Origin of the sequence: Olivibacter ginsenosidimutans (assembly GCF_039542865.1) — a bacterium.
Classification (GTDB): Bacteria; Bacteroidota; Bacteroidia; order Sphingobacteriales; family Sphingobacteriaceae; genus Olivibacter; species Olivibacter ginsenosidimutans.
Map to the genome: position 1 here is coordinate 1 of NZ_BAABIQ010000007.1, position 57,671 is coordinate 57,671.

Sequence of the window (57,671 nt, forward strand, 5' to 3'; positions counted from 1 at the left end):
TATGAAAAATTGCTGTTGGTTGAGGCTGCTTAGGATTATAATGTTAGAAAAAATCAACCTAACCTAAATACTGAAAAATGTCTCCACTTTTTTGTTGTAATTCCAGCGCACCTCGAAACTTTTGAGCCAAGCACGTGTTTCCTGCCCCTGTTTTCTTGGGTGGGGGCTGTGCTTTCTGATTTCCTCGAACAGTTCCTTTTTGAATTTTTCGAGGTCATCCCTCGTGATAAGCTCTACGTTCATCTTTCCTCCTTTGTTTTCGTTTAAAAATCTGTTACCCTGCGGACGGAAACAAACGGTATATTTCCGACCGCTTCTGGTACAAAGGAAGGGGCTAAAGCCGTTCAAAGGATGACCATTGTGGGCGTTTGGTCAGTTTTGGGCGAATATGTACGGACTTTAATGGTTCTGTGACGAGAGGAATATTGTTAGGTTTGCGGCTAATGAGCATTATTTGCCAAAGAATAGGTTCTCCTATTAATGTATTTCCGAAATAGGATACGGGCTGTGTAATCGTATGGTGATAGGGATGCTAACGGTTTGGGGCTTGGCGTAGTGGCGGCATTATAGCACTACCGTTGATACTAAGCACTTCACCCGCCATTACGCCAAACCGCTGTTAGCGGTAGTGCATTACTTTGTCATACAGGTGTTTTAGTTGAGTGTCACCAAAACCATAAATGCTTTCTTTATTCCAAAACTCTCTGAATACCTTACCAAAGTCGGTAGAACCATTTTGTATAATGTCCTCAATAACTTTTTCAGGTCTTCCTTTTGTCCCATCTTTTGGAAAACGGTCAACATGAGCTTTAACTACTTCTTGCAAATACGGGAAAGCAGAAGATTGATTTTTTGCAAGACGAATTAATTCCTCAAAATTGTCCCTTTTATAAGCCGTCCATAAGTCCTGCCCTAATTGTAAGTCAGTATTATTTAAAGGAGTTCTGTCAGCAAAACAAATCGTAAGCTCACTTGAATTTGCTGGTCCAAAACCATTCCAAAACTGTTTACTTGTTTTGTCTAAATGGGAAGTATAAACAGCATAAACTTTTTTCTTTATTGACAAACTATTGATAATTGAAATAACGAACCACATATTAACCTGACAGAACAAGTCATACTCAAACCAAAGGTTGAATTCGGAATCGTCAGGAGCATCCATTATTTTTTCAAATTCTTTTACAACATTGTTGTGATATTCCGCTTCTGGTATTCCCATGTATGTAGCCCTTGAATGCCAAAAGTCATGCAAATTGTCGCCTGATAAGTTTCCATCAATAAGTCCTTCTCTAACAACGATTATATCTCCTGCAATTTTTGTGTCAGGAAAACTGTAAGCAAGAGAATCTCCGTTTAAAATATTATAAACCATGATTGTGATGTTTTTGCATTATCGTTAACTCAAATATATGCGAAATTATCCGATCTCCAAAATTTGCAACGTAAAACTATTTTTTGATTGACTTTGTTTATAGTCAGTTTATTACACCGGATTTTTGCTTGCAAAAACTATTGCGTGTTTTGTATAATCTTTTCTGTTTATTTCTGATGTTTATACAGAAATGCACAATGCCCGTATAATGAAGCATTAATCTTCTACGGGTAGAATCCTGAAAATCCTATCCTTTTCCTGTATTGGACGGTATTTTGAACTTGGATTTTCTTTGTTCGGAGTGAACCGACTTCTTATTGTTTCCATATTGATTTCCTCATCACCGTGCTGGAAGTATTTGCATACCATCTTTACCCATACGCTTTCCGTGGAAGCACTCAAAAGACGTGTACCGTCCTTATGTGGGATTCTGATTTCGGGGAATTGGTGTATCACATCTATAAATGCATTCAGATACCCTTTGGTTATCCTCACCTTGTATTCGGTTTCGTATTTTTTCAGCTTATCAAGCTCTAAATCCTTTTCTGCAAGCTCTTTCTTCAATAAAGCAATCTCCGAATCATACCTCGTGATGGTGATATCCACGGGGTCACGGTAGCCGTAGGCATTGATGGATATGAGATAGTCTCGGAATGTCCGCAGGCATTTTAGGTTGACACGGTTCCGTGCATGTTTACGGGAAAAGGGGGATTGTTTGCGGATAAATTCGATATGGTCTGCCACGATTTCCCTTACGAGTTCATAAAACTCCGCTTCGGTGCATTTCCCTGTGCTTACGGCATGCTCCATGTGATAATGATAATATTGTTCCTGTTCTTCGTTACCTATTACGTACAGTCGGGTAAGAAAATGATTGTCATCGTAATAGTTCCAAAACCCTATCGGGCTACCGATGTCGTATCGGTGTTTTCTTCTACTGAAAGGTCGGCGCGTCTTGAAATAGGTATCCCTCATGGCACATCACTTTTTGAACACTTGAAATAAAAAAAGAGACAGTCACTTATTGTGCTGTCTCTTACAAATTTACTTAATTCAGGGGAATTTTTACATTGGCTTACCGGACGGCTGCCATGCGCTCCTTTAAGTTACGCATATCCTCGCTCAACTTGTGTTCCACCACTTTGGCGTAAATCTGTGTGGTTCGGATGCTCGTGTGTCCGAGCATCTTGCTCACTGATTCGATGGGTACGCCGTTACTTAATGTGACCGTAGTGGCAAAGGTATGCCTTGCGATGTGGAACGTAAGCGTTTTACCGATTCCGCAGATGTCCGCTATTTCCTTTAGATAGCCGTTCATCCGTTGGTTGGAGATAACGGGGAACAGCGTGTCGCTGTTGGATGCTTTCGGATGGTCGTGGTATTTCTTTATCAATGCGGATGCCTGTGGCAAAAGCGGTACTTTGACCACCGTTTCCGTTTTCTGCCTGTTGGTGACCAACCAATCCCCACCGTCTATGCCTTTTACGATGTTGCCCCTTGTGAGGTTCGCCATGTCTATATAAGCAAGTCCTGTAAAGCAACTGAAAAGGAACATATCGAGTACCGATTGCAGCCGTTCAATGGCAAAGATTTTGTTTGCCAGTACATCAAGTTCCTCCTTTGTAAGATAGCCCCTTTCCGTTTTGTCGAAGTGGAGTTTGTATTTGGCAAACGGGTCTTTGGTAAGCCAGTCCATCGTGATGGCCATATTCACCATCTTGCGCAACCGCTCCATGTGCTTCATCACCCCGTTGTTGTTCAATGGCTTGTGGTGGTCTTTGGGCTGGTACTTTTGCAGATAGCCCTCGAAATCCAAGATGAACCTGTAATTGAGTTCCGCAAGGGCTATATCGTTCCTGCGGTATTTCTCTTTCAGGAATTTCTCGACATATCTTTGGGTGGTGTGGTAGTTCTTCATCGTACCCTGTGCCAGCTTGTGTGCCGTTTCCCTGTTGTGGTACTCCACAAGTTTGCGTAGGGTCATGGTGTCCTCTGCCGTGCCGAGAAAAAGGGATTTGACCGCATCAACCGTGATAGTCCTACGCTGTTGCACCAATTCGTGGTAACCGTCCGCAATGAGTGTCCGCACCCGTTCGATGTGGCTGTTCAGCTTTTGGATTTCCTCACGCTTGCCTTTCGCCCTGCCCTTTGCATCATCCCATTCCTTTGGCGCTACTTTCTTCTTTAGGGAGATTTCAGACCTGCGACCGTTTACGGCAATCCTTGCATACACTGTTGCCATGCCGTTTTTCTGTTGCTTGGGAATCCGCAAGACGAAGTGGATTCCGAATGTGTTCCTGCTTTTCATACCAATCTATTTTTTGTTTAACTGATACACTTTCGCACGATTCCTTACACACTGCTCACCTATGTGCATTCAAAAGGGTATCAAACAAGGGCAAACAGCATTAAAATTAATGTACTCAATAAATTGATATACAGATAATTAAATGCTAATAGGTGAGTAAATTTAAGTTATCAAAATCACTCACCCAATAACTCACATGTTGATTGATATTCTTTGGGGTTTATTGGTATGGAAAAAAACAAAAAACCCGCAAATTTCATCAATTTGCGGGTTTTTGACTTCACTTAGTGTAAGTGTTGTCGGGGTGGCAGGATTCGAACCTACGACCTCCACATCCCAAATGTGGCGCGATACCGGGCTACGCTACACCCCGATCTCGGTATCTCCTCTAATGAGGATGCAAATATACGATTTTTTTTATTCTTCCCTATTTTTTTATTTTTTAATCTATGTTGCATGTTGATTGGTAAGGGACGAACAGAATGGCTTCTAATCATTGTTTACAATGATGATTTTATTGAAGAATATTGTGAAAAAAGATCAAGCTAGAGCGGATTCTGTAGTAGGGGATTATAGAAGAGAAGCTAAGCGCCTAGTTTCTATAAACGGATTTCAAAAATGCAGTCGGTTTTTTGGGTAAACTTTTGAATCTTTTAGATATTTCTGAGACCGTATCGACTTCTTCTATGTGTTGAAATTTTTCGGATGATTCCCAAGGTGTATACTTCATTAATCGTGAACGATGAATTGTTTGTGTTTTTACTACTGAACCAAGAACAGCTTATAACTTTGCCAACTCGTTAAAAGTTCAACAGGATAAAATAGTATCAATACGAAACCCCAAAATTCAACGCAATAAAATTGGGATTTCTCACGAATTTTTGGGAAGACATGCTTATAACAAAATTGTTATTAAAGACAAGGATGATGAAGTAACGATAAAAACAAAAGTATTGGGACATGATTCTTATGTGAATGGGGTTCGTAGCATCATTGAAACCTGTATCAACCATAAGTTGGAAAATAGAAAGTATACTGTTTTAGACTTAATCGATGAAGGAATACTATAGTGAGAGAGCGATGGCTAACGGCTTTCTTTCGTTGTTCTAAACGTATTTTCAGCAGCTTATATAATGCCCCAGCGTTGTCATGAATTGTTTAATCTCTACAACCTTGCAAATCATTACTTTAACAACATTTTACTGCACAATACTTTTAATTAATCATTAAGTTCTTCTGCTTGTTTTGACAAGCGCTTAGCGTACGTATACTTGTCGGCTGTCATATCTGGAGACAACTGTTTTACCATAAACTGTTGAATGGTTCCAACAATTGTTGAATAAAAAAGTGCTGGATTGATATTATCCGAGAAAGCCCCGTTAAGTTGACCAGTATGTATAATTTCTTCGAAGCTTTTATAATTGATTTGCCGTAGTTCCTGTACTGCGGGACTGTTTTTTACCAATTCTTCTTGAAAGAATATTTTGGCCATTTCATGTTGATGGAAGGCATAGGTGATATGGATATCGATCATAGCAAACATTTTTTCCAGTTCGGCCTGCCTCCCTGTTAATATGCTTTGTATCTTTTCCATAATTTTCTGAATCCCTTCTTGTAAAATACTATCCAGCAAGCGATTCTTACTACTGAAATAGTAATTGATCATAGAAAGATTGACACTTGCCATCATCGCTATTTCACGGATGCTTGTAGCAGCGAAACCTTTTTGGGCAATTAAGTGAATTGCTGCTTTCATAATTTGGTGTTTTGGATCCATTGTAATTATATTTTATGTTGAAACGGAAACTGCCGTAGCCGCTATATCTTTATCATCAAAGCTATCGGTACGATAACCTGCTATCGGTTCACCTTTAAAACGCTTGCGGGCTAAAATTAATTTGCGATGCTGCAAACGGTAAAAAGGATGTAGCGCAATATATATCAGCACCAATGTGCTTGCTAGTGCAATATAACCAAAAAGCCGTTTAATTGCAGTAAGTGTTGCTTGTGTCTGCACACTTGGATAGAGTTGTGCCCCACCGCTCGCTTGTACCCATGGATCCATCGCATCCATTTCGGTAGCCAATGCTGTGATACCATCCCATTGTAATTGATATAATCCCCAAGAAAACAAAGCGCTGAAAAAAGCGGTTCCGATAAAGGATCGTATACCTATAACGATTGGATATGCACCCATTAATTGCATCGGTTGAAGCGAATTGGCAAAGTAGAAACCTCCTCCTATATAAACTAAAGCCACACCCAAACCCTTTAAGAATATAGGTAATAACAGATAGGCTATTTCTATAACTGGTGATACTAAAAAATACAGGCTGACCGTATAGAGCAAGAAACATCCGTAGGCAATCAACAATATAGACCTCGTAGACCATTCATACTTAAACCATCTTGAAGCCACGCACCCACCTAATATAATGCCAGGCACCATAGCTAGGTTCAATAAAGCATTTGTAGGTGTGTCATATTTTAAGATACTGGTAAAAGCAGACTGTAAGGTAGATGTTGCCAAGTACATACCCATTAAAGAAAATAGAATAATGGCTGTTACGACATTGCGCTTACCAAAAACCGATAGGGGTATAAAAGGAATATCAACGGTTAACTGTCGACGTATAAATAGCGCTACCACCACCACAAAACCTGCAAGCGCTGCTTTCAGATTCATAGAAGCATAAAACCATCCCTGCTGTTTAGTATAAACCAATAGATAATTTAAGAGTAGGCTAGCTACCGTAAATAATCCCACACCTATCCAATCAATCTTTTGGATAGGTGTCCATCTGGCTTTCCACTTATTGTGCATAAAAACAGTACATACCAAAGCGCAAGCAAATAGGATCATAGCCGCAATTAAATAAACAACGTGCCAATTAAGTTTATACGATGTCGTGGCCGTTAGATAACCTACGAATTGACCGGCACTGAGAATGAGGGGATAAAATACCGCATAAAACGCACCTCTATCACCTTTGGGAGAAATGATAAACATAATGGGAGAAACCAACTCGATCATTCCGAATATTTTGATAAAACCCAATAACAGACTGCAAAGCATGATGACCTCAGGAATCTCGGTATAGCCTATAATCAAGCTTAGCAATCCTAGACCAATAAACGTAATTAATAGAATTACCTTGGACTTAAAATACGGTTTTATTTTTAATACGACTCCAATACCCACCATCATCCCGACTGTTGAGGCATAATTGGCGAAAGTTAACGTTTCCGCCAGTGTTCCCAGACCAGAGTACATGTCGCTGATATTCGCTGTATAAATACCCGACACCGTTAGTAGGGGTAAAGCCAGCACAAACATCAATGTGATTTGTACTGGCTTAGGTATCCAAGAATGAAAAAGCCCTTCTTTATACATCTTTATTTTAATCTGATTTCCACATTCATTCCAGCACGTAAATGTTCAAGACGCTCTTCACTGTTCGCTGCGGTAAACTCGATACGAACCGGTATACGTTGCTGAACCTTTACAAAGTTTCCGGTAGAATTATCAACGGGTACGGCAGAATATTTCGCTCCGGTAGCTTCAGAAATAGCGGTTACCACCCCCTCATATTCCGCTCCATCAAGTGCATCTACATTGATCTTCACCCTTTTTCCAATACCGATATGAGGCATCTGTCTTTCACGATAATTGGCAACGATCCATTTGGTATCGTTAGTTACAATGGTAGCTACTTGCTGTCCGGCTTGAAGGAGCTGCCCCACATTGATTATCCTTCTTCCCATCACGCCATCATAAGGGGCCGTAATAACGGTATAGGACAAATTCAGGCGCGCCATTTCAAGCGCAGAAGCCGTACGTTTGATTTCTGCATCGCTAAGCTCAATTTTATTAATAGCTTCCTTAACCGATAAGTTTGAGGTGCCGCGCTGACGGATGAGGGATTCATACTGTGCTTTTTGAGCATCATATTCCGTTTTCACTTGTTCATATTGCTGTTGGGTAACGGCCTCATCTACTAATAAGCTTTTATAACGCTTATAGTTCTGTTCGGCATTCCACAAACGGGCTTTTGCCCCGGCAATATTGGCCTCTGCAATGGCGATGTTATTCGTGAGTGTATTTACCGATGAAGCAGTTACGTTCTTACTGGCCAAGGCATTCATATGCGCTGCTTCGACTTGACCCAATTGGGTTCGAATTTCCCGATCATCCAAAATAACCAATGTGTCCCCTTTTTTAACTTTTTGATGTTCGATATAGCGAATTTCTTTGATATATGCGGAAACCCTGCTATTGATTGGGTTAATGAATGCTTCTACCTGCGCATCATTGGTATAATTCGTATCCCCTATATGCAGGTAACTCTTCAATATCCACAGCAGGGCCAAGGCAACCACTAAAAAAACCAACACATTAATCATCGTAATCCGGAGATTGTTTTTACCTGCTTTTCGTTTTTTTGACTTCTCGTTTGACATCGTATGCTAACTGTTTGTGTTTTTGAAATTGGTATTGTACTCCTATTAAATTGTTCCTAATTCAGTTAGTAACTGATAATGGGTATATAAAACATTAATCGCTGCGTTCGTATGTTGCAGTTCTGCATCCAGCTTCGCGTTTGATGCGTCGAGCATATCAATAAGTAAAGCCAGTTGGTTCAAGTATTTTTTTTCTATAATCCGGTAATTCTCATTCGCTAAACGCATATTTTGCGCCAAGGTGTGTACACGTACCAAAGCTTCTTGGTGCGCTGTATAAGTAGCATTTACCTTTATCTCTTTATCCTGTCTGGCCAAAATTGCTTGCTCTTTCGCTTGGTTTTTGCGCAATTTGTCCAACTTAATATTTCTGGGTGCATCATATAAGGAAGCAATATTGTAAGACAAGGTTAGTCCAACTTGCCATCCATTGCTATATTTATCAACAGCAGGGCTGCTTGACGTAATCGGACGCTGTAAATTGTTTCCTGCATAAGCCGATAACGTAGGCAAACGATCCGCTTTAGTTATGGCTAAATTTTTGTCGGCAATTTCCACTTGTAAATCGGCTGATTGGATGGCTGGGTAGTTCTTGCGGGCAATTTCCTGATATTGAGCCAACGAAGAAACCGTTGGCCGTTGGGTCAATACGGTGGTGTCAGGTAAGATAAATGTGTTTTCCGGCAAACCTGTTGCTATTGTCAGCTGCTTATTGATCACATTAATATTGTTATTGATACTGATCACGGCAAGTTTCAGATCGGATATCTGTAGCTCGCTGCGGATAACATCATTACGGGTTACCATACCCTTTTCATAAAACTTCTCGATTTGACGAAGGCGTAGTTCTGCCAATGCAATATTTTGCTCGTAAACTTCTCTTTGATTGTACAGCTTATAAAGGTCAAAATAGTTGCCAGCAACCAAGAGCTTGATACCTAGTTTGCTCTCTTCGAGATCTAAGGCTGCAATCTGCTCCTGAAGTGAAGCATTGGCAATGGCGTTATTGACGGTATTACCCTTAAAAATCAATTGACTGGCCTGTAAAGCAAATGTATTGGCAAAGTGCGGCATCGGTACCTTGGTGGCTTTAGAAAAGTCTTTTTCGATTAAGAGTGCATCTCCAAGGTATCCTCCCGTCAACGAAGCACTGGCATTTGGTAAGCGCTGAAGTTTGGTTACCTCTACCTGTTGCTTTGCAATTCCCAATGCATTGCTGCTGATCTTTAACGATTGATTATTTTTTAAGGTGAGATCAAAAATCTGTTCTAAACTATAAACCTGTTTTATCGTATCTTGGGCTATGCTCAGATAAGGGAGATAGAAGCAAAATAAAAATAGAATAATTTTATAAGGCATAAAAGTAAAAATACTTACTGTTTGATATTTAACTAATAAATTAAAAAAAACCGAATTTATTTCCATAAGTTTTCTCCCATATGTTTTAGCACGGAAGAAGCGTTGGTGATATCAGCTTTAGAAAGTCCTGTTTGTAAAGTTTCATACAAGCCGTTCATGAGTGCATCTAATTCCTTTTCGTGATTACGTCCCATCTTGGTGAGAGAGATGATTTTATTTCTCCTGTCTGAAGGATCTTCCGAGCGGACAATGAGTTTGCGTTTGGCCAAATTGTCCAATAAGGACGTTAAACTAGCCTTATTTTTTGAAATGGTGTCTGCAATTTCTTGCTGGTTGAGATCCCCTCTAGACCATAATACAGCTAGGACCTGAAGCATCTCATAGGTTAAATCCAAATTGGACTCTTTAAGCTTTCTGCGAATATAATTCCGCATACCGGCCCTTAAGCTTTGCACGTTATTAACCAACTCCTTGGCTTCTTTTATCTGCGATCGCTGTTTCATTTCGAGTGCAAAGATACGAAAAAAATAGTTTAATATCAAACCATAGTATAGCTGTTTTATAACTGCCTTTCTGATACTTGTTGTTTGTTCTGCATATCCGAGAAGAAACCACTTGCATAATTGCTATATTTTAATCTTATTTAGGATAAGCGTACAGCAAAATAATGAGGACCGGATAGCGGTTATGCCTTTTTTTGAATCCATGTTTTAATTTGGATAAGCATATATTTTAACAGAGATATACTTTCTTTTAAAAAAACACGTTTTCTTCAAGATGGTAAGTTTAATGCAACTTACATGCGTTAGTAAAACTGAGTTAAGTATTCTGAGAAAAATAGTTGAAAAGGACTCGTACGAAAAATTCTTTATTAGCGCAGAATAGGCGGTTATTAAAAAGCAGCAAATGATGTTAAGGTCATTTATTTACCTGATTTTTTTTACGGTAGGAATTAATACCAAAAGCTTTAGCCAGATTGGAAGGCTAAGTATAGGATTGGAACGGAGCCCACAGTTTACTTGGTTTTCTGCCAAGAACGCAGATTTGATCAAAACGAATAATAAATGGGGTGATAATTATGGTCTGCAAATACAATATGATTTCCCAGGTCATCTCGGAATTTCCACAAATTTTATCGTGGCTAATCAAAAAACGGATTTTCAATATGCTGAACAGAAATTTAGATTGGCAAATAGGTTTTTTAAAATTCCTTTTATGTTAAGCTATACAGCTAAACCGACAGGTCAAGCTAGTTTAATTTGGCGTATAGGCCCGCAATTGAGTCTATTGAACCGTGCCGAGGTGAGCAATAATACGTCAGATATCTCCAAAGCGTCTTATGACCGCCGATTGCTGGCAGGAATGACGGCATACGGCGGATATCGGTTATATATCGTGGATTTTGTGTCGCTAAATTTCGGTTTACGATTTGATCACGATTTTTCTACATTAAGTTATGAAGACGCTTCAGCCATTCACCTGCCATCTGGCAGAAATAGGACACTTTCATTTGTATTTGGTGTTAATATTCTTAATTTTTTGATCAATTAAGTTTAACTATTTACTCAATTAGATGTTCTTTGGAAAAGCGTCTTCCCAAAGTTTATCTTTCCAATTTTTAGATTCTTCATCCGTTAACAAACATGCTTCTAATTCCTGAAGGCACTTATCTTTTTCTAAGTATTGCCCGATAAAAACCAGTTCATTTTGGCGATCTCCCCATTCCTTGCTCCATCTGTTTTCGATCTCTTTTCGGAATTCATGATAGGAAGGATATTGGATACGTTCGTTATAGGGCATGCTGCACCACCATGAGCCAGCGCTTTCAATTCTTAAACTACCACCTGCTTGACTGAAGTTTATGGCTACATTGGGCCTTGACGCTATCCAAAAAAGACCCTTTGCACGAATCAAGGTGCTTGGATAATCTTTGTTCAGGTAGTGAAACCATCGCGCTGGATGAAAAGGTTTTTGCGATGTAAAGACAAAAGAGGAGATTCCATATTCTTCTGTCTCCGGAATATGCTCATTTTCCAGTTCTTGTTTCCATCCAGGACTAGCAGATGCTGTTTCAAAATTAAACAAACCGGTATGGAGGATGGCTGATGGATTTACTTTTCCAAAGCTTGAGCGTAGAATGTGTGCCCCTGGATTGAGCTTTCTAATGGCCGCTTCAAGCGTACCTATAGTTGTTTCTGCAACCAGATCGGTTTTGTTCAAAATAATCACATTAGCGAATTCCAATTGGTCTGTAAGCAGATTGACGATGGTTCTGTGATCATATGCATCATCAGTAAGCGCACGATCTTGGAGCGTTTCATGTGTTCCAAAATCCTTAAAGAAATTAAAACAATCAACAACCGTTACCATGGTATCGATATAACTAAAGGAGCTGAGATCGATACCTTGCTGTTCATCAACATAACTCCAGGTTTGCGCTACCGGAATGGGTTCCGAAATTCCAGTACTTTCGATGAGCAAGTAATCGAAGCGATTTTCTTTTGCCAGCTTTTCTACTTCTGTCACTAAGTCTTCCCTGAGCGTACAGCAAATGCAACCATTGCTCATTTCAACTAATTTCTCCTCTGTTCTTGAAAGTACATTTTCCCGACTTACCATTTGCGCATCAATGTTAATTTCACTCATATCATTAACAATTACCGCGACTTTCAAATTTTCCTTGTTATGTAATACATGATTGAGAAGGGTTGTTTTGCCCGCTCCTAAAAATCCGCTCAATACGGTTACAGGAAGTTTTTTAGCTGCCATATAGTTCTTTTTTTGTTTTATGGGGGCATGTATTTCAAGCCATACCTACCATGATGCGGTGTTTTAGTAATACCAGTTCCAAAAGCTGGTGATATTGATAATGCAATCGAGTTGCAAATTAATAAATACTTATTTACATTTGCAACTCGATTGCATTTATTTAATAAAATTTTTAGATCATGAAAGTTAGTTTATTGGGGAAAATGGATATGGTGGGATTTACAGCATCAGCATTGTGTGCAGTACATTGTGCGTTAATGCCATTTGTAATAACGCTATTGCCCCTTGTAGGATTGGAGTTTCTTGCCAGTCCATGGGTAGAAATCAGCATCATCGTTTTGTCGATTTTAATCGGGATAAGCTCACTTATACCTTCTTATTTGAAATATCACCGAAAGTTGTGGCCTATAATTATGCTTCTAGTTGGATTTATATTGATTTTTGGGGCACATTTTTTAGGTTTTCATGAGCTAGAACCTATACTTGTTCCCATAGGAGGCTTAACCATTGCGGGAGCGCATTTCCTGAACTGGAAATTAAACAGGCCCTTTCATTGTGCTGCATGCGTTAAAGACGGGTTAGAAAAAAAATAAGCAAAAATGGAAGCTTTGGTAATTGCGCTTGATGATGTTAAATTTAACTATACGGATGATGTTAAGCTTTCATTTCCCAGATTTACCCTTCGAAAGGGAGAACATTGCTTGATTCTAGGAAATTCTGGAAGTGGAAAAACGACACTTATTCATATGATGTGTGGTTTACTTAGACCTTCAAGCGGAAAGGTAATATTAAATGGAGTTGATATTTATGGACTTTCCGCAAAACAATTAGATCATTTTCGAGGACAAAATATCGGGCTTATTTTTCAGCAGACGCATTTGATCAGAAGTTTAACAATCCTGGAAAATTTGCAATTGGCAAGGTGGTTAGCGGGATTAAAGGAAGATCGGGAAGAACTGTTGCTGGTACTGCAACGGTTAAAGATAGCCGATAAAGCAACCAATTATCCCCATCAGTTAAGCCAAGGACAAGCACAAAGAGCGGCTATTGCACGTGCATTAGTAAATCGACCGATGTTTTTAATTGCTGACGAACCCACATCTTCTCTGGATGACCACCATGCAGCGTTGGTGCTGGATCTCTTATTGGATCAATCACAAAATTTTGGTGCTTCTTTGATCATCGCGACACATGACAAAAGGGTTAAAGACCAAATTGTTAATACTTATCAGTTATAGCGTATGACCATCTTTCAAGTTGCCTATAAAAATATTGTCCACCAATTTTCATCCTCTTTTTTGGGAGCGCTCCTTTCAGCTTTGGGAACAACTATTTTCTGTCTGATATTACTATTGTCATTTCAGTTAAACGAACAGTTAACCTTAAATAGTAAACATATCGATTTGGTTATTGGAGCTAAAGGAAGTCCTCTACAACTGATATTAAACAGTATTTATCATGTCGACTATCCAACAGGCAATATCCCGCTTGAGGAAGCACTGGCGCTTACAAAAAGTCCACTCGTAAAAATAGCTGTCCCATTATCCATGGGTGATAATTATCAAGGATATCGGATTATTGGTACGGATAGTTCTTTTTTTAAACTTTATGGTACCACGGTAGCACAGGGCAAATGGTGGTCAACTGATTTTGAAGCTGTTGTAGGGGCAGAGGTGGCAAAAGAAAAGCATATAAGGGTGGGTGATAAGCTCGTTGGAGCTCACGGGCTTACCAGCAGTACAGATTTACATGCTGATCATCCGTATACGGTAGTGGGTATCTTGGAAAAAAATAATAGCGTTGCCGATAAGTTAGTCCTTACTGATCTTTCCAGTGTATGGCATATGCATGAAGAACACCATCATCATCATGAAGATGAATCAGCCCTAAGTCACGATGATGATCACGACATACATGATTTGATCGCACTTGGCAATCACGGAAAAGAGATTACCAGTATGTTGATACAGTATAAAAATCCAACAGCAGTAGCCATGTTTCCCCGGATGGTGAACCAAACAACCGGAATGCAGGCCGCATCCCCAGCATTGGAAAGTGCACGGTTATTTTCTATTCTGGGAATAGGTTTAGACGCATTAAAATTTTTAGCCGTTACACTTATGCTGATTGCCGCTATAAGTGTGTTTATTAGCCTTTACAACGCATTTAAAAGTCGGAAATATGAACTAGCTATCATGCGTACCATGGGGGCAGCACGCTTGACGTTGTTTGGGATAATGGTTATAGAAGGTATCTACATTACAGTTTTCGGAGCACTTGCGGGAATCGTATTAGCCCATTTTATTATGTATGTTATTTCGCAAGTAGATAATACCGAATTCATCACTGCGTGGCAGTTTGTGAAACAGGAAATCTGGATTGTAGTGGCCGCCGTTCTATTGGGTTTTATTGCAGCACTTCTTCCCGCTATAAAAGCCTATTTTACCCAAATTTCAAAAATATTAGCTGAAGAATAATGAAACGAAATGCATTAATTTTAGTCGTTACCCTTTTGTTTGGCTACCCATTGGCACATGGCCAACAGGTTCCGGACCATAAATCGATGATGAACGAAACTTGGGAAAGAATAGATGAGTTGATGTATAAAGTTACAACCAACGATGATGGTACAACAAGCTATACCCCCTTTTTTCCTAAACCACTCCAAGAATTAGATGGTACTGTAGTAACCTTACCTGGTTACATGATTCCATTTGAATTGGGAAGAGAGCATCATATGTTTCTAATTTCTGTACTACCGGTGATGCAATGCATGTTCTGTGGACAAAACGGTATTCCTCCTATGGTTCAGGTAACCATGAAAACTGGTAAGGCAAGATTTTCCAATCATCCATTTAAAGTGAAAGGGCGTATCCATTTAAACACGGATATGGAAAAGGGAGCAGAAGTACAGCTATTGGATGCTGAGGTAATCAACTAATCTTTTTTTAGCGCTATTATTTCGCTCGTTTTCGGTTTTAGTGCCTTTTCGTGTAAAAGTGCTTTTTTAAAGGACAACCGGTTACAGTAATTGTTAATGCATAGCTTGCTCAAGATCATCATTTCGCAACCCTGATGACAGCGATATAGGGTAACTGATAATCTTGTTATCCGTATTTTTATCCTTTCGTATGGATTTGTGTGTTTTTTACCGACATCAGATTATCTTTGCAATACATGAAGGGTATTATACAGGGATTATTTAAACACGCCATGCATTGTTGGTACAAGATTATCAATTTGGGAATATATCCAACGATGCCCTTTATAGAATCACGGCGCACCAAACTTTTAATACCTTATCCGGTCTTTACTTTCATAATGGTGCGGAGTATTATTTATTAATCATACTGATTACTACAATCCTCATTTACGACTATGATTGGATTGCCATGATTTTAAGTGGGTTGATCATTACAGCTTTTATGCTTGTTTCGCTTTTCCCTCAATCAACTAAATGGGAAGGCGCTGTAACAAGCGGACAAGTATAGAGCAACATAGCACTGGCTCTATTGTTTATCGTTGTTATCGTTTTCTATTTTAAGCGTATCCAAACGGAATATCAGCGGAAAATTGAAAAACAGCAGCAAGCACTGTTTGCTATGAATAAAGACAAAGAGAAACTGTTTTCAATTATTGCGCATGACATACGTAGCCCATTAGCTACGCTAGAACATGTATTAGATATGTATCAGGATGGACACCTTAACGATATGGAAGTTAGGAGGGATTTCGGCATATTGCATGAGAAAGTATCACAGTTAAGCGCAACATTGGATAATATGCTTCGTTGGAGTAGTCGTAGTATGCAAGGTATACAAACTAGACCACGACATTTCCTGCTTTTGTCTGTATTGTCAGAAGTGCTCCATTTTTTTGATTTGATTATATTGCAAAAACATATTACTGTAGAAATACAGGTGCCTGAAACGGAGGCACTATATGCAGACCGTGATCAAGTGTCTGTTATACTCCGGAATATTTTTAGCAATGCGTTAAAATTCAGTTTTCAGGAAGGTAGCGTGTCAATAAAGACAACCAATGCTGGCGATATGGTTGCCATACATATCGAAGATCATGGCGTAGGAATGGATACAGAATTGCTGAAAAGCCTATTTACTTCTTCCAACCAAGCTGCACTTGATACTACTGGAGAGCGTGGTTTCGGCTTAGGATTACTCTTGAGTAACGAATTTATTCGCTTAAATAAGGGTACCATTGATATAAAAAGTAAGTTGGATGAGGGTACTACGGTTACCATAATATTACCAAAAGGAGAAATGCCGGAATAAGGAATCCAATCGAAAAGAACTACAGAATTTATTGTTCGACAACCTATTTATTTTCTCTTTCGTTTTTGAATAATTAAAAACTTAACCTATATTTGAGTGCAGGAAATGATGCCTTCCTATTAAACCGCCCTAAAAAGCTGATGGCGTCTACAGATTGGTTAATGACCTTATATGGTCTTTATTATAATTTGTAGATGAACGTAGTCAGTAATTATTCTAGCATTTTTTTTAAGCGTAATATCGATTTTTGGTTGTATTTAATTTCGGATAATTTTTTCCGGATGGTTCATAGATCAAACCATAAGGTGCGCTCAATATCCGCCTTTTGCCTTTACCTAAGTATTTGCTGTAACGCAAAGAAGAACAATTTTTCACATACTAATTTTTATTTCAATGAAGCTAACAAAAATTTTTGCACGGGAAGTGCTGGATTCGCGTGGTAATCCTACGGTAGAAGCCGAGGTTACTGTTGAAGGATATACTAGCAGCGGAATTTCTCCTTCAGGGGCTAGTACGGGCGAGAAAGAAGCGGTAGAATTGCGGGATAGCACTCAAAAACGATATCACGGTAAAGGAGTGCTTACTGCCGTTGAACAAGTAAACAATGAAGTTGCTAAAGCAGTTACTAATCGTGAATTTCAAGATCAACGGGTATTTGATGAATTTCTTATTGAGCTGGATGGTACACCTAATAAATCAAGACTTGGCGCAAATGCCATATTGGCGCTGTCTATCGCATTTGCTCGCGCTTCGGCACAGGTAAACGGAGTTGAACTTTACCGGCAACTCTGGTCAAGAGAAAATTATATACTTCCCGTTCCTTGCATGAATGTAATCAATGGCGGTAGGCATGCAGATAATACGGTTGATTTTCAGGAGTTTATGATCGCTCCTCATCATGCACCATCCTTTGCAGAAAGTATTCGCATAGGTGAAGAAATCTTTCATACACTAAAGGCAGAACTTCATCAAAGAGGACTTTCTACCGGAGTAGGGGACGAAGGGGGATTTGCCCCTGATTTACGTAGTAATGAGGAGGCTATTGAGCTCATTCTTGCCGCGATAGAAAAAGCAGGATATCGCTCTGGGCATGATGTTTCCATTTGTATCGATCCGGCAACTAGTGAATTATGGGAAGATGGCAGGTATCAGTTCTTTAAAAGTGATGGCCGTTATTTAACCTCTGATGAAATGATAGACCTTTGGGAGCAATGGATTACGCAGTATCCTATCGTCCTGCTGGAAGATGGTTTGGGCGAAAATGATTGGCAAGGGTGGAAGAAGCTGACACAGCGGCTGGGTAGTCGTATCGAATTGGTAGGCGATGATATTTTCTGTACTAATCCTGCCATTATTTGGGATGGTATTAATCAAGGGATCGGTAATAGTGTCTTAATTAAATTGAATCAGATTGGCACCGTAACGGAAACATTGGATGCGGTAAAACTGGCTCAAGATAATGGCTATGCTTGCTTTATTTCCCACCGTAGTGGCGAAACAGAGGATACCACCATAGCGGACCTAGTCGTAGCAACTGGTGCCGGACATATTAAGACAGGAAGCGGCTGCCGCTCAGAACGTATTGCCAAGTTTAATCGTCTGCTACGCATTGAACAACAGCTGGGTAGTAAGGCATCCTTTGTTGGTAAATCGACGTTTAAAAACAGCAAATCTTAAATTATGATGGTTGGAACAGCACATCCATGGCATGACGTTACCGTAGGCGATGCTATACCCAATGAAGTGATTGCCGTAATTGAGATACCTTCGGGCAGCCGGACAAAATATGAATTGGATAAGCCCTCCGGACTGATCCGCTTAGATAGAGTGCTCTTTTCGCCGGTTCATTACCCCGCAAATTATGGACTGATCCCACAAACCTATTACAGCGACGGCGATCCGCTGGATATACTGGTTATTTGTTCGGAAGCACTGGTTCCGATGTCGTTAGTAAAGGCACGGATAATCGGTATGATGGAAATGATTGATAGCGACATGGATGATAACAAGATTATTGCGGTGGCAGCGAATGACGCTTCTCTTGCGTATGTAAAGAATATTGAAGATCTACCTCCGCATACCACGCACGAATTCCGAAACTTTTTTGAAGACTATAAAAAATTGGAAGGGAAGTCGGTGCAAGTACTGGGCTTTAAGGGAAGATCAGCAGCTTTTGCTTGTATTATGGAAAGTATCGCACTATATAAACAGGAAATCAAAGCAACAGTAAAAAAACAAGTAAATGGATAGATTCAGGATTGAACACGTATCGATATTTAGGCAGCTTTTAAAATGGTCGTTCATTGTAATACCTATCGCCATCGTGATCGGTAGTATGGTGGCATTTTTTTTATGGTCGTTAAATTTGGCCATCCATTTTCGGTTTAACCATCCCTGGCTGCTGCTTTTTTTGCCGCTCGCTGGTATTGTTATCCATATACTTTACAAATCGATTGGAAAGTCATCAGAAAAAGGTAATAACCTCATCATGGACGAGATTCATCAACCTGGCGGTGGGGTACCTAAGCGAATGGCTCCTATCGTATTATTCGCTACCGTTATTACTCACCTTTTTGGTGGGTCAGCAGGACGTGAAGGTACTGCGGTACAAATTGGTGGGAGCATCGCCCAAATGTTCGGAAAATGGTTCCGTCTGAACGGACGCGACATGGCCATTGTACTGACTTCAGGTGTTGCTGCCGGTTTTGGGGCTGTGTTCGGTACGCCGCTTACTGGTGCTGTTTTTGCACTGGAAGTGCTGACCATTGGTCGCGTAAGGTACGATGCGTTACTGCCCTGTCTGATCGCAGGTATCGTGGGTGATCTGACCGTATCTGCTTGGCAGGTGCATCATACTCATTACCATATCGATTACGTGCAAAGCACTTCTGGTTATTGGCTTTCGGAATACCTCAGTATCGATTTGCTATTGTTATTGAAGGTAATCATCGCCTCGATTGCTTTCGGGCTCGCCAGTTATCTATTCGCTGAGATGGCCCACCGGATCAAGGCTTTTATGCTAAAGGTGATTTCCATTAAGTGGCTAATTCCGGTTATTGGAGGGTTAGTCATTATCCTGCTCAGTAAAATAAACGGCAGGCCTGATTACCTGAGCCTTGGAGTAGATCCGGAGTACCCCGGCGCTATAACCATACCTTCAGCCTTTCGGGAAGGTGGGGCCGACGCGTGGAGCTGGCTATGGAAAACCATTTATACTACTATTACCTTGGGAACAGGGTTTAAAGGTGGAGAAGTGACACCGCTCTTCTATATTGGTGCCACGCTCGGCAATACGCTGTCAGGTTTAATGAGTGCTCCTGTCAGTCTTTTTGCAGCGCTCGGCTTTATTGCAGTATTTTCTGGAGCTACCAATACCCCATTGGCCTGTACGCTAATGGGTATTGAACTGTTTGGCGGGGAATATACCTTGTTCTATGCCGTGGCTTGCTTTACCGCTTATTTCTTCAGTGGTCACTCGGGGATTTATACAGCGCAGCGCATCGAGGTACCCAAGATATTTGATGCTTACTTTTCAAAAGATGGCTCACTGGCCGATGCCAATAGAAGAAGAGAGCATTACCTGAGCCGCAGGCTGGCAAGATATCGTATTGCACGTAAAAAGAAAAGTTGATAATCATGGAAGGGGCAAAGAAGTAAACTCCGGAATCGCATGGAATGGAATAGCATACTGTTTAAGAATAAAGGGTTGGTCACTCTCCCTGGTCTGCAGCCTGCCTTTTTTGTTGATCTTCATTTGGATCAGGTTGTCCAGACGATAGTCGAGGGCAAGGAGCAGTATGCCTTGATCCCGTATTTTTACCAGCCACTCATTGATAGGGGGACGATCCTATATCGTCAGGAGATCTTTGCTGAGCTTGAAGATCGTCAGCTAATTGCCTATATTCGGCAGTTTGCCATTGGAATGGAGGCTGTACGGCAGGCCATCCCAATGGATGGTAAATACTATTATGACTATCAAAAGGAATGGATGGTCCTAGATGCTGTATTGATTTACGGCGAAACGATACATCTGTTGTCAGAGCAACTTTTAAAACATAAGCTTGAATCAACCGGTTTAGTATCTTTCAGAGACAGCCTAATTGCCTATTGCCATTCGGAGAAATTTATTTACCTATACGAAGAAGCCTCGCAGCTTCAGAAAGAGCTTGTAGCAATCCGGTACATTTTGCGAATAAAGGGGCTTACGGTACAAGTGCTACCTGATGAAGAGAAGGAAGATTATACCGCAGGGATTAAAGAGGTGGTAAGAAGATTTAGTGGAGATAACGTGGGGGATTACCACTACCATTTTCCGAAAACAGTGGATACAAATCATGTTGAAGCCCATATACTCGATGGTGTAGCCTCCCTTTATCCGGAAATATTCGGGCGTCTGAAAAATTTTTGTCAGAAAAATACAGATTTTCTAGAACAAGGTGTGGTGGTATTCGACCGTGAAATCCAGTTCTATATGGCTTATCATGAATACAAGGAAATGCTGAAGGCACATGGTCTACGGTGCTGTATCCCTGATGTAACCGATCTGGAACGGGATATATATGTATACAATAGTTTCGACATTGCTCTTGCAGCTAACTTTGTAAAAGAACAAAGACCCATTGTGTGTAACGATTTTCTTCTTAAATCCAATGAGCGAATTTTCGTTGTCACAGGTCCAAATCAGGGAGGAAAGACAACTTTTGCCCGTACGTTTGGTCAATTACATTATCTGGCTTGTCTGGGCTGTCCGGTGCCAGGGAGAAAGGCGAGACTTTTTGTTTTTGATAGGTTATTTACCCACTTTGAACGAGAGGAAAACTTGAAAGACCAGCGGAGCAAACTGGAAGATGACCTTATCAGGATACACCGGATGATCAGCGAAGCCTCTGCTGCCAGTATCATCATCCTGAATGAAATATTTTCATCCACAGCTTTACAGGACGCAGTTTTCTTGAGCAAGAAGATCATGGAAAAGATAGTCGAACTTGACGCCTATGGTGTTTGGGTAACTTTTATCGAAGAGGTTGTAAACTTCGGACCGACTTGCTCAGTTGATGGCGCAATGCGGAATGTTTGTTGCCGCCCAAGATCTGGAAGTAAATATTTGTCGAGGGGTATTTACACATTTTAGAAGAAAAGAAGATGTGTATTTAAAAAGTGGAAAATTTGATGAAGAGCTGCGTCGCATGAGCCAAATTACTGACCATTTAATGCAAGGTGCGCTGATCTTATTTAATGAATCGTTTGCTGCTACCAACGAAAGGGAAGGAGCAGAGATTGCCCATCAGGTAGTAGAAGCCTTAATGGAAAAAGAGATTAAGGTTTTTTTCGTAACGCACATGTATGCTTTTTCCAGTTATTTCAATGAGGGGAAATCAAGTGAATGTCTCTTCCTCCGTGCAGAACGTGGAGACAATGCTCAGCGAACGTATAAAATAACGAAGGGGGTTCCGCTACCATCAAGCTACGGTGCCGATCTATATCAACGGATCTTCGGAGATTCTAGTTGATAGCAACATATTCAGAAAACAGTACAAGAAATGGTTTATACAAACTATTAATTACGATTAATCTTTAACACATGAGACTAGCATTTATGAGTGATATCCATGGCAACCTTCCCGCCCTGACTGCGGTACTTTACCATATGGACCAGCGAAAACCGGATGAGGTGTACTGTCTGGGTGATCTTGTGAATTTTGCCGGATGGGACAATGAAGTGGTCAACACCATCAGAAGCCGCAAGATAACAACCGTTCAGGGTAACCATGATGAAGGCATCGGGTATGGGAAAGACAACTTTGCCTTTTCCTACAATAGTGACGGGCAACGTGAGTTTGGCTTACGCTCCATAGCATTGGTGAACAGCACGATCACTCCGGATAACCGAAAATTTCTGGCAGACTTACCATTCATGGTTCAGTTGGAATTCCGGTTTGATTTCCATAGCCTGCGTCTGGCTATGGTGCATGGGAGCGTAACTACCAATGAAGAATACGTGCAGGCAGAGGAAACGGACGCCAACCTGTTGGCCATGATGGACACCGTTAATGCCGATATCTTGTTGATGGGGCATACCCATGTTCCTTACCATAAAACGATATTTGCCGAAGAAGAAAACCGTAAAATCTATAAGCATGCGATCAATGTGGGATCAGTGGGTAAACCCAAGCATGGTGATCTACAGGCCTGCTATATGCTATTGGATATCAAGTGGGATACTGATCTTTCCAATCCAAGGGCTGTTCAGGTACATGTTGAGTATGTTGCTTATGACACCACAAGTGTTATCCAAAAGATTCGGTCATTAGGACTTCCGGGGGCTTATGATGATTATTTACGTAAAGGATAGCTGTAAGCCGTTAACATATGCCTACATAGGACACTGTTATAAAGGTTAATTTTAAAAGAGTCTTATATAATATGGAAAATAAATTAAAAACCCATGCATTGGGGAAACTAAGGATATATATTGAACCAACCCATAAGGTGAGGCATGGTGAACGTTCGTTATTTAGGAAACTCTTCCCTAAATCAGCTTATCTCCATATCATTTCCGATGCCAAAAAAGACGGTATTATGAATGCCTCTGTATACCAGACGCACTCGGGTTATAGTAATCAGGGAGCTATTCAGCAATTTAGTGCAGAAGGGGATAATTCAAAATTGACGCTCTGTATTGAATTGATTGACTCAAGGGAACGGTTAGAAGCTTTTTTCTTAAAGCATACCCAATTATTACGATCAAAAGTTGTAATTTACAAAGAAGTTGAATTTTGGGACACGGAATAAACCGGTTTAAAGTGCGATGATAAAGACACTGTTATATATTTGGATTGGAGGCGGATTGGGAAGTATTTGCCGTTACCTCGCTCAATTTTATGTAAGTCGCTATCTAACGGTAACTTTTCCTGCTGGAACATTTCTTGTTAATATTTCCGGTTGCTTTCTGATCGGGGTATTGTACGGTATTGCCGAAAGGCAGGGCTGGATGAATGTCGAATGGCGCCTTTTATTAATTACAGGTTTTTGTGGTGGATACACGACATTTTCTAGTTTCTCTTATGAAAGTGTTAGCCTGCTTCGGCAAGGTAATTATCTCTATTTTACGCTTTATATTTTTTTGAGCATAATGTTGGGGTTATTAGCCACTTTTTGGGGTTCTACACTTACTAAATAACATTTTCCATCGACATCAAATAAATCTAAAGACCATGAACTATAAACGAATACTCATCGCTGTAGACGATAGTTCTTATTCAATGAAGGCCGCGCGGGTTGGCTTTGAAATGGCCCATAAACTGAAAGCCGAAGTAGGCATTCTCTATGTGATCAGTAAAATGAAAGAACAGGCTAATCCGGATCTTGGGACAACGGAGCATCAGCAGCATAACCTATTGCTGGCGGAAGCGGAGAATGCCATTAGGCAATATATTGATCTTTATGACGGGATAGATAAGGTATATCGTTTCACACCAGAAGGCTTACCGGAAGCGGAAATTATTCATGTAGCCAAGGAATGGGATGCAGATATGATTGTAATGGGCACACATGGTCGCAGCGGACTAAGCCGAATCTTGACCGGATCAATAGCGGAATATGTGATTAAGCATGCAGAAATACCGGTGCTCATTACAACCCCACGGATGAAATGAGCACAAACTTATTTTAAATGACTATTATTGCAATCAAATTCATTTTTTATGAGATCCTTACTTATAATTACGGTTTTACTAGTTAACAGTTTATTTGTCCCTGCACAACAGAAAGAAGATTGGGCGGGTTTCTCACGTTATGAAGAAGCAAATAAAACAGCCCCTAAAGAATCAGTGGTTTTTATGGGTAACTCTATTACTGAAGGGTGGGTAAACACGCATCCTCATTTTTTTTCCGACAATCATTATCTTGGAAGGGGTATCAGCGGACAAACTTCTATGCAAATGCTTGTTCGCTTTAGAAGAGATGTCATTGATCTTCAACCAAAAGCGGTCGTTATCTTGGCTGGAACGAACGATATTGCGCAAAATACAGGTTATATCTCACTGAATAATATTCTAGGCGATTTGATTTCCATGGTTGAACTGGCTCAGACCAACCATATCAACGTTATCCTATGTTCTGTCTTACCTGCCTATGAATTTGGTTGGCGGAAAGAACTTAAGCCCGCTGACGATATTATCAAGTTAAATCAGCTAATTAAAGATTATGCGTTACAACATAGAATACCCTATGTTGATTATCATAGTGCCTTGAAAGATGCGCGTAACGGCCTATCAGAAAAATATGCAAAAGACGGTGTTCATCCAACGGCAGCAGGATATGATATGATGGAAGGATTGGTTAAGCCGGTGATTGACAAGGTTGTAAAAAGCAAAAATAAACCTTGAACAGATGCTATTCTTCTAGAATAGACAAAATATTTCCGGCAGGATCCGTGAACCAAGCAATTTTTGGTCCTTTCAATTGCCCCTCTGCATTGTGTATGCCCCTTTCATTGGTCTGCAAGTCTCCGGTATAGGATAAAAACGTGACACCTTTTGCTGTAAGTGCATCTACCGTTTCTTCAATGTTTGCTACAGGAAAATTTAATACCGTATAAGTAGCGGGTGAATGATTGGATTTTGGATAAATAATCAATGGATTATTTCCTAGGAGGTGTAATTCTAAAACACCCATTGGGTTGTCCCGGATAGTTAATCCGAGTGTATTACTATAAAATGCTTTAGCTTTTTCCAAATGATCTACGGAAAATCCGCTGAATGCTTTACTTTTGTTTAACATGATTAATTTTTTTAAAATGACGATCGTGTAAAATACCTCATTGATTTTGTTAGGTCGGCAAATGCTTATTGCTTAAAGCCTAAAGCGATGCCTCGCAATGAACATAGAGGTTAAATGGTATATAATCACCTAAATGAATTCATCAATAAAGTTACAGACTTTTAGGTGCATATTAAGATGGTAAATGAGACAAAAAAAGAGGGGAGACACGACGAAAGTCTCTACCGTGCTTCCCAAATGCTATCCATAAACCACTCTTTATCATCAAAGAAATGATTAACGGGATAAAAGCCAGTATCCAAGGCCAGCTGATCCAACTGTTTCACTGTGAATTTTTGTGATATTTCCATTGCGATACATTCATCTTTATGAAATGAAATTGGAGCTGCTCCATCGATGGTGATTTGTTGATTCTGAAGACTAACCAAATAACTTTTGCAGGCGCCGTTTTCCGGATCATAGCACGCATAATGATCAAATTGATTACAATCGAAATCGGCTTGAAGTTCACGATTTATCCGTTTCAATAAATTCAAATTGAACTGTTTGGTAATACCGGCCTTATCATTATAGGCTGCTAAAATGGTTTTAGGATCTTTTTTTAAATCAGCACCGATTAATAGGCGATCGTGAATAGAAAGATGACTGCGTAGTGCCTTACAAAAAATGGTTGCTTCGGTTAAGGGCATGTTCCCAATGTTAGACCCTAAGAACAAAACTACTTTTCGTCTGGAAGATAAAGTAGTTGCTTTTTTAAGCATTTCGAAATACTCGCCGTGTAAACCATTTATCAATAGCCCTGGCAAAAGCGCAGGAAGCTTGTTGCTAAGCTGCGCAATCACATTTCCAGATATATCAATAGGCATATACGTAAACGCATGGTTTTGCGCTAATAAATAGCGTAGGAGATAAATGGATTTAGACGCGTCACCAGCACCGAGTTCAATTAAATCAAACGGCTCAGCACTACTTTTGATAGCTGCCGCCAATTGGGCGGTTTGCGTTTTTAATATCTCAAGCTCGCAGTTAGTAAGGTAATATTCCGGACAATTCATGATATCACGAAATAATTGGTCGCCCGTAGCGTCGTAAAAGTATTTAGATTCAAGATGTTTTGATGTAGACTGCAAGCCTTGTAACACATCTTTACGAAAGGTGTTTACTTCCTTCGAAATAAGTAAGTTCATGTGCATCGGTTAAATTATTTTGCTAATCTTATTCCAGTAAACTGCCAACGCAGTTGAGGATGAAAAAAGTTTCGATAGGTTATGCGACTGTGCGCTGGAGCGGTTACTGCTGATGCGCCACGTAATACTTTTTGATTCACCATAAATTTGCCATTATATTCACCAATAGCACCCACTGCCTTCGTAAAGCCGGGATAAGGTAGATAGGCACTCTCCGTCCATTCCCAATTATACCCCCAAGTAAATTGCTGGGCTGCGGCTTCCCATTCAAATTCGGTGGGTAAACGTAATCCCTTCCAAGAGGTATAAGCATAGGCCTCGTAGTAGCTGACATGTTGTACCGGCTCATTTAAATGTAGCGGTTCCAGACCACGATAGGTATATTGATGCCATTTTTCGTCTATGAAATGCCAATAGAGAGGTGCATGAATCTGGTTTTTCTTCAGCCAATCCCAAGCTTCCGAATGCCAATATCGAAAATCACGGTAACCACCATCGTTTATAAATTCGAGGTATTCGTTATTGCTTACTAAGTTTGGACTGATCTCAAAATGATTAAGGTATACCCGGTGCCTATTACGTTCATTGTCAAAACAAAATCCCTCTCCTTGGAAGCCAATTTCATAAAGACCTTCCTTCATCGGGATGAAGGAAGCTGGGCCTGTTGTTTTAACAAGCATCGGTGCATGGTAATTTTCGTCATAGGCAGGGAATAATGGATTGTGTCCTAGTATATATTTAATATCGGTATACAAGAGTTCCTGATGTTGCTCTTCATGATTGAAACCCAATAAGGTTAAATCATAGATTGTTTGGTCAATATCCGATTCAAGTAAGGCTAACATCGCTTCATCAACATAATCTCGATAACGATAAATATCGTCTACGGTAGGTCTGCTTAAGTTACCCCGATCAGTACGTATGACGCGATTACCCACCGTTTCGTAATAACTATTAAATACATAGTTGTAACCGTCATGGAACACCCGGTAATGGGGTGCATAGGGAATTAAAATAAAGGTTTCAAAAAACCAAGTAGTATGCCCGAGATGCCATTTGGGTGGACTGACATCTACAACGGGTTGTACCACATAATCTTCTGTATGCAAAGGCGCACAAATTTTTGCAGTACGTTGACGAATGTCTTTATAACGATTAACGATAGCTGTTTTATTCATGGTTCTCTAAATAATGTGTTAAATCTGAAATTGTTTGGATGCCTAATGCATGTGCTTGTTGCCGCCGCATCATTAACGCATAGGTATTGTTAAATCCGATGGGTGTTAGCCAATGGATATTATATCGTTTTAAAAATTCATTTTTCACGAACGTATAGGTTTGATCGCTATTGGCAATAAGAGAATCTGCTAGTGCCTGGGGAGGTTGTAAAATGGCCAAAAGACCCGTTCCTGTATATTCCGGATAAAAATCGATCTGGTTATTTGTTAAGGCATCAAAACAAATTTTAGTACCACCTAGGCCGGTTTTGGTACTGACATCGTAATCTGTATACCCTTTAATTAAGAAGCGATAGATGTTTGCTAAAATGTATTGCTCCCCAAATATTTTTGAGCCAATCCGTACAGTGCCCATTTTACCAGAACCTTCATTTTTCAATAAGTGGTGGGCATTTAGGAAATCTTTGGCAACTTGCTCCGGTGATTGATGGGCGTAATCCACGCGAAAATTAAGATCTGTCATCACGCTATCGTTGATTTTTCCGGCAAGCAAATTAAGCGTTTTTTCTAATTGGGGAAATTTTTGTAAAGCGTCCTGCCTAACGATGGGAGCGGCATAATACGGAGGAAATAGCTGCTTGTCGTCTTCCAGCAGTTGTAAACCATACGCCTTTAAACGACCATCCGTTGAATAACCACTTATGATATCCAGCTGCTTTTCGTAGGCGGCTTTATACATCACGGCATCGCTTATTACAATGGTATGTATTTTTAGTCCGTACTTGCTTTGAAGACCTAAATTACCATCTTGCCTGCCCATAAACTCGGGAGTAAACCCAGCGGTGAGTTTGCTGCCGTAAGCAGTCGGCACAAAATATAGGAAACTTAATAATACAAGCAATGCTGGAATGATTGCCATGGGCATGCCGATATTTTTGAAACTTAGTTTTTGTGCTCGTGATAATGAAAAATCGAATAACAATGCCAGCAATGCTGCTGGTATGGCCCCAGCCAGAATCATATTGGTGTTATTGAGCGAAATACCGCCAAATATAAACTCGCCCAAACCACCTGCGGCAATATAAGAGGCCAAGGTTGCTACGCCAACGTTGATCACTGTAGCCGTGCGTATACCCGCTACTATAACAGACATGGCCAAAGGCAGTTCAACGTTAAATAATACTTGCCTTTTACTCATTCCCATGGCGATAGCGGCTTCTTTCACCGAAGCATCAACGCCAGTAATGCCGGTATAGGTATTTCGGATAATGGGAAGTAGTGCATATAGAAATAGTGCAACAATTGCGGGTTTAACACCAATTCCCAACAGTGGAATCATAAAACCCAATAAAGCAATGCTGGGAATGGTTTGCAAAATACCGGCAATGCCTAGAATAGTACCAGCTAATACTTTTTTACGCGTAATAAAAATACCCAAGGGTAAACCCACCAATATAGCAATGAATAACGATATACAGGTAAGTCCAACATGCTGTACCGTTTGAATAGCCAGTTTATCAGCCTGCTGTCCCATAAAGCTCCAAAGGGTTTGCTGTTGTTCATTCATGCGGCAATGGTTTTTTTGTATTGGTAAAAAGCCGACATCAGTTGTTCAAACCCGACAACTTTAAACTCCTTTTTTTGTGGGTGTAAAATGGTTAACTTTTCGGTATGATTACATGTAAAGGTTTCTAGTCCTGTCCATAGATCCGTATCAACAGATAAAGCTACTTCTTCCGGTGGATCGGCTTCGGTTGGAATCCAATCCCAGAGATCATATAAACGAACAGCTTTAAATTCCAATTGCAAGCGTTGTTCTTTTAAAAAATCTTCTACGAAGTGATGTACAGGCTTAAACAGCAATTCGGCAGGTGTACCCATCTGCATAATCTTGCCTTTGTCCATTAAGCAAATGCGGTCTCCTAGTTGAAAAGCTTCTTGTACATCATGCGTAACCATGACGATGGTTTTCCTTTTCAACTCATCCAGTGCGGTAAACTCCGTATGGATTTTAGCACGAGTAACATTGTCGAGTGCACCGAAGGGTTCGTCCATTAACAAAATAGGTGGATCAGCTGCTAAGGCTCTGGCTAAACCCACGCGCTGTTGCTGGCCACCACTTAATTCATTGGGATAGGCCTGTAAATATTTTTCAGAAAGATGGAGTTTTTCCAATAACTCAATTACTCTTTTTGCGATGCGCTGTTTATCCCATTTGAGCAATTGTGGCACTAGGCCGATGTTTTGCGCTACGGTATAATGTGGAAAAAGACCATTATTTTGTAACACATAGCCTATTTTACGTCGTAAAACTTCGGGCGATTGATCTCGAATATCTTGGCCATTAATCAGGATTTTACCACTGCTAGGTTTTAACAAACGATTGATCATTTTAAGCGTTGTGGTTTTGCCACAACCACTGGTACCTAAAAGTATAAGGTTTTCTTCCTGCTGCACTTCAAAGGAGATCTGGTCTACAGCGTTCAGTTTGCCGAACGATTTGCTTACATTTTGCAATTTTATCATGCTTGCCTTTCGTCTTCCAAGGTCATCAAAAGATTATATCCATCGTTGACATAAGTTCTGCTAAACCACCATTTTTCTATTATGATCACCTTTTCACCAGCATAGGTTAATTTTTTTACCAATGGAACTCCAGCTCGACCAGCGTCAACGATTACTATATCGTATTGTATAAGATCCATAGTATAGCGATTCTCCTGTATCTTACCCCTTCTTGGGAAATGATAGGTGTTTTAATTGTCTTATTCTTTAACAAGACAGCGGAGAAATGGTTTTTTTATCAAGAGGCTATTGGTGCCGAAAATACTGTATTTTAAACTTTAACCGAGCTTTTGTGTTAGGAGTTTAAATAAAATGATATTATACACAGTAGCGACAAAAGACCGATGAAGCTATATCAAAAATCTATAGAACTTAAGCCAAGAGAAAGGGGCTTTCATTTGATTACAAGGGAAGTATTAAATGCCATACCTGAAATTGTAGCGATAGCACAAGGCTTTTGTCAAGTCTTCATACAGCATACATCTGCCTCGCTAACGATTAATGAGAACGCAGACCCAACGGTTAGAAAGGATTTTGAAATGTTTTTCAATAAGACCGTCCAAGAAAATGATCCCCACTACATGCACAATTACGAAGGCCCCGATGATATGCCGGCTCATTTAAAGGCAGCATTACTTGGAGCATCGGTATTAATTCCTATTCAAAAAGGGAGGTTGGCGCTGGGCACTTGGCAAGGCATATATTTAGGCGAACATCGTAACGCTGCTGGTGCACGGCGTATAATAGTTAGTGCATGGGGAGTGTAAGTTGGTTGTTATCGATTATGCTAGTTCAAGGTTTCGAACGTATAAAAATTTCTAAAACGTGAATTTTCTTCTTATACTTGAGATTCAATTGTAAACCGTAGTGCGTGATAAAAAGCCGAATGACAATCTATTTTTATACTATAGAAAGCAATATTTCAAGGATATTATGCAGGCTTTATTGATTTACTTTCTGAATTTATAAAGAATAAGTAATTCGCTGCTGAATATAATTTCTTAGTGTTGAATAAAATACAAATCAAGATCATTTAAAGAAGAGTAAAGAGTGATCTACCTCCTAATGGTAAGAAAATGGAGGTTGTCTAAAACGTAACTGAGTACATGAATTAAAGATCATCTGTGAAATGGCGTTTCCCTTTTTCTTGCGCGAATTTTCGGGTATTGTAATTGCTTGATTTATGGCGCGGGATAGATAAACTTTGCCAGTCGTTATCCCTTACCATTTTGGCGATATAGACAATCTGCCCAATATGATAGGCATAATGAGCTAATTGGCGGTTGAGGGCTTCGATAACGGTGTGTCCGTCATTTCGAATATAAACAATAGCTTGTAATTGATCTGCCGTCAGCTGTTCAACTGTCGTTAACAAGCATTGCCATCCTTTATGCCAATGGGCCATTAATTCGGTGCGACCGCTTAAGCTTTCTTCAAATTCCGTATCACGGTTTCGCCATGGCTTTTCGCCATCAGCAGTCAGAAAATCTGTAAAGCGTGATAGCATATTGCCTACCAGATGGTTTACAATAATGGCGATACTATTGCTGTTTTCGTTATATTGCCAGGATAACTTTTCTTCGGGCACTTGATCCATTGCTTTTTCACCTAGCATTTTATAATAGTTGAATTGCTTGATCAGGCTTTCTAAATAGGTATTCATCATGATTCGTAGAATAGTAAACACATTTTTGAAATATGTTTAGGGGTGTTTAAAACATATAAATATACAAAAGCTTTTCTTTTTATTAAGCCTTTCGGTTGACCGTACTTATTTCAGAATGTCAATCGAAACAAATTGCTTTGCAAAGCTGTTTTATAATTAGCTGTTTTATAATTACCGATAACATAATGCTTTATGGAACAAATGAAAATACCTGAGGAAGCTCGTGTAACCTATAATTACGAGGCACCTGACGTGCCGGAAATGGTTAAGGAGTTCCGTCCTACCTTATTCCGTGACGATAATGATTATTGCTGCGTATTGGGACCTAATCCGCAAATGGGTATCTTTGGTTGCGGTATTTCGCAGGAAGAGGCGCTTCGCAATTGGCAGCATAACCTGAAGCGGCGGATAACAGATGCTGATGACAATGATGAAGTGGCACAATATATTATTGAAGCGTTAAAAGCTTCCAATAAAAAAGTATGGTAAATAGCCCTTCAGATGAAAATAGCAACTTATAATGTAAATGGTGTTAATGGGCGACTCCCTGTGCTGCTCCGTTGGCTTGAAGAAACAAAGCCAGATATTGCTTGCTTACAGGAACTAAAAGCACCTCAGGAAAAGTTTCCTATCGAGGCCATACGGGATGCGGGTTATCAAGCCATTTGGCATGGACAAAAAAGTTGGAACGGCGTAGCGATTTTAACACGTGATTTACCTATCATGGAAGTAAGGAGAGCTCTTCCCGGTGATCCTGAAGATTTGCACAGCCGCTATATCGAGGCTTCCATAAATGGTTTAGTGATTGGATGCCTATACCTTCCCAATGGTAACCCAGCTCCAGGTCCTAAATTTGATTATAAGCTGAATTGGTTTAAACGCTTAACGGTACATGCTCAAGAATTACTCGCCTCAGATATTCCCGTAATACTGACCGGCGATTATAACGTGATGCCAACAGAGTTAGATGTCTATAAGCCGGAACGCTGGTTGAATGATGCCCTGTTTCGCCCGGAAACACGGGAAGCATTTAGAAACCTAGTGGCTCAGGGCTGGACCGATGCCATACGTAAACGTTATCCCGATGAGAAAATTTATACCTTCTGGGATTATTTTCGTAATGCCTATGCTCGGGATGCAGGACTTCGTATCGACCATTTTTTAGTAAGCGCACATCTAGAAAAAAGATTGGTAGCTGCAGGTGTTGATCGTCACGTTCGAGGATGGGAAAAAACCAGCGACCATGCTCCCGTTTGGATTGAGCTGACTGATGGTTAGCATACCCTTACGACATCCATTTCCAATAATGCACCTAATTTTTCGATCTTACTGCTAATATGCCCAACACCAACCGCACAATGATGCGCTGGGCCATGGCTATTCCACTGTGTCACAAATTTTCGCGCACCGATTGGGAATTTGTATCGACTATTGGTATTTCCAATTTCTAATATAGGGCCGGATACCGATTCTCCTTCGGCAACCAATAACATTAATTTACCACCAACCTGTTCTACGACAGATAATAGCGTTACCGGACCATTTTTGACCGACATTTCTACGGAAAGCCCTTTTCCAACTTTTCCATGATATACATATAAAGGCCTAACTTTTGTCTTACCCTCTGCAATAGCAATATGGCCAGGCCCATCATGTCCCATCAAAACCACATCTTCCTTAAAGTCCATCGCGTAGTATTCCGTAAAAGAGCCTCCTGCACCAAAGCTGTCCATGATTTTCATGGCTTGTGCATTCTTGATTTCATATTCTCCAGCAACAGGGATACCTCCTGCGGTAAGTAGTGAATTTCCCAAAATGATGGAACTGATGGTGTCTTCGTTCGCTTCATTGCCTGTTCCTTTATAGTAGTAAGCCATAGAGCCCAATTGATAATGTGCTACCAATTTATCTAATGCAACAGATGTTCGTGCCGCACGGGCAAGTTCTTCCACCGCGCAATCCGACTGGATAGCAAATACCTCATGGAAATGTTGTACGCGATCGGCAATTTCCTGATCGCTTATCGTTTTTCGAAGTGCTGCTAATTCGTCGACTTCAATCAACTCGATATGCCCACCAAAGTGCGCATATTGCTGGGTTAAATCCGAGTAAATATCCAGCATGCCGCTGTAATAATGTCCCATACATCCCAACCGGTTAAAGGCCATGGTATGGGCTACCTTGGCAGCCATAATCCAATCGTTAACCTCCTCCCAACATATTGGATCATGATGCAACATGCCTGTAACCTGGTGAAATTGGATGCCGGTACGTTTAAAAACATTGGCAATTTCGGGAACGGGACAGGCCGAACAATAGGCCAACCATTCGCCTGTCATTTGCGTCCTGTTTGTTAACCGATTGAAATGTTTATAATTAATAGCCTCTTCTGGAGCCAAGTTCAATATAATGACCGGTACTTTTGCGCGTTGCACAACCGGTAGAACCGTAGATGATAATGCATAGGTTGATACATATAAAAAAATAAGGTCGACTGCTTCTTCCCTGAAATTAATACCCGCTTGAAAAGCTTTTTCAGGATTGTCGATCAAGCCCATATTAATGATGTGCGGATGAATCTCGGCCAATTGTTTTTCTACTTGGTTTAAATAACCTGTTAGTCGCTCTTCCAGTCCGTCAAACTGGCTCCAGTAAGCTTCCAGACCAATGCCAAAAAGCCCAATTTTAAGGTTTGGTATATGCATGTGTATTGATTATTGGATAATATTTGTTTATACAAGTCAAAAGTAGAGCTAATCTTGCAGCTTATCCATGTATATTTTGATAAAATAACAGTAAATTTTGATACGATAAGCAGTACCTATGCATATGTAAAATCCGCGGTTTTTGGAAGACTTTCCATACCTTTAAAAACGACCGAGGGTACTGGTCGAGCTAATTTTCTTTTAATAGTATCAATCCAGCTTCCTTCCACAAAAAGTAAGGCATGCAGTTTTTTCGAATCGGATAAAAATTCATGCTGAATTGTCCAGAATGAACCGTCCTTTCTCATTTTTAACAGTTTTGTTTCCAAATAAATTTTAGAAGTCAGGTGAATCTCTCTCTTAAACTGGCATTCTTCTCTGAAAAGTACTGGCCCAAAGTTTTCTGCTTGCATAGCTTGTATGGTGATGCCGTGACGGTCTAATATAGAAAGCCGTTCTTGTGCTGCTAAATCGTAGTACACACTATGGCGTAAATGGAAATTAGGGTCAAGATCTGCCCAGCGAAGCGTTAAAAAATTCATTTTTGTTTTATTTATATACACCAAAGTATGGAGTATGTTTGCAAGGTAGTAAAATTAAATGTTTGGTTATTTGTGGTTAAAAACGAGCAGGCATTACGCCTTAAATTTTTAAATTATATTTACCCGATTATAGTATATCATGAACGCTAAGAAAGAAAATATTAAGAACCAATTATATCAAATGTGTGAACAAGCAGTGACGTTAAAAATAACCGAAGCCGAAAGGGCCTTGTTGGATGCACGTGAAGTTGTTAATCACGAAACAAAGAGTAGTGCTGGGGACAAATACGAAACTACCCGTGAAATGATGCAACAAGAAATTAGGCGAATTGAACAGCAGTTGTTAAACGCAAAGCAGTTAAAGCAACAATTATTAGCTATTGATTACAATAAAAAAAGTGGTGATCAAGTTCAGATAGGCAGTTACATAGAGACAAGCAATGGAAATTTTCTGTTAGGAATTGCGTTAGGCTCTGTATCACTGGAGCATAAAACATATTTTATTATTTCACCGGTATCGCCCCTTGGTAAATTGTTGTTGGGGAAAAAAATAGGAGCAGCCGTTCTGTTCAATAATCGCAGTTATCAGATTTTAACAATTGTGTAGAAATTCCTTAAATCCGTTCCATCATGGTTTCGGGCTTAGACAGCGATTGGAAGCCAAATTTTTCATATAATCCATGAGCGTCCTTAGTTGCCAATCCCCAACGCTTCAGGCCCTGCAAATCTGGATGATCCATAATCGCTTTTAGGAGCTGTTGACCGAGCTGCTTGCCCCGTTGTTCTTCTATAATAAACACATCCATTAACCAGGCAAATACGGCATAGTCGCTCACCACTCTAGCAAAACCCACCTGCTTATCGTCTAGGTTATATACACCAAAGCATAACGAATGTTGAATGGATTTTTCGATAGTTACCCTGCTTCTTTCTTGTGCCCAATAGGATTGCTTAGAAAGAAATTGATAAATAAGATCAATATTTAATAAATCTTTATTAGTGCTTATGTAAAAATCTTTTTTCATGTTTTGATATAACCTAAGGTGATTTTCTACCCACGCGTAGGCCTAGTCAAGATCGGTATTTAAAATAATATTTTACCAAATAAAAGAAAAATTTGGAACCATAGCTAATTTTACTACTTTTGTAGTGTACTAATTAACTAATACACTAAATATGATAACAGTTAAAAATATTTCCTATGCTTATCGAAAGAATAAGGCGGTATTAGAACAGATAAATTTGCATTTTAAAGCCGGTCACATTTATGGTTTATTAGGTGAAAATGGTGCCGGAAAAACGACTTTGCTAAAGAGTCTAGCCGGTTTGGTATTTCCGCTATCGGGTGATATTGAAGCGCTAGGGCATGAACCAGCGAAACGCAGTCCAGATTTTCTGGCTGAAATCTTTTTTATCCCAGAAGATTTTGTATTGCCTGCTGTAACACCGAAGCGCTACCTACAGGTCATGGCACCTTTCTATCCTAAATTTAATCATGAGCTATTTTACCAGTTCATGGAGGAATTTAGCATTCCACAAGAAACCAACCTGGAACAACTCTCCTTTGGGCAGCGGAAAAAAGTGCTTATCGCATTCGGCTTGGCTACCAAAACGCGTATTTTATTGATGGACGAGCCTACCAATGGTCTTGATATACCTTCTAAATCTCAATTTAGAAAAGTAATGGCATGTGAGCTAACAGAAGACCGCTGTTTTATTATTTCCACGCATCAAGTACGGGATTTGGATAATTTGATTGATGAATTGGTTATCCTATCTCAAACCCGAATGGTCTTGGCTACTTCCATGCAGCAAATTAGCGAAACCTTAGTGTTCAAGGTGTTTCATGAAGTGCCCGCTGATGCGCTATATGCGGAGCAAAGCATAAGTGGTGTGAAGGCTATTTTGCTGAATACACTAAAGGAGGATACCAAAATTGATATTGAGCTGTTCTTCAAGAGCTTACTACTCGTGCCCAACAAAATTATTTCTGCCCTAAATAATAAGACAATTAACCATGAACAATATATTTAGTATTTCCCGATTTCGACTTTTGCTTAGCAAACAATGGTCTGAATACCGCAAAGTGTACCTAAGCAGTATGGTAATTCTCTTTGGTTTTTTATTTATAGTGTATGGCTTTAATCTGCTAATGTCAACAAAATCGGATTTTCAAAACGTAGATAGGTATAACTTTATCAGTTATTCTCAACTAAGTTTTAGAAGTTTGTTATTTGCTTTTTCAGGACTATTGTATGTAAGTTTTTTTGCCGGCAACTATTTTAGTTCCTATGGTAAATCGAATACCGCTATCCAGGGACTAACACTACCTGTTTCGACTACAGAAAAACTCGTGGGTTCTTTACTTACTACCGTTCTTTTAATAACAGTAACCTTTGTCATCATCTATATTGCCGTAGATGCTTTGTTTGTTTTGGCACTTAAAAGCATTTATCATCAGATTATTATGGAGCAATTAAAGTTATATCATGAAACAGATAAGTCTGGCTTTCCGTATATCTTTCAGTTTTTAGGAGCCAAAGAATTCGCTGTATTAGCCATGGCCAGTCTTTTATTGTCTAGTACGTTCTTGTTGGGTTCGATTTACTTCAATAAGTTTAGTTATGTAAAAACTGCTTTTATTTTAGTGGTTTTCTTTCTCTTATTGACTACCATACCCACTTTTATAAGCAATATATGGTATAAAGATTTTGTCTTGGTAACGGACTACAGTCAAAAAGGTCAACCAGAGGAATTTTATTTTACGTTTTTTATGATTTTAGTTATCACGAGTTTATGGATCGCTACTTATTATAGACTGAGAGAAAAGGAGGTTTGATATGGAATTTAGAGATAATAAGGCCATTTATCTACAGATCATCGATTATGTATTTGAACAGATTTTGCTTGGAAAATGGTGTGCGAATGAAAAAATTAGTTCTGTTAGAGATTTAGCTGCTCAGTTAGAAGTTAATCCCAATACTGTGGCACGCTCTTATGAAATGCTCCAAAACCAGGAAGTTATTCAAAATAAAAGAGGGATTGGTTTCTTTGTGTGTGCTAATGCGTTGGAAAAAATTCGGAATCAACGCCGTGAAGAATTCAAGATAAGGGAGTTGCCAGAAATATTTCGAAGTATTTATTTGCTCGGTATTGATTTTGATCAGCTAAAAGAGGCATATCATGATTTTATTAACACTATAAACCTACAAGAAAATGAAAACAAGTAACATTTTCCTTTTAACTGCCGCTATCTTGATGGCTACATTGTTTGTATTGCCAAAAATTTTTGGACCCAAATATGTTACTAGGGAGGAGAAGCAACAAAACTTAGAGAACAGAAATTCCTTCGATAAGAATTTATACAACTATCGTCCAATAGCATTGGAAACCTTTGACCAAGTATTAATTGTAGACACGAATAACTATATTCAACGAAATAACGGTCAAACGCAAGCGGTATGCTGGATTCCTTCAGATACCTATGGTTTAAAGGTACACGCATCCAGTAACTTTGGTAACCAACCAAAAATTGAGGGAAATAAGCTGGTTTTATATCGGAATAATGACTTCTATTCATCTCAGGTATTGTACATATACGCCCCACATATTAAAAAGTTTACGGTTCAGAAGGCATCAATAAGTTTTGCGGCGCTTCAGGCAGATAGTATGGCCTTCAGCTTTGAATCATGCACCGATATACACCTCAATGCGAACAATAAAATAAAAAAGCTTAATATCCAATCGGTCGACAGCAAATGCTGGTTGCAGAATAGCGCTCAATTGAAGAATCTTACTGCACAACTGAACGAGGGGAGTGTGCTAAGCGTTCAAGCCGATACGGTTTTAACAGCAAATATAACTGGAGACTCAAAGAGTCAAGTCGAGTTTTCACCGGTTTATGATGAAAAGCTTAAGGTACAACCTTTGGCTAAAATCGATATAATGACTTATAATGACGCGATCAAAGAGGTAAAATTGAAAGATTGTGAGGTTCTGCACCTCCAAGGCAAGCCACAGCAGCTGGTTTTGGATATGTCTTTTCAAGAAGCGAAAGAAACGATAGCAAAACTTGCTATTAATTGAAAACAATTTTGCCAATAAAAAATAAAACACCTAAATATGAAAACGTTTAGCTTATGCATCTTATTTGTATTTGCAACCTTAACCTGCGTTTGCCAAAACCAAGAAAAGCCTTTGTGGAACTTCGATTTTGAAAGAATTGAAAAAGCACAACCACAAGGCTGGTTTATCGCGGGTAATGCAAACTATAAGAGCACTGTAGATTCTATACAGGCAAAAAGTGGCAAATATGCCGTATCCTTATCGTTCGAAAAAGGATTACCAAGCTTTAGGTCTTGGGGATTTATTATTCCGGGAAGCTATCGTGGAAAAAAAATAACGCTTTCCGGTTACATCAAAACGGAAAATGTGACCGATGGATATGCCGGGCTCTGGATGAGAATTGACCCTAATGTTGCTTTTGATAATATGCATAAAAATGGTGTAAAAGGCACAACGAATTGGCAGCAATATACCATTACGCTGGATATGGATTCGGAAATAACAAAACAGGTTGTTATTGGAGGTATACTTATGGGGAAAGGTAAGATGTGGTTAGACAATATGCATGTAAGTATCGATGGAAAGGATATCAACGATCTAGAACCGGTGATATTACCAGCGGACAAGGATCATGCCTTTGACCAAGCTTCACAAATCAATACGATCCAACCAGGCAAAAAAGGAGTAGAAAATCTAAAAACGCTTGGATTGATATGGGGCTTTTTGAAATATTATCATCCTAATATTGCCAAAGGCGATTATAACTGGGACTATGAACTCTTCCGTGTGCTGCCAAAGGTATTGCAAACAGATGCAACTAACAGAGATCGTGAATTGGTAGAGTGGATAAAGGGTTTGGGACAATTTACTGAAGGAAAGAAAACGAACCAATTTTCATCGGTCAAAATGGCACCCGACCTGGACTGGATTAAAAATATGGGACTTTCCGCAGAACTTAGCATGTTACTGTCAACGATCGAGAAAGCAGCGATGCCGGAACAGCATTATTATATCCGGTTGCAGCCCGGAGCAGGTAATCCAGGTTTTAAAAATGAACAAGCATATGCTAAACAAACTTACCCCGATGCCGGCTTTCGGCTGTTAGCCTTATACCGTTACTGGAATATTATTCAATATTATTTTCCCTATAAAAACTTATTGGAGGAAGATTGGAAAAATGTCTTGGAAGCATTTATTCCCAAGGTATTGAATGCTAGTGATGCAAACGAATACACACTGACCATGCTGGAACTTACCGGCCGCATCCATGATACGCATGCTTTTATGGGAAGCTCGGTACTGAACAATTACCGTGGCTTACGCTATGCTCCTCTGAAATTGTGTTTTGTCGAAGATAAAGCTGTAGTTACCGCTTATTACGATGAACAATTGGGCAAAGCAACTGGTTTAAAAACTGGAGACGTCCTTACTGCGGTAAATGGAAAATCAATTAAAGACATTGTTGAAGAGCGGTTAAAATATTATGCGGCTTCAAATTATTCAACGCAACTACGCAATATTGCTACAGACCTTTTACGGACGAACGATTCAAGCATCCGGGTTACATTTATGAGGGATAAACTAGAAAAAGACACTGTCATCGAAACTTTTTCTACTAAAGAGATGAATATTTATAATATAAAACAGGACACGTGCTTCAAACTCATGGATGGAGATATAGCCTATATTCATAACGGATTTCTGAAAAGGGCCTATTTGCCGGAGATCTGGAAAACCCTTAAAAACACCAAAGGTTTGATCATCGATATCAGGAACTATCCCAGTGATTTTCCTATATTCGAGTTGAGTAATTACCTCATGCCGAAACCAACTCCCTTTGTTCAGTTCACCAATGGCAGTATTGCCCACCCGGGTTTATTCACCATTGGAAAAACACTTTCAGTGGGTAAGAAAAACGGTGACTATTATAAAGGAAAAGTGGTTATCCTCGTTAATGAATTTTCGCAAAGTTCGGCAGAGTACCACGCAATGGCCTATCGGGTCCATCCAAATGCAACGGTTATTGGTTCTACTACGGCAGGGGCAGACGGAAATGTATCTTACTTTGATTTGCCTGGTGGAATTCGTACTGCAATAAGTGGTATTGGGGTATACTATCCTGATGGTAAGGAAACGCAACGAATCGGTATTATCCCTGACAGCATTTGCAAACCCACTATTAAAGGTATCAGGGAAGGACGAGATGAGTTGGTAGAAAAGGCCATTGAAATCATCCGTGCGCCATAGAGACATAATGCGTGCCTAAATTGGCAATAATTATTGTAATTATTGCGCCGGTGATTCATGTTAAAACGCCTCATTCAAACCAAGGAAAAATCCACGTGCACCATATTTGCCGAAAGCATAGTCCAAACACAGATTGGTTCGCGTTGCTTTATTGAAGAGCACACGCAATCCGGCACCTCCACCAGGTTGCCAGTGTTCAAATAGTTTGGTGCCTAAATCATCGTTTGCTGTTTGGATATTAAAGAAGGTAACACCGCTCAAGAATTTATTACGTAGAATGGGAAATCGATATTCTACTTCCGAATAAAAGTAGAGCGGACCCTTGAAATAGGTAATGGTGTACCCGCGGCCGCTACGGAAATTGGTGTCTTTTCCCGTACCAGCCATCTCCAGATAAGGAAGTGCACCACTGATCATATAGCTTCCCCAGTTCCAAAAGGCGATCACATGTTCAGGATTCCGTTCAGAAAGGCTCCAGTATTTCCTAAAATCGGTAGTGAGTTGTACTGCACTTTTGCTACTTCCTAACCAGGTTTGATTCACCCGAAGGCCAACGTCTGAATAAATTCCTTTATACGCCCGGTTCTGGTTATCACGGGTGGTATACTGTACGTTAAATAGAAAACCATTGGATTGATAATGATCGTCATCAAATCCATAGCGTTCATTATAGATATGATAGGGTGTTAAACCCTGATCGCTCTGGCGGTCTTCAATCTTCCTGCGGATATCAAAAGAAACGCCAGCACCAACAAACAGATTGTCTTCAATTTGCTTATATATTTTTTCTCGAAAACTATAGTACTGCGCATGTTGTGTGTACACTTTCCGCCCGGGATTGGTCAATAAAAGATCTTCAGGTGTTGTTCCTGCTCCATAGCCAATGCCCACGCCAAAATCGGGATTAACGGTTTTGGCAGCTACCAAACTTCCTTGAAGATTCCACTTATTACCAGGTGTGTAAACATTATGACTCAAATAAAAATAGATAATTCCTTTGGTGGTAATGGAGGCAGAAGTAGCAGCAACAGACATTAAGGTATTAGGGTCTTTACCTAAAATACGGCCTGCAACTGCTTTAACACCAATTTGTGCACCAATACTGGGATTGTATGCAATATTCGGCATGGGCGTTATGCCTGATTTTTTACGTAGTGAATCTGGCTTTCTGTGTGGATGAAAAACATTTCGTATGAGATCGCTTACATCATATGCCGCATTATCTGCTAAAAGCTGTTGTTTTTTCAACGAATCAGCTCGCAACGAATCAGCCTTTAATGAGTCAACAGGAGCAACTTGAGCACTGATCTGCTCTTGGATCAATAACCCAAATAGTAGAACAAAACATATTCTCCTTATAAAATTTGCACGTATCCGCTTTGTAGTTTCCTTTTTTGATCGGAAAACCAGTTGTCTGAAGTCCAATTTTTCTGTGTTGAGTTAAATAAAAAAACTTATAGTACAATAGTAAACAATTGCATATAAAACGTAACTGAGCTAAGTTTGTTTTTTCATTGATTGCTAACACGAAAATAGTGCCAGTCTAACAGAATGGTTTTTAGCTATGTTTTTTCGCTAATCCCTTTCTTACCCTACTAAGCGATTCAGCAGTAATGCCCAAGTAGGATGCGATCATCATTTGTGAAATGCGTAAGGTGAGGTTGGGATACAGGTGGATAAAGTCGAGATAACGTTCTTCGGCCGTTGCTGCTAGCAGTTGATTGATTCGGCATTGCATATGTCTGATATTATTATGCAACAACAATTCATTATATTTACGGAAGTCTGGACAAATGGTTTGTGCCTGTTCTAAAAAATCAGGGGTAACCAATACCACTTCAGTGTCTTCCAGTACATCAATGTTAAACAGGGCTGGCTCGTGGAAATAAACGCTATTCCGATCACCTATCCACCAATGCTCGGGTGCAAATTGAATGGTATGTTCCTTACCTTGATTATCTAAGGTATACGCACGAAGCAAGCCTGTGCAAACAAAATAAAAAATGTTGGTTTTGCTACCTTCATGCAATAGCATTTTTCCTTTGGGATATGTCTTTGCGGTTAGTTCGCCTTTTAACAAATTAAATTGTTCTTCTGTTAGCGGACTGTGTTGTTGTAGATAGTTTTTGAAGACTTGCATGGATTGCTTGCGCGATTACGCTTATTGTTTAACTATCCGTTCAATGTGGATTGCCTGCAGGCCTTTTGGACTTTTTTGTAATTCAAAGGTAACACGTTCATTCAGTTTAAGTGGCTGCGGTGCATCTGCCAACAGGAAAAAAATGCGCTGATGGCGCTCATCATGAATAAAACCATAACCTTTTTCTTCATTTACATGATGAACAGTACCTGCAGCACGTTGGTCCTCTTCAGTCATTTTGGGTATGCTGATTTGAATATCTTCTAACTTTACGGTAGATTTCTTGACTTCTTCTGGTTTTTCGTTTGTAATATTTCCAAATTCATCGACGTAGGCAAACATATCTTCTAAGGTTTTGCCCTTATCTGAATTGCTTTGTCGGTTTTCTTTTCTTAATTCTTTTTCTTTCTTTTTTTGTTCGCGTTTTTTGTTTTGCTCTTTTTTTCGAAATGATTCTTGGCTTCTACCCATATATAAACTTTATTGTTGTATGTTTTAAAATATGAAACAAACTGACGACTGGTTTTTTAAATGGAACAAATAAATCCGGGGGGTCAGTACGTGTGGTTTTCTTCAAAGATAGAAAAAATAATTGGGATATCCTTTTTTTATGCGCTAAGGCGCCATTTGATAATTTAATGGCCTTAATAACTTGCTAGAGGCGACCTTTTTACCATTTTCAAAAAGTATAAAACCGATTCCTTTTCTGTAACGTTGACCGGTTTTATCGTATAGGATGGTCAATTGTCTGCCGTGATAGGAAATGTTATCAAGGCAAAAATATGCCCACGTTGGTGGTACCAAAGGGTTAACGGTAACCTGGTTGTCGGCTGAGGGTCGTAAGCCAACGAGACCGGTGATAATAAGATCGCAAAAGGTAGAATGATTGTAATCTTTACCGCGCTCTTTTCCACCATTATTCGCCGGCCATGCACCACTAGGCCAATTTTTTAGTCGGGTTCTGGCAATCCAGTCGCCAGTATACGGATTTAGATTTTCATCAATCCATGGTACTTGCTTACCATTTTCCAGCGTTCTTCTTTGGCTTTTGGCATAGGTGCTGAGCAGTTTATAATAGTCAGCTTTGTTGATATACGATTGCTGATCATGGTTTAACACGTTGGCCATGGCGGTCAAGGTAATTGCTGTGGAAAATGGCCAACTCGGGCCATTCCACTGGCATTCGTGGTCTTTATAGGAAATTTGAAAGTCGGGATGATCCTGCTCGGCAGTTGTGGGGCCATAAGGCGCATAAAAATAAGTGCTGTCCATAAGGAATTTCCATGCAACAGCATAACTGTTATCCGGAATATTGAAGTACCAAGGGGTATACCCGTGTAATTCCCGAGCCGAACAAAGCTGCATGGATCCATTTCTTGGAATAACTTTAAAGAATTGCGCTTTAGCGTCCCATAGTGTTTGAAGTAGGAGCGACTTTAGACGAATGGCCTTATGCCGATAGTTTAGGCTTAACTTGGCCTGGCCTCTAAGTTTTGCAATTTCTGAAATAGCCAAGGCTTCTGCATACATATAGGAATTAATGGTTGCCCGATAGCCAGTTGCGTCGGCCGACTGGCTGCCGCAAATAGAAATTTCCATGCCATCCCGATTATCCTGTTGCCAAAAGAGTCCTGTACTGTCACGTTTTTCTTTCTCCCAAGCGAGGTAATTCTGTATAAAATCGGGTAAAAGCCGCTTTATTAATTCGGCATTTCCTGTAGTTAAGTATTGATGATAAGCGGCATCGGTTACCCAATTACTATACGATCGTAGATTACCGCCGCCTTTAAACCAAAATTGAATATAATCGTTTATATAACGCTGATCGTGTAGCCATCGCCCTTCATAAATGTGTGGAGCAGCGGCACAACTAATGGTGTTATATTTTCCGGCCCAATTGACATCGGGTAGAAATTCAAGGATGACAAAACCCTCTGGCGTTTTACGGATATGCTTGCGGAACGTCCACCATCTGAAATAATAGGTCTGCTCCATCGTGCTGTCTGGGCAGTCGAATAATGGAATGTTTTTGGAGAGAAAGGCCCAGCTTTCGGCATTGGAGATATACTGTGGATATAACTCTTCATCGTCCGTATTGAAGATGTTGATATAATGTTCATAGGTTTTAGGTTGCAGAACCAGCTGGGCGAAAGCCGGTTCTGCAAGAATAGATAGCGCGATTAAAATAATGCCGTAGGTTTTCTTCATCGGTTTATTACTTTCAATAATCACAAAGGCAGGGAATCATGACGCATTAGTGTAGTTAGACAATCAAAGATCCTTATTATTAATTTGCACATCATCAATTTTTGTGGGCAACCATACTTGCATTTCACCATTGCCTCTGTTGGCCCAAGAAAAGTAGGGAATAGCCGTGATGGTTTTCTGTTGCACCTGAACCGATTGCCCGTCAGGGGCGGGGTTGACCACAGGTAACTGACTTTGTAAGGTAACCAAACCACCTAATAGATCTTTTTGATAAGTGGCCGTAAATGTAGCATCAGCGGGCACAATAAAACTCATCACCTCGGCCGGATTGTCTGCCTGCTCAACACAGTAGACGAGCGGTCCGCGTTGCAAAGCAATACGATTCTTGTTGGCACGGATCTGGTCTATCGCGGCTAGTTTTTTTACTTCCATGGGAAGTTCCAATTGAACAACATCTCCTTTATTCCAGGTTCTGTTTAATACGGCGTAACCCTTTTCTAAAGTATACGGAACTTTTTTACCGTTAACGGTAATCACTACCGTGTCTTGCTGTGCGCTTAAATAGCGGTAGGTATTACCGGGCACTGGTTCACCTTGTACCCAGCCGGGAATACGAAGGTGCAAAGGAAACAATCGTTTCTTATCTGGCGTTACCGTCAATTGCACATGGCCTTGCCAGGGGTAATCGGTTTGTTGTGTCAGTTTAATGGTTCCTTTAGCTAACGGAATGGTCGTCTCACTGCCTACAAATAGGTTGATCCATAAGGCATTATCCGACTTTGCATAAATGTAGTTTCCTAAGGATTCAACTAAACGGGCAATGTTGGAAGGACAGCAAGCGGTACCGAACCATTCACTCCGGCCATAGCCTCCTCGGGATGCTAAAGGGTTTCCATAAAAGAAATGATCCCCACTATACGATAGGCCATCAAGTGCGCCATTGTATAAACTTCTTTCCAATACATCCATATACTTGGCATCTCCGGTAAGTAAATTCATCCGCTGATTCCAAAATACCATACCTACGGATGCACAGGTTTCACAATAGGCCTTAGCGTTAGGTAAATCGTAATCTTGGCTAAACCCTTCGTTAGATCCAGAAGATCCGATACCTCCGGTAATGTACATATTACGGTAAACCACATCTTGCCAAACGTTTTGCATGGCTTGCATATAATCGGCATTCTGGGTTGCTGCACCGACATCGGCGGCACCTGTATACAGGTACATGGCACGCACAGCATGGCCAGTTATTTCTTTTTGGTCTTTTAAAGGAACAGCATCTTGACAATAAGCGGGATCTTTCCATTCGTCCCAAATTTTTCCTTTACCATAGCCATGGCCACGTTGCTGCAGAAACCAATCCGCTAATTGTAAATAGCGTTCGTTTTGGGTAACGTTATAGAGTTTTACGAGGGCCAGCTCCACTTCTTGATGACCACTTACCCAATGGCGATTCTGCTGCCTCAACGTCGAATCCATATGATCGGCAAAACGAATGGCCACATCCAGTAACTTTCTTTTTCCGGTTGTGTTATAATAAGCTACGGCCGCTTCAATAAGATGTCCGGCACAATAATCTTCGTGTTTTTCCATGTCTGTCCACCGCTTATCTAAACCATTCAAGGTATAATAAGTGTTCAAATAGCCATCAGGCTGTTGGGCGGCAGCGATTTTATCAATCCATTCATCCGCCTTGTCTTCTACTGCCTGATTGGGGTGGTTTTTCAAGGAGTAAGCGATCGCTTCAAGTGCTTTATAAACATCTGAATCGTCAAAATAGATACCTTCATGTTTTTCTCCACTATGACGGGCTACTTTTTCAAAGTTTCGGATGCGGGGTGTTTTTACCTCGGTTTGCTCCATGCAAACCGGAATCGTTACGGTACTTACCGTATTGATTTTTGGTGCCCAGAAGCTATCGGTAATCGTTACTTGGGAGAAATTAATCGTTTGCAGCCGATGCGTTGGATCTTGTGCTTGCGCGACGGTGCCGGATAAGTGCAGCAGGCTAAGCCCTATAAACGTGCAGGTGTATTTCATCACTTTATTTTTTGTTTTCTTTATTTAGTTCACTACCGGAAACTGACTGATCCTTAACGTAGAACAACCGTAGGGAACCAGTACAATAGGTGTCTCTTCATCAGCTGCTTCTGAAAATGGATGCGGAAGTGGTCCAGCCATATTTTTATAAAGCTTCCAAGCAGGGATTTGCTTAGCATGCGTTTTCAACACCAATGGAGCACCCGTTAGATTCCAGGGATATTGTCCTTGCGTATTATTTTTTACCACTTCAAAGCCATTTGCCGGATCTTTGATGGCTTTTTCCAATAAGCCATAATTCCAATCAGATTTAGGATATACTTCATAAAAGTCGCCGAAGTAAGGTACATCACTTACCTTACGCCATTCTTCGTCAATTTTCAACGCATATACTAAGGGCCCTCTTTCTACAGCCACGGATGATTCCGCCCATCTACTTGTTTCGATATGCATGGGAAGTGTTAAGGTAACCTTATCCCCATTCTTCCAAGTCCGGTTAATTTTGACTATATCACCCGGAAGAGTAGGTTCTTTTACCGGTGTTCCATTAACGGCGATCGTGGCTCCTTCTGCCCAATGTGGAATACGTAAGTGGAAAGGAAAGCTTAGCTCCTTTGCTGTTTGCAGTGTAAATTGGATCGTCTCATCAAAGGGGTAATTGGTATCTTCTGTAATATGAACGGTATGATTTTTACCTATAGGAATTTCAACTTCACTAGGGCCATAGATGAGTGCTGCTACTCCTTGGTCTTCAGTAGCATACCAAAGGTTCTGCACCAATTTAGGCCAACCTTGGTGCATATTGGATGTGCAGCAAGGGTAGCCGGTAAGCAAGCCATAACATTGATCGGTTCCCTGGTGGCCGTCATCCTCAAAGAAATTTCGTTTGGCCCGTGTAATCAATACCTGATTGGCGCTTTGAAAATATTGGCGATGGTTGAAATCATCAGTTGCCTGCGTAGGCATGGCATTGTAGGCAATCTTTTCCAGGTGATCTGCGAATTCTGTATCTCCAGTAATAGCCAACATACTTTCCAGCGAAAATAATAGCTCTACAACAGAGCAGAATTCCACCCCTTGGGTAGGTGCATTACCATGTAAGGGTTCATCACCTCCGTACATGCCTTGAGCCTGCCCATGAAAAAGGGCAATGTCTTGGAAGGCCTTCTTTACCGCTTTAATATAGGCAGAGTCCGGATGTTGCTGGTAATAAATAATCGGCGTTTTGATACCTTGTGCCAGATTAACACAATGAAAGCTTTGTAATTGACCAACATGTAATCGTTGAATCAACTCTTGATTGTATGGATACGTATTGCCGGTATTGAAAGGGTAGAGGTGACGGACATCGTTCTGTTTCGTATAGGCATTGGTAAAAACAGTGGTATAAGGAAATGTTTGTTTATAAAGTAGATTGGCCAAGTCTAATAGAAAAGATTCGCCGGTTAGGTTATACAACCAATAAACTACCATCATATTATCAGCGCCCCTGCGATTTCCCCAGAAGGACCACTGGTCGAGTGGGTGTTTGGGTAATTCTTGCAACTGATACTTGAAATACTTACTTAATGCTTGGATTACACGTTTATCGCCAGTAGCACTATAGTATTGTTGAAGCACCTTGAGCATCACCATCCGGGGCCACCAATCTTCCACCGGTTCTTTTTGAATGCCGGGTTCGGGCTTTGGTTTTTCTGTTAAGGGCTTAGGACCGATATATCCATCTTCACGTTGGTTGGTTAAGGTCCATTCAATCCAAGGCTTTACTTTTTGAATCAGTTCTTGATCCTTTAGCATATAGGCCAAAGGAAGTAATCCATCAATCCAGTAGGGACCTCTTTCCCAAGCGTCCCCATCACCACCCAGCCAACCATTCCGCTTTCCGGCGACTTGTGGATACTGTTCATCTAAATGCCCGGTTAAACCTGTTTTCATTCGTAATAATTGTTCTTTTAACCAACCATTGGCTTGTATCGCACCTAATGGGAGTTCCATATACGGATTGGCATGAAGGGGTTTTCGGTTCTGCACTTGCGCCTTGCTTTCGGCTGTTAAGCCGAAAACAAGGATAAGCAATAAAAAATGTTTAATGTTCATAGCAAAAAAATAAATCGGAATATACGTATTAATAACCTTGATTTTGTGTTAAATTTGGATTGGAGTTAATGGTTTGCTGCGGAATCGGAAAGGTAATCCGATAATCACCATTCGGTTTATGCGAAAGCCAACTTTTCGTGGTAAAAATCCCAAAACGGATCATATCCCGACGGCGATGGCCTTCCCATGCAAATTCCCAACCCAACTCGTCTAACATACGCCCAAACTGTACAGGCGTAGTATTGCCTTCATTTACAATTTTATAGTTCTCTACGTAACCGTAATGGTATTGACTATTTTGTTGTAACAGGGCGCCGGTAACCTTGGCTTTGTCTGGATTGGTTTTAAAGGCACGATTCCTCACTTGGCTAACATAAGTAGCCGCTTCTTCAGCACTTCCAAGACGTAATAAGCATTCGGCTTTCATTAACAAAACATCGGCGTACCGGAAAAATGGAAAGTCATTATCTAAGTCGTTTTTAGCTCCCATTTTAACCGTAAATTTATTCATGCGGTAACCTTCAGATTCGCCGGTATATAAACCATTGGGAATATCTTTGGTGAAAACTAAGGGTTTACCTGCCTGATCATAGGCGCCAAGAAGGGGTGTTTTTCCATCGGCTGCAAATTGTGGTCCCATTAACCACGTATCTGCTAAACGACTATCCGCAGGATCGTAGGTGTCAATAAACTGAGCAATAGCCATGGCGGATCCAGAACCCCAAGGCGTCGCTTGCATATCGGCCTTAGCCTTTAGCGAAGCATGCCAGGAAAACATATGAAAGAAAAAACCGGTAGCAACATTTTCATCGAAAGGGATAGCAAATATAATTTCAGGCGAATGTTCATTTTCTGTTGCAAAAATATCCCTGAAATTGGCACTTAAGCTATATTTTCCTGAATGGATGATATCATCACATTGTGTGGCGCATGCTTCCCAGGCAGGTGTGCCCGTGTATACTTCGGCGTTCAGATAGATGTTAGCCAAAAGTGCTTTCGCTGCCCATTTATTGAAGCGTCCATATAGGAGTTGATTGTTTTCCTCGCTTAAGTCGGGTAAGGCCGCATTGATCTCCGCAACAATAAATTGATACATGTCGGCTCTGGAACTTTTTTCAGGCAGTTCGGTCGTAACCTCGGTTACGAGTGGCGCATCTCCGAAGTTATCGCAAATGAGCCAATAGTAAAATGCCCGGACAACTCTTATTTCGGCCAAGATGCTTTCTTTGCTAACGCCATCAGGCATGGGAATTTTATCGCTTTCAATTAAATCCAGCAAGCGGTTGGCATTAATAACGCCCTTATAAAAGCTATTCCACATAGCATCCATTTGTACGTTTTCGGAGTTCCAAGTATGTAAATGGATGCGTTTATAAATTCCACCATCATCCCAGCCAGAGGCATTAGCGGGCATCACCAATTCGTCGGAAGAAGTTTCCTGAACGCCTGCCCAATTGTGGTGATCAAAGAATTCGCGCATGTTGGCATACAGAATACCTGTGGCTTGATATACGCTGGTATAGGTGAGTTGATCGTCGGTTATATCGGAATATAACACTTCATCTAAATTATTATTACATGCTGAAACCGATAAGAGAAGCATGCATATGCAGGTAAAATATCTTAAAGTCATGGTTTTCATAAAACAACGGAATTAGAAGGTTAAAAATGCGCCCAGTGTATAGCTGGTGGTTGATGGATATCGATTTTTATCATCAACTCCAGGTGCTAAGCCCGAAATACTCACTTCCGGATCGATGCCTTTATAACCGGTGATCGTGGCTAGATTTGAAATGGAACCATACAAACGGATTCTTTTAACATATTTGCTTTGCACAGGTAAATTATAACCCAGCGTTACATTATCGATTTTCCAATAGTTGCCATTTTCAATATAGTAGCTAACGTAGTTTAACGATTGGTCATCGGCTAACGGACGTTTACCGTAAACATTGTCGTAGGCCGAATTTAGGATATTGCCGCGGGTTAACATGACGGGATTGCCGTAGAACATTTCAGGCATGTTCAGAATCTGGAATCCGAAGGCACCACGCATGGTAATATTCAAATCTATATTTTTATATACTAAGGTATTATTCCAACTGGCATAATATTTAGGGAGACCATTACCAATGATTTGTTTATCATCGGCTTGTTGGTCGGCTATGGGTTTGGGGTTGCCGTCTTTTCCCTCGATAATCCAATAGCCATTATCGTCGATATCAATCGTTTTAAATCCGTAAAAATTACCAATGGGTTGTCCTACCTGTACCCGATGTGTCGTCTGTTGAATCGGTTCACCCGTTCCTCCGGCGTCAAAGTATCCGCTGGCCAATTGGAAATTTTTGTCGGATAAGGAGAGGATTTTATTTCGGTTCGTCGAAAAGTTAACCGATGTTCGCCATTGAAAATCTGTCGTTTGTATAGGCAAGCCATTGAGTTGTATTTCCAGACCGGTATTCCGCATAGAAGCTGCATTGGCACGAATGGTATTGTACAGATAAGGCGGTACAGGTACTGGGTAATCCATCAAAAGATCTTTGGTGGTACGGCGGTAATAATCAACAGATCCTGAAATTCGGTTGTCGAAAAAGCCATAATCCAATCCAATATTTAACTCTTCTTTTTTCTCCCAGCGTAAGTCAGGGTTAGGGTTTAAGTCGGGATTGACCACTTGGATCCATTTTCCGTCGACTAAACTGTATTTGTCGAAATTCACCAAATTGAGTGATCGGTATGGATCAGTAGGTTCAGTACCCGTTATACCAAAACCGGCTCTGACTTTAAGGTTACTTAATGGTTTTATATCGGAAAGAAAATCCTCGCGGATGGCATTCCAGCCTAAAGATATGGCCGGAAAATTCCCCCATTTGTAATTCTTTCCAAACTTCGAAGAACCTTCGTGACGAATACTGGCCATTGCCAGGTATTTTTCTTTATAATTATAGTTTAAACGAAAGAAGTAGCCTACCAATTTGTTTTCCGTCTGTGACGAGTTTTCAGGTGCTTCACCTCTTTTTAGCGCTAAGCCGGCCAGCATATTGTTATAGGAAAAATCGTCTGTCGGGAAATCCCAGTTTTGCATCCAATAATCTTGGAAATTATTATTGCGCCAGCTATAACCAGCAAGTGCCGTAAACTCATGCTGATTGAAAATTTTATGGTAATCGGCCGTCAGTTCCAATAAATCCTCCTGTGTGCGTGTTGTTCCCCTAGAAGCGTAGCCGTTCTTTTTGTCGTGAATGGTTGAAAAATGTTTCTTTGTTTCGTAATACCCTCTGGTGCTATTATAAAGATCTCTGGACAATAACAGCTTAACATTAAAATCTTGTATAGGGGTGTAGGTAAGATTGCCAAATGTCCTGAAATTATTGTTTTGAATAAGCCCGTCGGTTTCTTCCAGTAGGGCAACTGGATTCATGTAATCCGTTTTTTCAATGTGTTCTATCCAAACGCCATTATCATCTTTTAACCGATCGGTGGGATTGAAGGTCAGTCCATTTCGGTAAACATCTCCGCGGAAGCTCGTACCATCGGCTCCCGAGAAATATTTTTGTTGGTAGCCGTTAATGTTGGCGTTAATTTTTAATTTGCCATCAAACATCGTATGGTTAAATTCAATACGGGGGAAGAGCACTTGATTATCCGAACGTTTGATAATTCCTTCAATACTTCTGTAGTTTAAATTGGCGATATAATTGGTGTTCTTGTTTCCTCCTTTAAGGCTTACGTTGTATACTTGCGATAGGGGTGTTTGCGTAATTTCGTCTAACCAATTGGTTTCATAACCATAGTCTGTAGCACCAGGCCTACCTTCAGCTACTCGTTTGCGGTATTCGGAAGCGTTCATGAAGTCTAATTTGCGACTGATGGTTTGCGTGGTAAAATAGGTGTTCACGTCGATGGTTGCCGGTGTTTCACCATTTACTTTTTTAGTCGTGATCAGAATAACGCCATTGGTGCCGCGCGTACCGTAGATGGCTGCTGCCGAACCGTCTTTTAAAATATCGATTGATTCGATATCCTCTGGAGCTACTGTAAACAGGGTTCCTGGTACACCATCAATGAGCACTAAAGGCGAAGCGTCTGCCAATATAGAGGGTACACCTCGCAAATTCACCTGTGCATTACCTACAGGATTGGCATCAGGAGAGACAACGTTTAGTCCCGCTACCTTACCTCGAATCAATTGGGCAGCGTCCTTTACAGATCCCTGCACAAAATCTTCGGATTTGACACTCGCAATGGCGGTAGTAATCTGTTCACGCTTTTGTGTTCCATAGCCCACAACAACCACCTCATTTAAGGTATTGTTGTCTTCTTTCAGAATCACGTTGATTGTTGCCTGTTCATGGACGGCTATTTCCTGGCTTGCATAGCCAATGTAGCTAAAAGATAGCACGGCATTTGCACTGGGAACATTAATTTTATACATACCGTCGGCATTGGTGGTCGTGCCGGTGTTCGTATCTTTTATTTTAATGCTAACGCCTTGAAGTGGCAGACCCTTTTCGTCGCTCACCTTACCCGTTATGCTTAGCTGTAAGGGGGCTTGTTCAGGAGCAGGGTTTGGCGAACGTTTAAGTACAATGGTTTGACGGATGATTTTGAAAGACAAGGGTTGATTCTCCAGGCTTTTTTTAAGTGCCTCTTCAATCGGAACATTGTTCACCTGAACGGAAATCGTTCCTGCTTTTTCTAGGTCAATTTTGTCGAATAAAAAGTGGTAGCCACTTTGTTTTTCGATTAATTGGAGAATTTTAGCTACCGATGTGTTTTTTTCATTTAGGGTAATTCCTTGACTATAGCTTTTTGCACTTACCTGAAGGAGTGCCCATAACATTAAAAAAGCGGTAAGTTTCATAGTCAATAGTAATTGTTGAAGGAGAGGGCTCGTGCGTAATACGGCCTTTGAAATAAAATTCATTACTTTTGTTTGAGTTTGGTTTAACACTATTGTTCTAGCAATACGGGAGAATTCAAACTTTTTTCGGGGAGTGGTTCCAGCACTTCCCGTTTTTGTTTGGTACGTTCTCCTTGAAAGGGTTAGCTTACGTTTGGATTGGAAAATATTTCTTCATAATTTACATTTTAGTGAACAAAAAAATGGATCTGTCTTTTCGCTAAATAGACAGGTTAGTTTTTTATAATTACTTTTCTTCCCTGGATTTCATAGTGTACACCCGTATAAGCTAACATGCTCATCAGTTCGCTGAGGTTTACATCTCTAGAGATTTTTCCATTAAGTAATTTTTTATTGATTTTTCCGGTATAGCTTACTTCGATGTTATACCATCGGGCAATGTTGTTCATTACCTGTTCAATTCCTGCATCTTTAAACTGGAAAAGGCCATTTTTCCATGCAATCTCCGTTTCAATATCCACATTTTTTACCAGTTTTATCTGTTTATCAGCTGTTAATACAGCCTGTTCCCCGGGCTTTAGAAGCTGTGCCTGCTTCCCACTCTTGATCCGAACACTTCCATCAACAAGGGTGGTTTTTGGTTTACGCTCATCCTCGTAATCCGTCAAGTTGAAATGAGTACCCAACACGTGCACTTCCATATGGTTGCTAATCACCTTAAAAGGTTTTTTCACGTGCTTTGCGATTTCAAAATAGGCTTCACCATTTAATACAACTTTTCGTTCCTGTTTATCAAATTGTGAAGGAAATATTAACGTGGTTTCGGCATTTAACCACACTTGACTTCCATCAGGAAGTGTAATTTGATATTGCCCACCACGAGGCGTAGAGATGGTATTGGTCTCCGTAAAGGCTTGTTGGCCTTTGGTATTAGCTGGTATACGAAAAGCGAGCTTTCCATCGGCAATTTTCTTTATTTCCATGCCACCATGGTGAGCTAAAATGCCATTTTTGGTGGTATCTAATACGATAACCTGGCCGTTTGCCAATGTTAACGTCGCTTTGTTGCCCCCTGGAGCGACATCATTCGGTAAACTTTTTTGCGCCAGCTCCTTAGTTGGAGTATGTGATTGGTAATGGTTAAAAATATAGTTTAGGCTAAAAGTCAGTCCGACAATGGCCGCTGCGGCTGCCATACGAAGCATCCAAGTTTTGTTTCGCTGGATATAGGTGCGTTTGCGTTGCTGATGTTGAGTAGTCTGTTGAAAGATATTTTGAAGGAGTTCTTCACTTCGTAAGTGCTCTGCTGGAAGCTGACTTTCCTTTGTTTCTTGATAGATTGGCTCTAAAATGCATGCTACCTCTTCTTCTGGAAGTGTTGTTAATAAATCCATTAATTCCTGTAATTCTAGCGCTGTGGCCGTTTTATCCAGGTAACGGTGTAATAAAATGGAAAATCTTAAAGAAGGTCTGTTCATTCTCAGCAATAATGGTTTTGGTGGCAATAAAAGCTTACCCAATAGATAAGACAAAAAAAATAGAAAAAGGGGGGTAAAACGAAAAATAAAATTACAATTTTATTCGAGTAAGCGCCAGCAGCAGGAGATAGCTGTGTTTTTTTACATAGCTGATGATGGTGTTGGTGGCTAATTTTAGATAACTCTTTACGGTTTCTTTGGAAATACCCATACGGCTGGCTATCTCGGTATATTTTAGGCGCTCATGCTTACTGAGCATATATACTTTCTGCTGCTGGGGCGGAAGTAAGTTAATGGCTTTATCGAGCAAGAAGTGGTGGTATGAAAGTTGTTCTTCTGTAGCATGCATCTCCGTTTCCTTTTCCCACTGCTGCTGTTGTATTTTTTTCCGGACTTCTTGTTTTAAGTAATTAATCGTATGGTTCTTCGAAGCAGTGAACAAATAACTTTTAAAATGACTAACCGTTTTTAGCTGTTCCTTATTTAACCAGATTTTCAAAAAAACGTCTTGGATAACTTCTTCAGTTAATTCATAAGAGCCCGTCATTTTATAGATAAATGCTCCTAGATGTCGGTGATAACGATGAAAAAGCTTGGAAAAGGCGTGTTCATCGCCTCTTGAAACTTGTAAGATCAACTCTTGTTCCTCAAAATCCATTAGGTTAGCACGTTGGTTTATTGTATGCAAACATAATTAAACTTGTGTGTATTAACAAGCTACCAACTTCGACCATTTACCAGGTTTTCATCAGGTTTCAACAGGTTTTTATCAGGTTTACCTGATGAAAACCTGGTAAAAACCTGTAAAATATCTGGTAGAACGCCGAAGAAAATAGGGAGTTAGTACGAATTAGATTCCTAATCAGCAAGTAGTAAAAATGGAAAAAAAGGCGCTTTTTAGCAGCGAATAAAAAAAATAAAAAAAGTATAGTGTTTTACTAGACTTTTTTATACCTTTGTGTCATAGTTTAAGTCTCTTCTCTCTCATATTAGGTTTTATAATTGGTTAGCGCAAAGCACCTGCCCATCAGGTGCTTTGGTTTTTTATGTTATTTTCTGGTGGCCACTAAGGCATATTTGCAAGGCTTTATACCTTGTAGAAAAGGTTAGTACTCGAAAGAGCCAAACCAAATTAGGGTTTAATAAATACAGGCGATCCGGTTAATGCAATGGTGCCCGATACATGGCTTTGCTTATTTTCCCAGCTGAACTGACTAGCCGTTTTAATATTGAATGATGCCGGAAAACTGTATTTTGCTGTTGCGGTTTCCGATGTGCCGTTGGTTTTGGCCCACAATACATACATATAACTTTTATCATTGGTAGCATAAAAAGCACCACCAT

At 40.3% G+C, this 57,671-nt stretch carries 57 protein-coding genes, 1 tRNA gene and 1 riboswitch (1 of these 59 running past the window's edge); of the genes, 26 read left to right on the plus strand and 32 right to left on the minus strand.

The genetic code is table 11. The features are described from left to right. Positions 1–63 precede the first annotated feature (63 nt). From ABD930_RS06835 to ABD930_RS06880, 10 genes are all read right to left on the minus strand, one after another. Entirely contained in the window at positions 64–243 is a 180-nt protein-coding gene (locus tag ABD930_RS06835; RefSeq protein WP_345230987.1) for a death domain-containing protein, read from the minus strand. 376 nt (positions 244–619) lie between these two features. Beyond that, positions 620–1,372, minus strand: coding sequence for a DUF1835 domain-containing protein (locus ABD930_RS06840; protein WP_345230988.1), 753 nt, complete (start codon positions 1,370–1,372; stop codon positions 620–622). A gap of 216 nt (positions 1,373–1,588) precedes the next feature. Continuing rightward, positions 1,589–2,347 carry a hypothetical protein gene (locus ABD930_RS06845; protein WP_345230989.1) on the minus strand — a complete coding sequence of 253 codons (759 nt, stop codon included), beginning with the start codon at positions 2,345–2,347 and terminating at the stop codon, positions 1,589–1,591. Between the two features lie 100 nt (positions 2,348–2,447). Further along, positions 2,448–3,680: a site-specific integrase gene (locus ABD930_RS06850; protein ID WP_345230990.1), complete on the minus strand. Its 1,233-nt coding sequence runs from the start codon at positions 3,678–3,680 to the stop codon at positions 2,448–2,450. Between the two features lie 299 nt (positions 3,681–3,979). Next, positions 3,980–4,053: transfer RNA gene (locus tag ABD930_RS06855), tRNA-Pro, on the minus strand. Between the two features lie 846 nt (positions 4,054–4,899). Further along, the gene (locus ABD930_RS06860; protein ID WP_345230991.1) at positions 4,900–5,436 is read right to left on the minus strand and encodes a TetR/AcrR family transcriptional regulator; all 537 of its coding nucleotides are present in this window, start codon (positions 5,434–5,436) and stop codon (positions 4,900–4,902) included. A gap of 33 nt (positions 5,437–5,469) precedes the next feature. Then, a complete protein-coding gene (locus tag ABD930_RS06865) occupies positions 5,470–7,074 on the minus strand; it encodes an MFS transporter (protein ID WP_345230992.1) in 1,605 nt (534 codons plus the stop codon). A gap of 2 nt (positions 7,075–7,076) precedes the next feature. After that, entirely contained in the window at positions 7,077–8,141 is a 1,065-nt protein-coding gene (locus ABD930_RS06870) for an HlyD family secretion protein (protein ID WP_345230993.1), read from the minus strand. Positions 8,142–8,186: 45 nt separating this feature from the next. Next, on the minus strand, positions 8,187–9,500 hold the full coding sequence (locus tag ABD930_RS06875; protein WP_345230994.1) for a TolC family protein: 1,314 nt from the start codon (positions 9,498–9,500) through the stop codon (positions 8,187–8,189). Between the two features lie 56 nt (positions 9,501–9,556). Then, entirely contained in the window at positions 9,557–10,003 is a 447-nt protein-coding gene (locus tag ABD930_RS06880) for a MarR family winged helix-turn-helix transcriptional regulator (protein WP_345230995.1), read from the minus strand. A gap of 403 nt (positions 10,004–10,406) precedes the next feature. Between ABD930_RS06880 and ABD930_RS06885 the strand changes: the two genes are divergently transcribed. Beyond that, positions 10,407–11,051 (plus strand): outer membrane beta-barrel protein, encoded by a 645-nt coding sequence (locus ABD930_RS06885; RefSeq protein WP_345230996.1) that lies wholly within the window; start codon positions 10,407–10,409, stop codon positions 11,049–11,051. A gap of 18 nt (positions 11,052–11,069) precedes the next feature. Here the strand turns inward: ABD930_RS06885 and ABD930_RS06890 are convergent, their stop codons facing one another. Then, positions 11,070–12,269: a GTP-binding protein gene (locus tag ABD930_RS06890; protein ID WP_345230997.1), complete on the minus strand. Its 1,200-nt coding sequence runs from the start codon at positions 12,267–12,269 to the stop codon at positions 11,070–11,072. Positions 12,270–12,448: 179 nt separating this feature from the next. Here ABD930_RS06890 and ABD930_RS06895 point away from each other — a divergent pair, with 179 nt between their 5' ends. The 16 genes from ABD930_RS06895 (at position 12,449) to ABD930_RS06970 (ending at position 24,948) form a co-directional block, all read left to right on the plus strand. Beyond that, complete coding sequence (locus tag ABD930_RS06895; RefSeq protein ID WP_345230998.1) at positions 12,449–12,862, plus strand: MerC domain-containing protein; 414 nt, start codon at positions 12,449–12,451, stop codon at positions 12,860–12,862. A 6-nt stretch (positions 12,863–12,868) separates the two neighbouring features. Next, positions 12,869–13,507, plus strand: a complete 639-nt coding sequence (locus ABD930_RS06900) for an ABC transporter ATP-binding protein (RefSeq protein ID WP_345230999.1) — start codon at positions 12,869–12,871, stop codon at positions 13,505–13,507. 3 nt (positions 13,508–13,510) lie between these two features. Next, positions 13,511–14,746 (plus strand): ABC transporter permease, encoded by a 1,236-nt coding sequence (locus tag ABD930_RS06905; RefSeq protein WP_345231000.1) that lies wholly within the window; start codon positions 13,511–13,513, stop codon positions 14,744–14,746. Continuing rightward, entirely contained in the window at positions 14,746–15,210 is a 465-nt protein-coding gene (locus ABD930_RS06910; RefSeq protein WP_345231001.1) for a hypothetical protein, read from the plus strand. The genes ABD930_RS06905 and ABD930_RS06910 overlap by 1 nt, the downstream gene beginning before the upstream one ends. Positions 15,211–15,487: 277 nt before the next feature. Further along, positions 15,488–15,760: a hypothetical protein gene (locus tag ABD930_RS06915; protein WP_345231002.1), complete on the plus strand. Its 273-nt coding sequence runs from the start codon at positions 15,488–15,490 to the stop codon at positions 15,758–15,760. A 111-nt stretch (positions 15,761–15,871) separates the two neighbouring features. Beyond that, on the plus strand, positions 15,872–16,561 hold the full coding sequence (locus ABD930_RS06920; RefSeq protein ID WP_345231003.1) for a sensor histidine kinase: 690 nt from the start codon (positions 15,872–15,874) through the stop codon (positions 16,559–16,561). Positions 16,562–16,653: 92 nt separating this feature from the next. After that, a riboswitch (Fluoride riboswitch) is annotated at positions 16,654–16,718 on the plus strand. Between the two features lie 236 nt (positions 16,719–16,954). After that, a complete protein-coding gene (gene eno, locus ABD930_RS06925; protein ID WP_345231004.1) occupies positions 16,955–18,238 on the plus strand; it encodes a phosphopyruvate hydratase in 1,284 nt (427 codons plus the stop codon). Between the two features lie 3 nt (positions 18,239–18,241). Next, positions 18,242–18,811, plus strand: a complete 570-nt coding sequence (locus ABD930_RS06930; protein WP_345231005.1) for an inorganic diphosphatase — start codon at positions 18,242–18,244, stop codon at positions 18,809–18,811. Continuing rightward, positions 18,804–20,192, plus strand: a complete 1,389-nt coding sequence (locus tag ABD930_RS06935) for a voltage-gated chloride channel family protein (RefSeq protein ID WP_345231006.1) — start codon at positions 18,804–18,806, stop codon at positions 20,190–20,192. Before ABD930_RS06930 ends, ABD930_RS06935 begins: the two co-directional genes overlap by 8 nt. 39 nt (positions 20,193–20,231) lie before the next feature. After that, on the plus strand, positions 20,232–21,692 hold the full coding sequence (locus ABD930_RS06940; RefSeq protein WP_345231007.1) for a MutS-related protein: 1,461 nt from the start codon (positions 20,232–20,234) through the stop codon (positions 21,690–21,692). Then, positions 21,631–22,071, plus strand: coding sequence for a MutS-related protein (locus ABD930_RS06945; RefSeq protein WP_345231008.1), 441 nt, complete (start codon positions 21,631–21,633; stop codon positions 22,069–22,071). The genes ABD930_RS06940 and ABD930_RS06945 overlap by 62 nt, the downstream gene beginning before the upstream one ends. Before the next feature lie 71 nt (positions 22,072–22,142). Beyond that, the gene (locus tag ABD930_RS06950; protein ID WP_345231009.1) at positions 22,143–22,913 is read left to right on the plus strand and encodes a metallophosphoesterase family protein; all 771 of its coding nucleotides are present in this window, start codon (positions 22,143–22,145) and stop codon (positions 22,911–22,913) included. Between the two features lie 71 nt (positions 22,914–22,984). Continuing rightward, entirely contained in the window at positions 22,985–23,353 is a 369-nt protein-coding gene (locus ABD930_RS06955) for a DUF190 domain-containing protein (protein ID WP_345231010.1), read from the plus strand. A gap of 16 nt (positions 23,354–23,369) precedes the next feature. Next, the gene (gene crcB / locus ABD930_RS06960; protein ID WP_345231011.1) at positions 23,370–23,741 is read left to right on the plus strand and encodes a fluoride efflux transporter CrcB; all 372 of its coding nucleotides are present in this window, start codon (positions 23,370–23,372) and stop codon (positions 23,739–23,741) included. Between the two features lie 34 nt (positions 23,742–23,775). Next, a complete protein-coding gene (locus ABD930_RS06965; protein WP_345231012.1) occupies positions 23,776–24,216 on the plus strand; it encodes a universal stress protein in 441 nt (146 codons plus the stop codon). A 48-nt stretch (positions 24,217–24,264) separates the two neighbouring features. Next, the gene (locus tag ABD930_RS06970) at positions 24,265–24,948 is read left to right on the plus strand and encodes an SGNH/GDSL hydrolase family protein (RefSeq protein WP_345231013.1); all 684 of its coding nucleotides are present in this window, start codon (positions 24,265–24,267) and stop codon (positions 24,946–24,948) included. A gap of 7 nt (positions 24,949–24,955) precedes the next feature. Here the strand turns inward: ABD930_RS06970 and ABD930_RS06975 are convergent, their stop codons facing one another. The 6 genes from ABD930_RS06975 to ABD930_RS07000 all read right to left on the minus strand — a co-directional run bounded on the left by ABD930_RS06975 (position 24,956) and on the right by ABD930_RS07000 (position 30,412). Then, complete coding sequence (locus ABD930_RS06975; RefSeq protein ID WP_345231014.1) at positions 24,956–25,342, minus strand: VOC family protein; 387 nt, start codon at positions 25,340–25,342, stop codon at positions 24,956–24,958. Between the two features lie 221 nt (positions 25,343–25,563). After that, a complete protein-coding gene (locus tag ABD930_RS06980) occupies positions 25,564–26,529 on the minus strand; it encodes an L-histidine N(alpha)-methyltransferase (protein ID WP_345231015.1) in 966 nt (321 codons plus the stop codon). A gap of 14 nt (positions 26,530–26,543) precedes the next feature. After that, positions 26,544–27,707 (minus strand): ergothioneine biosynthesis protein EgtB, encoded by a 1,164-nt coding sequence (egtB, locus tag ABD930_RS06985; RefSeq protein WP_345231016.1) that lies wholly within the window; start codon positions 27,705–27,707, stop codon positions 26,544–26,546. Next, the gene (locus ABD930_RS06990) at positions 27,700–29,274 is read right to left on the minus strand and encodes an ABC transporter permease/substrate-binding protein (protein WP_345231017.1); all 1,575 of its coding nucleotides are present in this window, start codon (positions 29,272–29,274) and stop codon (positions 27,700–27,702) included. The genes egtB and ABD930_RS06990 overlap by 8 nt, the downstream gene beginning before the upstream one ends. After that, positions 29,271–30,233 (minus strand): ABC transporter ATP-binding protein, encoded by a 963-nt coding sequence (locus ABD930_RS06995; RefSeq protein WP_345231018.1) that lies wholly within the window; start codon positions 30,231–30,233, stop codon positions 29,271–29,273. Before ABD930_RS06995 ends, ABD930_RS06990 begins: the two co-directional genes overlap by 4 nt. Beyond that, positions 30,230–30,412, minus strand: a complete 183-nt coding sequence (locus ABD930_RS07000; protein ID WP_345231019.1) for a hypothetical protein — start codon at positions 30,410–30,412, stop codon at positions 30,230–30,232. The genes ABD930_RS06995 and ABD930_RS07000 overlap by 4 nt, the downstream gene beginning before the upstream one ends. Positions 30,413–30,616: 204 nt before the next feature. On the opposite strand from ABD930_RS07000, the gene ABD930_RS07005 reads away from it, so the two are divergent. Next, a complete protein-coding gene (locus ABD930_RS07005; RefSeq protein ID WP_345231020.1) occupies positions 30,617–31,039 on the plus strand; it encodes a secondary thiamine-phosphate synthase enzyme YjbQ in 423 nt (140 codons plus the stop codon). A 344-nt stretch (positions 31,040–31,383) separates the two neighbouring features. Here ABD930_RS07005 and ABD930_RS07010 read toward each other — a convergent pair whose 3' ends face one another. Continuing rightward, positions 31,384–31,938 (minus strand): DUF1572 family protein, encoded by a 555-nt coding sequence (locus ABD930_RS07010; protein WP_345231021.1) that lies wholly within the window; start codon positions 31,936–31,938, stop codon positions 31,384–31,386. Between the two features lie 192 nt (positions 31,939–32,130). On the opposite strand from ABD930_RS07010, the gene ABD930_RS07015 reads away from it, so the two are divergent. After that, positions 32,131–32,427 (plus strand): hypothetical protein, encoded by a 297-nt coding sequence (locus ABD930_RS07015; protein ID WP_345231022.1) that lies wholly within the window; start codon positions 32,131–32,133, stop codon positions 32,425–32,427. A 12-nt stretch (positions 32,428–32,439) separates the two neighbouring features. Continuing rightward, positions 32,440–33,216 (plus strand): exodeoxyribonuclease III, encoded by a 777-nt coding sequence (gene xth / locus ABD930_RS07020; protein ID WP_345231023.1) that lies wholly within the window; start codon positions 32,440–32,442, stop codon positions 33,214–33,216. Here the strand turns inward: xth and ABD930_RS07025 are convergent. Both ABD930_RS07025 and ABD930_RS07030 read right to left on the minus strand, forming a co-directional pair. After that, positions 33,213–34,643: an arabinose isomerase gene (locus ABD930_RS07025; protein WP_345231024.1), complete on the minus strand. Its 1,431-nt coding sequence runs from the start codon at positions 34,641–34,643 to the stop codon at positions 33,213–33,215. The two genes, xth and ABD930_RS07025, sit on opposite strands and share 4 nt — an antisense overlap. A gap of 116 nt (positions 34,644–34,759) precedes the next feature. Beyond that, positions 34,760–35,185: an acyl-CoA thioesterase gene (locus ABD930_RS07030; RefSeq protein WP_345231025.1), complete on the minus strand. Its 426-nt coding sequence runs from the start codon at positions 35,183–35,185 to the stop codon at positions 34,760–34,762. Between the two features lie 139 nt (positions 35,186–35,324). Here ABD930_RS07030 and ABD930_RS07035 point away from each other — a divergent pair, with 139 nt between their 5' ends. Then, the gene (locus ABD930_RS07035) at positions 35,325–35,792 is read left to right on the plus strand and encodes a 3-oxoacyl-ACP synthase (protein ID WP_345231026.1); all 468 of its coding nucleotides are present in this window, start codon (positions 35,325–35,327) and stop codon (positions 35,790–35,792) included. A gap of 7 nt (positions 35,793–35,799) precedes the next feature. Here the strand turns inward: ABD930_RS07035 and ABD930_RS07040 are convergent, their stop codons facing one another. Beyond that, complete coding sequence (locus tag ABD930_RS07040) at positions 35,800–36,210, minus strand: GNAT family N-acetyltransferase (protein ID WP_345231027.1); 411 nt, start codon at positions 36,208–36,210, stop codon at positions 35,800–35,802. Positions 36,211–36,361: 151 nt separating this feature from the next. Here ABD930_RS07040 and ABD930_RS07045 point away from each other — a divergent pair, with 151 nt between their 5' ends. From ABD930_RS07045 to ABD930_RS07065, 5 genes are all read left to right on the plus strand, one after another. Beyond that, positions 36,362–37,219 (plus strand): ABC transporter ATP-binding protein, encoded by an 858-nt coding sequence (locus ABD930_RS07045; protein ID WP_345231029.1) that lies wholly within the window; start codon positions 36,362–36,364, stop codon positions 37,217–37,219. Between the two features lie 118 nt (positions 37,220–37,337). Continuing rightward, positions 37,338–38,024: a hypothetical protein gene (locus ABD930_RS07050; RefSeq protein WP_345231030.1), complete on the plus strand. Its 687-nt coding sequence runs from the start codon at positions 37,338–37,340 to the stop codon at positions 38,022–38,024. Position 38,025: 1 nt separating this feature from the next. Next, positions 38,026–38,415: a GntR family transcriptional regulator gene (locus ABD930_RS07055; RefSeq protein WP_345231031.1), complete on the plus strand. Its 390-nt coding sequence runs from the start codon at positions 38,026–38,028 to the stop codon at positions 38,413–38,415. Next, positions 38,402–39,271, plus strand: coding sequence for a hypothetical protein (locus ABD930_RS07060; protein ID WP_345231032.1), 870 nt, complete (start codon positions 38,402–38,404; stop codon positions 39,269–39,271). The genes ABD930_RS07055 and ABD930_RS07060 overlap by 14 nt, the downstream gene beginning before the upstream one ends. Positions 39,272–39,307: 36 nt before the next feature. After that, positions 39,308–41,497, plus strand: coding sequence for a S41 family peptidase (locus ABD930_RS07065; RefSeq protein ID WP_345231033.1), 2,190 nt, complete (start codon positions 39,308–39,310; stop codon positions 41,495–41,497). Between the two features lie 60 nt (positions 41,498–41,557). Here the strand turns inward: ABD930_RS07065 and ABD930_RS07070 are convergent, their stop codons facing one another. From ABD930_RS07070 to ABD930_RS07120, 11 genes are all read right to left on the minus strand, one after another. Continuing rightward, positions 41,558–42,820, minus strand: coding sequence for a BamA/TamA family outer membrane protein (locus tag ABD930_RS07070; RefSeq protein WP_345231034.1), 1,263 nt, complete (start codon positions 42,818–42,820; stop codon positions 41,558–41,560). Between the two features lie 235 nt (positions 42,821–43,055). Next, positions 43,056–43,637 (minus strand): Crp/Fnr family transcriptional regulator, encoded by a 582-nt coding sequence (locus ABD930_RS07075; RefSeq protein WP_345231035.1) that lies wholly within the window; start codon positions 43,635–43,637, stop codon positions 43,056–43,058. 21 nt (positions 43,638–43,658) lie between these two features. After that, positions 43,659–44,108: a cold-shock protein gene (locus ABD930_RS07080; RefSeq protein WP_345231036.1), complete on the minus strand. Its 450-nt coding sequence runs from the start codon at positions 44,106–44,108 to the stop codon at positions 43,659–43,661. Positions 44,109–44,252: 144 nt separating this feature from the next. Beyond that, positions 44,253–45,845, minus strand: coding sequence for an MGH1-like glycoside hydrolase domain-containing protein (locus tag ABD930_RS07085; RefSeq protein WP_345231037.1), 1,593 nt, complete (start codon positions 45,843–45,845; stop codon positions 44,253–44,255). A 63-nt stretch (positions 45,846–45,908) separates the two neighbouring features. Then, positions 45,909–47,888 (minus strand): glycoside hydrolase family 127 protein, encoded by a 1,980-nt coding sequence (locus ABD930_RS07090; RefSeq protein WP_345231038.1) that lies wholly within the window; start codon positions 47,886–47,888, stop codon positions 45,909–45,911. Positions 47,889–47,912: 24 nt separating this feature from the next. Continuing rightward, a complete protein-coding gene (locus tag ABD930_RS07095; protein ID WP_345231039.1) occupies positions 47,913–49,985 on the minus strand; it encodes a beta-L-arabinofuranosidase domain-containing protein in 2,073 nt (690 codons plus the stop codon). A gap of 28 nt (positions 49,986–50,013) precedes the next feature. Next, a complete protein-coding gene (locus ABD930_RS07100; protein ID WP_345231040.1) occupies positions 50,014–51,588 on the minus strand; it encodes a RagB/SusD family nutrient uptake outer membrane protein in 1,575 nt (524 codons plus the stop codon). A gap of 51 nt (positions 51,589–51,639) precedes the next feature. Beyond that, positions 51,640–54,912, minus strand: coding sequence for a TonB-dependent receptor (locus tag ABD930_RS07105; protein ID WP_345231041.1), 3,273 nt, complete (start codon positions 54,910–54,912; stop codon positions 51,640–51,642). Between the two features lie 209 nt (positions 54,913–55,121). Beyond that, a complete protein-coding gene (locus ABD930_RS07110; RefSeq protein ID WP_345231042.1) occupies positions 55,122–56,327 on the minus strand; it encodes a FecR family protein in 1,206 nt (401 codons plus the stop codon). A gap of 91 nt (positions 56,328–56,418) precedes the next feature. Next, positions 56,419–56,985 (minus strand): RNA polymerase sigma factor, encoded by a 567-nt coding sequence (locus tag ABD930_RS07115; RefSeq protein WP_345231043.1) that lies wholly within the window; start codon positions 56,983–56,985, stop codon positions 56,419–56,421. A gap of 474 nt (positions 56,986–57,459) precedes the next feature. Continuing rightward, positions 57,460–57,671, minus strand: partial view of a hypothetical protein gene (locus ABD930_RS07120; RefSeq protein WP_345231044.1) — the end only. The gene runs 1,303 nt beyond the window's last position; the window shows 212 of its 1,515 coding nt (coding positions 1,304–1,515); its start codon lies off the right edge, out of view — the gene reads right to left on this strand; its stop codon occupies positions 57,460–57,462.

Coding starts and splice junctions, on each gene's coding strand:
- ABD930_RS07030 (WP_345231025.1), bottom strand. CDS start 35,185: ATGAATTTTTTAACGCTTCGCTGGGCAGATCTTGACCCTAATTTCCAT.
- ABD930_RS06875 (WP_345230994.1), bottom strand. CDS start 9,500: ATGCCTTATAAAATTATTCTATTTTTATTTTGCTTCTATCTCCCTTAT.
- ABD930_RS07110 (WP_345231042.1), bottom strand. CDS start 56,327: ATGAACAGACCTTCTTTAAGATTTTCCATTTTATTACACCGTTACCTG.
- ABD930_RS06870 (WP_345230993.1), bottom strand. CDS start 8,141: ATGTCAAACGAGAAGTCAAAAAAACGAAAAGCAGGTAAAAACAATCTC.
- ABD930_RS07060 (WP_345231032.1), top strand. CDS start 38,402: ATGAAAACAAGTAACATTTTCCTTTTAACTGCCGCTATCTTGATGGCT.
- ABD930_RS06970 (WP_345231013.1), top strand. CDS start 24,265: ATGAGATCCTTACTTATAATTACGGTTTTACTAGTTAACAGTTTATTT.
- ABD930_RS07095 (WP_345231039.1), bottom strand. CDS start 49,985: ATGAACATTAAACATTTTTTATTGCTTATCCTTGTTTTCGGCTTAACA.
- ABD930_RS07100 (WP_345231040.1), bottom strand. CDS start 51,588: ATGCTTCTCTTATCGGTTTCAGCATGTAATAATAATTTAGATGAAGTG.
- ABD930_RS06865 (WP_345230992.1), bottom strand. CDS start 7,074: ATGTATAAAGAAGGGCTTTTTCATTCTTGGATACCTAAGCCAGTACAA.
- ABD930_RS06890 (WP_345230997.1), bottom strand. CDS start 12,269: ATGGCAGCTAAAAAACTTCCTGTAACCGTATTGAGCGGATTTTTAGGA.
- ABD930_RS07075 (WP_345231035.1), bottom strand. CDS start 43,637: ATGCAAGTCTTCAAAAACTATCTACAACAACACAGTCCGCTAACAGAA.
- ABD930_RS06950 (WP_345231009.1), top strand. CDS start 22,143: ATGAGACTAGCATTTATGAGTGATATCCATGGCAACCTTCCCGCCCTG.
- ABD930_RS06930 (WP_345231005.1), top strand. CDS start 18,242: ATGATGGTTGGAACAGCACATCCATGGCATGACGTTACCGTAGGCGAT.
- ABD930_RS06900 (WP_345230999.1), top strand. CDS start 12,869: ATGGAAGCTTTGGTAATTGCGCTTGATGATGTTAAATTTAACTATACG.
- ABD930_RS07040 (WP_345231027.1), bottom strand. CDS start 36,210: ATGAAAAAAGATTTTTACATAAGCACTAATAAAGATTTATTAAATATT.
- ABD930_RS06835 (WP_345230987.1), bottom strand. CDS start 243: ATGAACGTAGAGCTTATCACGAGGGATGACCTCGAAAAATTCAAAAAG.
- xth (WP_345231023.1), top strand. CDS start 32,440: ATGAAAATAGCAACTTATAATGTAAATGGTGTTAATGGGCGACTCCCT.
- ABD930_RS07055 (WP_345231031.1), top strand. CDS start 38,026: ATGGAATTTAGAGATAATAAGGCCATTTATCTACAGATCATCGATTAT.
- ABD930_RS07080 (WP_345231036.1), bottom strand. CDS start 44,108: ATGGGTAGAAGCCAAGAATCATTTCGAAAAAAAGAGCAAAACAAAAAA.
- ABD930_RS06905 (WP_345231000.1), top strand. CDS start 13,511: ATGACCATCTTTCAAGTTGCCTATAAAAATATTGTCCACCAATTTTCA.
- ABD930_RS06920 (WP_345231003.1), top strand. CDS start 15,872: ATGAATAAAGACAAAGAGAAACTGTTTTCAATTATTGCGCATGACATA.
- ABD930_RS07045 (WP_345231029.1), top strand. CDS start 36,362: ATGATAACAGTTAAAAATATTTCCTATGCTTATCGAAAGAATAAGGCG.
- ABD930_RS06955 (WP_345231010.1), top strand. CDS start 22,985: ATGGAAAATAAATTAAAAACCCATGCATTGGGGAAACTAAGGATATAT.
- ABD930_RS07015 (WP_345231022.1), top strand. CDS start 32,131: ATGGAACAAATGAAAATACCTGAGGAAGCTCGTGTAACCTATAATTAC.
- ABD930_RS07000 (WP_345231019.1), bottom strand. CDS start 30,412: ATGGATCTTATACAATACGATATAGTAATCGTTGACGCTGGTCGAGCT.
- ABD930_RS06880 (WP_345230995.1), bottom strand. CDS start 10,003: ATGAAACAGCGATCGCAGATAAAAGAAGCCAAGGAGTTGGTTAATAAC.
- ABD930_RS07115 (WP_345231043.1), bottom strand. CDS start 56,985: ATGGATTTTGAGGAACAAGAGTTGATCTTACAAGTTTCAAGAGGCGAT.
- ABD930_RS06840 (WP_345230988.1), bottom strand. CDS start 1,372: ATGGTTTATAATATTTTAAACGGAGATTCTCTTGCTTACAGTTTTCCT.
- ABD930_RS06845 (WP_345230989.1), bottom strand. CDS start 2,347: ATGAGGGATACCTATTTCAAGACGCGCCGACCTTTCAGTAGAAGAAAA.
- ABD930_RS06885 (WP_345230996.1), top strand. CDS start 10,407: ATGATGTTAAGGTCATTTATTTACCTGATTTTTTTTACGGTAGGAATT.
- ABD930_RS06895 (WP_345230998.1), top strand. CDS start 12,449: ATGAAAGTTAGTTTATTGGGGAAAATGGATATGGTGGGATTTACAGCA.
- eno (WP_345231004.1), top strand. CDS start 16,955: ATGAAGCTAACAAAAATTTTTGCACGGGAAGTGCTGGATTCGCGTGGT.
- ABD930_RS06850 (WP_345230990.1), bottom strand. CDS start 3,680: ATGAAAAGCAGGAACACATTCGGAATCCACTTCGTCTTGCGGATTCCC.
- ABD930_RS06945 (WP_345231008.1), top strand. CDS start 21,631: ATGTTTGTTGCCGCCCAAGATCTGGAAGTAAATATTTGTCGAGGGGTA.
- ABD930_RS06975 (WP_345231014.1), bottom strand. CDS start 25,342: ATGTTAAACAAAAGTAAAGCATTCAGCGGATTTTCCGTAGATCATTTG.
- ABD930_RS07005 (WP_345231020.1), top strand. CDS start 30,617: ATGAAGCTATATCAAAAATCTATAGAACTTAAGCCAAGAGAAAGGGGC.
- ABD930_RS07010 (WP_345231021.1), bottom strand. CDS start 31,938: ATGATGAATACCTATTTAGAAAGCCTGATCAAGCAATTCAACTATTAT.
- ABD930_RS06860 (WP_345230991.1), bottom strand. CDS start 5,436: ATGAAAGCAGCAATTCACTTAATTGCCCAAAAAGGTTTCGCTGCTACA.
- ABD930_RS06965 (WP_345231012.1), top strand. CDS start 23,776: ATGAACTATAAACGAATACTCATCGCTGTAGACGATAGTTCTTATTCA.
- ABD930_RS06935 (WP_345231006.1), top strand. CDS start 18,804: ATGGATAGATTCAGGATTGAACACGTATCGATATTTAGGCAGCTTTTA.
- ABD930_RS06995 (WP_345231018.1), bottom strand. CDS start 30,233: ATGATAAAATTGCAAAATGTAAGCAAATCGTTCGGCAAACTGAACGCT.
- ABD930_RS07065 (WP_345231033.1), top strand. CDS start 39,308: ATGAAAACGTTTAGCTTATGCATCTTATTTGTATTTGCAACCTTAACC.
- ABD930_RS07085 (WP_345231037.1), bottom strand. CDS start 45,845: ATGAAGAAAACCTACGGCATTATTTTAATCGCGCTATCTATTCTTGCA.
- crcB (WP_345231011.1), top strand. CDS start 23,370: ATGATAAAGACACTGTTATATATTTGGATTGGAGGCGGATTGGGAAGT.
- ABD930_RS07050 (WP_345231030.1), top strand. CDS start 37,338: ATGTCAACAAAATCGGATTTTCAAAACGTAGATAGGTATAACTTTATC.
- ABD930_RS07105 (WP_345231041.1), bottom strand. CDS start 54,912: ATGAATTTTATTTCAAAGGCCGTATTACGCACGAGCCCTCTCCTTCAA.
- ABD930_RS06940 (WP_345231007.1), top strand. CDS start 20,232: ATGGAATGGAATAGCATACTGTTTAAGAATAAAGGGTTGGTCACTCTC.
- ABD930_RS06910 (WP_345231001.1), top strand. CDS start 14,746: ATGAAACGAAATGCATTAATTTTAGTCGTTACCCTTTTGTTTGGCTAC.
- egtB (WP_345231016.1), bottom strand. CDS start 27,707: ATGAATAAAACAGCTATCGTTAATCGTTATAAAGACATTCGTCAACGT.
- ABD930_RS07090 (WP_345231038.1), bottom strand. CDS start 47,888: ATGAAATACACCTGCACGTTTATAGGGCTTAGCCTGCTGCACTTATCC.
- ABD930_RS07025 (WP_345231024.1), bottom strand. CDS start 34,643: ATGCATATACCAAACCTTAAAATTGGGCTTTTTGGCATTGGTCTGGAA.
- ABD930_RS06990 (WP_345231017.1), bottom strand. CDS start 29,274: ATGAATGAACAACAGCAAACCCTTTGGAGCTTTATGGGACAGCAGGCT.
- ABD930_RS06980 (WP_345231015.1), bottom strand. CDS start 26,529: ATGAACTTACTTATTTCGAAGGAAGTAAACACCTTTCGTAAAGATGTG.
- ABD930_RS07035 (WP_345231026.1), top strand. CDS start 35,325: ATGAACGCTAAGAAAGAAAATATTAAGAACCAATTATATCAAATGTGT.